This is a genomic window from Serratia sp. NA_13, from assembly GCF_052691735.1.
Map to the genome: position 1 here is coordinate 55,959 of NZ_JBQZFV010000017.1, position 53,699 is coordinate 109,657.

The following is a 53,699-nucleotide window of genomic DNA, read 5'->3' on the forward strand; positions in this document are numbered from 1 at the left end:
TGCTCAAATCGGTGGTGACTCAGGCTTCATCTGCTATTCCGGTAATGCCGTTGTATATCTCTATCGTCTTCAAAATCATGAAGGCGCAGGGGATCCACGAAGGTTGCATCGAGCAAATCCAGCGTCTGTTCGCCACCAAGCTGTACAGTGGCACGGCACCGGATACCGATGAGAAGCACCGCTTGCGTCTGGACGACTGGGAACTGCGCGACGACGTGCAGAACACCTGCCGTGAAATCTGGGCACAGATCAACGATAACAACATCAATGAACTGACCGATTACCTGGGCTATAAGGCCGAGTTCCTACGCCTGTTCGGTTTTGGTCTACAAGGTGTTGATTACGAAGCCGACCTCAGCGGTGAAGTTAAGTTTGATGTGGTTGAGCTGGTCTAAATCCGTCGATCATTGAGAAAGGGCCGGACTTCCGGCCTTTTTTACGCCTGTAATCCAATAGCTCATCAGTCCAGTTGATCGTTGACAGCAATAAATTATCGTTTTACGATAACTTATTGCTGTTTTTATGGATGAACTCGTTATGGGCGCTGTGTCTCGGATCCACCTTCCGCTTTACGTACGTTGCTTGTGTTTGTTGATCATGACGATGCTGATTGTCAGCACCGGCGTAGAGATATTTATAATTGTCCAGAGTTGGGTGCAAGGCGAGGCGTTCAACAGCATCGTGGCGTCCTACCGCGACTATTACCCGGAACTGAACGCCTATGCCGTTCCGCAGCAGCGCTGGGCTTTGGTGGCAACCCTGTTGTTGGATATGTTCGCCTATGTGCCTTATTACAGCGCACTGCTGTGCGGTGCTGGGCTGTTTTACCAGTTCTATCGCGGCAACGTTTGGCACCGCAACAATATGCTGCTGTTGCAGGTCATCGGCATTTTGCTGATTGTCGACGTGCTCTTCCCCTCGCTGGCCGGGATGTTGCAGGTAATGATACTGACGGCCAATGAAAAAATGCTGCTAATAATTTATTATGGCGTCAACAGCGAGTCGATACGCTCGTTGATCGTTGGCTGCGCAATCCTGGTGTTTAGCCGGGTATTCCTGGAAGCGTTGCGGCTGAATGAAGAACAGCTTTCTTTCGTGTGAGAATAGAGTGGCGATAATAGTAAGTCTTGATGTCATGTTGGCCAAAAGGAAGATGCGTTCGAAAGAGCTGGCGGAACAGGTGGGGATCACCGAACAAAATCTGTCCCTGCTGAAGAACGGCAAGGTGAAGGGCGTCAGACTGGAAACGTTAGACAAAATCTGCCGGATCCTCGACTGCCAGCCTGGCGATCTTCTGACCTGGCAACCGGATAACGAAGGTTAACCCGGTGGTGTGCCTTGCACGCCATATCGTAAATATACGGATTGATATTTATTACCGACACCCTGGATAGGTTTATTTCACGTTAAATTATTAGCGGCCTTATTTAAATTAAATGAGGTTGCCCTTGCTTTGCCCGCGGTTGAATACGAGTTATTAAACTAAAAAAAGTAATTTTTTATTTACCGCGGTTAACGATAACGTTTATTTTAAAGGAGGATATATGAAATTACGCCAATGGATCCCGGCACTATTAATTATGCTGTGTGGTTGCAGTCATATTCAACCCGGATTGTCATCTTCTGGGGCCGGCTGGGAGAAGCCAAAGCCTGCTACCCGTGAGCAAAAACAGCGCATCAGCGCCGGAGAGTCAGCCTCTGCGGTACTGAATGAGAACGTGCCGAGTATCGGAGGAACCATTGATTGGTCAAAATTGTGGGATCGCTAATTTAACAAATATATTTTTCCTGCGAATTATAAGCACTATGGCACTTATTTAATCAGGGTTTATTACTTTCCGGGTAATATTTTTATCTCCTCGCATTGTTTGTTTTGACGACACTGAATATCTTTCTTTATTTAATGGGAATGAGCGCCATTATTGGCCTTATTACAGGAGTTTATTGTGGAAAAGGGCATCCCCGTCATTTTCATATTTCTATTGTTGCCCTGGTGTCATCAGGCCTCCGCTGCGCGTTATGAGCGGGAGCATGAAGGCGTCTCTTCGGTGCTGTTTCGTAAAAAACTGAAAGAGGTGGCTCATGACTTCTGGGACGAGATGGGCAATGAGAAACAGCGCCCTTTGTTATCGACGCAAAGCGAAGACAATACGCTGGTCCAGCGTAAAGCCTGCAAAGGGCAGGGAGGCAAGGCTGCCGCCGCGAGTGATCCGCTTCCATCGGCATCGCCGCGCGAGGAACAATCGCTGCTTATCAACGGTTGCTGATCTCTAGCACTAATGGAGTTTTGCTTTTGAAATTGACCTCTTTGATGACAGCAGCACTCGCCCTGTTGGCGTCATCTTGTTGCTATTCGTTTGTCGACAAGCATGCTCAGCGCGCCGGTTTCGATACGGGGGAAAGTGCTGTGGATTATCGGTTACGGTTTAACGGGGTGTTGCAACATCTGTGGTACGTAGAGCAACTGCGTTCGGAACAGGCGCGGCTTGCCGCGATACACCTTGAACGCAAAACGTTGGAGTCCGCCAGGTTGCCGCGTGAATGTCGGGCAACACCTGTGCCGCTGTTTTTAGTCGGAAAGAGCGCGATAGCCAGAAGATAGTTTTTTGAGTCAACGGGTGAATTTAATATTGGGAGTCTATCAGTGAAACGGATTTTTCTTGCCTGCGTGGCGCAGTGGTCTTGCTTCTCATTACAGGCGTCGGTTGACTGGCAATACCATGCCGCACAGCCGCTGGATAACAAAATCTCTGAGGAGTATCAGCAAAAGCGCAGCGGGTTAAAACATAAAGTATGGAGTGCCGAGGGCGTGGCATTGGCCAATGAGAAGGTGCTTGAATTGGAACGGCAACACGCCGCCGCCGAGCAGGCGAATCGACAGCAACTTAAAACGCTGTATGACGAGTATCAGTCTCCTTGTGGCAAGCGGAAACAACAATACGGAAAACTGTGCAACCTGCCACGCGGAATGACGGATTTTCCGGGACATAAGCGCCACCCTTAGCGCCCTTGCAACTGGCTTGGCATCTGCACCAGCAGGACGTCGATCGCTGCCCGCGTTTTGCCCGGTGAACAGCGGCTGTGTGACCGCGCTGCGCACTTTTCTGCTGGGGCAGTGAGATAAAAGAGTTGTCTCTGGGCGAAATGACGTTCGATGATCCCCCAGGGGCATCGGCTAACGGCAATACTCTTTCAACATGGCAATGGCATCCGGTTTTAGCTGATAAAGATAGACCGGCCTGCCGGTGGTGCCGTACAGAATGCGAGTGCCGAGAATACCGCTCTCCGCCAAATAAATCAGATATTTTCGGCAAGAAACGCGGGAAATCCCGATGGCATTAGCCAGATTATCGGTCGAAAACTCCCCATCGTGCTGTTGTTCAATCCACTCGCACACCGTACTCAGCGTGATGCTGGTCAGCCCCTTCGGCAGCTTTTTCCCTTCGGTGCTGGTGGGGTGGCGGCGTAGCAAGCTGTCGACATCCCCCTGCGAGAATTCGCGCTGCGCCAGAATTTGCAACTGTTGCTGATAGTTATTCAACGCCTCTTTGAAACGCCCAAACTGGAAAGGTTTGATCAGGTAATCCACCACGCCGTAGTGCAGGGCGCGTTGCACCGTATCCACGTCGCTGGCGGAAGAGATAATGATGACGTCGGTTTTTTCACCCAATTCGCGCAGGCCGGGCAGCAGGTCCAGCCCGTTTTCCTGCTGCATATAGATATCCAGCAGCACCAGATCGATACTGACTTCGGCGTCGGCCAGCAGTGCGCGTGCCTGTGCCAGGGTGGCGACCGTCGCCAGGCAGTGAAAGCCGTTCACCTGGCTCAGGTAGTATTTGTTTAACTCCGCCACCATCGGGTCGTCGTCGATAATCAATACGTTAATCATGGTTCAGCCCTTGGCCTGATAGGGTATATGCACAAAAAATTGGGTTAGCTCACCCGGCTCAGATTCGAAATCAATGCTGCCGCCCAGTTTTTCCAGGCTGCTGCGGATCAACGCCAGGCCGATACCGCGCCCCGGCCCTTTGGTTGAAACACCCTGTTCAAAGATACGTGCACCGAGAACCGGATCGATACCGGGGCCGTCATCGCTGACTATACAGTGTAAGTGATTCTCATTGTGATGAAAGCTCAGGTTGATCTCGTGCCCTTCGATACCATCGATAGCGTCAATGGCATTTTCAATCAAATTGCCCAGCACGCTGATCAGCACGTGGGTGGTTTCTGCATCGTCGGTTTCCGGCAGCAGGCTGGGTTCGTCAATGGTCAGCTCAATGCCGGCTTCATGGGCGCGATTGATCTTGCCGATAAAGAAGCCCGCCACCTCTGGCGACTGGATTTTCCTCAGCAGCGCGCCGATCTCTTCCTGATAGGTGCTGGCGGTATTGATGATGTAGTTTTCCAACTGCTGGTAGGCCTTCATGTGCAGCATGCCGAGGATCACATGCAGCTTGTTCATAAACTCATGTGACTGGACGCGCAACGTGTCGGCATAGTGCGCCATGCCGCTCAGGCGCTGTACCAACTGGCTGATTTCGGTTTTATCGCGGAAGGTGGCGATAGCACCAATCACCTGGCCCTTAACGATCACCGGCACGGTATTGGTCAGCAATTCGCTGCCGTTAAAGCTAATCTGCTGGTCACGTAGCGGTTGACCGCTTTCCAGCACTTCCGCCAGATGCAGCTGCGTCGGCCAGTGTTTGCTGGCGGACTCCAACAGCAGGTTTTCGAAAGGCCCATTTTGGCGTAATAGGCGTTTGGCTTCGTCGTTGACAATGGTGATGCGTGACTGGTTATCGACTGCAATCACGCCTTCTTTAATCGATTGCAGCATGGCGTTGCGCTGTTCGAACAGATTCGAGATTTCGTAAGGTTCAAAACCGAGCATGATGCGTTTCAGGGCCTTCACCAAAAAGAAGATGCCGAGCGTGCCGACCAGCGCGGCGAAGGCCAGTGTCCAGTATATGATCCAGCGGCTTTCGCCCACCACGCGCTGAACGGTATCGAGCGCAATACCCAGCGCCACCACACCAATCTGCCGCCGTTCGCTGTCGTAAACCGGGGCAAAAACTCGCAGTGAAGGGGCTAATGCGCCACGATTGATGGCGCTGTTGGTTTCGCCGTGTAGCGCCGGTTCCAAATCGTCTCCGATAAAATGCTTACCGATCAACCAGGGTTTGGGGTGCGAGTAACGGATGCCTTTCATGTCTACCACCACCACAAACAGTAATTCATTCCGCTGACGTACCTGCTCGGCAAAGCGCTGGACTGCGCCACTGTGATCTTCACGCTGCAGCCCATCAATGACATTACCGGAGAGCGCCAGCGTTTCGGCAATCGCCATCGCTTTTTGGCGTTGCTGATCTTGTCCCTGGTGATTCATCTGCACAAAAAACAGCGCATATACCACTAATAGCACCGAAGCGATGATGGCAGACACCATCAGCGTGAGCGTGGTGCTGAGTTTCAGCGGTATCCGTTGTTTTGGCATGGCGGTTCTCCGAATGGGCCTGTCAGGATAATAGCGGGGATTGGAGCGTAGGGCAGCGACCGGCAGCAGGTTATAACATGCTGCCGCCGGGGGAGGGATTATTTTAATTACAAAAGCGGGGATCAGGGTTGATGGTAGATTTCCAGTCCTTGTTGACCGCTGGCACCCTGATGAATGATGGCCATTAACGCGCTGACCACTTTCGATGGGTTGCTGTGTTGATAGACATTGCGGCCATACACCATACCGGACGCCCCCTGGGCCATCAGGGCAGCAGATTTTTCCAGTACCGCGCCCAGTTCGCCTTTACCGCCGCCACGCACCAGCGTTGGGCAGCGCGCCGCCTCCACAATGCGGTGGAAGTCCTCTACTCGTTCTGTCGGGTCGGCCTTGATGATGTCGGCACCCAGTTCACGCGCCAGCCGGACTAACGGCACCATTTTTTCTACGTCACCAAGTGAACCGTAGGCCGCGCCCTGGCCGGCCGGTGCCATTACCAGCGGTTCGATCATCAGCGGCATGGCGTAGCGCTCGCAGGCATGACGCAGGCGACCAATATTCTCGACACACTGGCGGAAAATGCCCGGTTCATCGGGGATCAGATACAGGTTAACCACCACCGCCGCCGCATCCATTTGCAGTGCGGCGAGGATCGGCGCTTCTGGATTATGCAGCACCGCCCACATTTCACGGTGGCGTGCGGCGTTATAAGCATTGCCGACGTCGGTGCGCATCACCAGTGCCGGTTTATCGCGCTGGGTTGCACGTTGCAATAAATCCGCCTGGCCATAATTGACCTGAATGGCATCGGGACGGGCAACGATCAGGCTGTCAATGACCCGTTCGATGTCCTCCAGACCAATTAAAAAATCCGGCTCATTGGCGATGCCGTGATCAATCGCCACGTCGAGGCATTTGCCGTTATTAAACAGCCGGTTCATCCGTACCTTACTGCTGAGCTGCATGTCTTATCCTCCTGAAAATACACGTCCATTCAGTATTGTCGAGTAACGCCTTGGATGAAACAGCGGATCCGAAAACTGCGTGCTTGCTCGCACATTTGCTGAGAATGTGCCGCGTCATTTTTCATCGTTGCGGGGGCTCTTTGTTTGCCGAACGCACTTATGCCACCAACACGATGGCGGTTTTTGCGTCATTTGTTAGATCCGTGTCATGTTTTTGTTACTTGGCCATTCCAAAACGCATGTTTCGCTTGTTTGGTTAAAAAAGTTTCAATAATCTCAATTATGAAATAAACATTTAATAATGACTTTGAGGCTTCAATGTCCAGATAGAGTGTTTATTTTAAAGTGTTGTTTTTAATATTATTTGAGACATTGATCAAAGTTTTGCACACCATGTGGATACGGGTGGAAAAGCGATAAATCTGCCGTATCAAAGGGATAACACCGAACGGATTGTTGTTTGAATGTAAAAAATATTTTTCATTAGCTGTCAAATCAACAGGCCTCTTCACTCTAACGATTAAAGGGTACAAAACATGAAGCTGAAGAAACTGATCGTCACCTCGGTATTGATGTGCATGTTGCCGGCCAGCGTGCTGGCAAAAGACATTAAAATCGGCGTTTCCATGGCTGCTTTCGATGACAATTTCCTCACCATCCTGCGCCAGTCAATGCAGAGCAAAATGAAACAGGACGGCAATGTCAGTGCTCAATTTGAAGATGCAAAAGGGGATGTCGCCCAGCAGATCCAACAGATCGAGAACTTTGTCAGTCAGGGCGTCGACGCCATCATCCTAAATCCGGTCGATACCCAGGGCGTGAAACCGATGATCAAACTGGCGGAAAACGCCAAGATCCCGCTGGTGTTCGTTAACCGCCGCCCGGAAGTCACGCTGCCTGCAGGTATGGCCTATGTGGGGTCTGACTCCAAACTGGCCGGCAAGCTGCAGATGGAGGAATTGGCCAAGCTGATGAATGGCAAGGGCAATGTGATGATCCTTATGGGGGAGCTGTCCAGTGAGGCGACCCGTGACCGTACCCGAGGTGTGGAAGAGATGGCGACCCAGTATCCCGACATCAAAATCCTCGACAAGCAAACCGCCAAGTTTGCCCGTAAAGAGGCCATTGACGTTACTACTGACTGGGTGCTGACCGGTCAGAAGATTGATGCTATCGCCTCCAACAACGATGAAATGGCGATTGGTGCGATCCTGGCACTGAAACAGGCGAAGAAAAGTGGCGTATTGGTGGCCGGTGTTGACGGGACCCCGGATGCACTGGAATACATCAAGAAGGGCGATCTGGCGCTGAGCGTGTTCCAGGATGCCAAAGGGCAGGGTGAGGGTGCGGTGCAAACCGCCATTCAACTGGTGAAAGGCGAGAGGGTGGAAAGCAACGTACTGATCCCGTATCAGCTGATCACCAAGGCCAACTACCAGGGATTTGCCGACAAGAACAGAAAATAAGCGTTAAGGCAGCGCGGTTATATCCCTGCCGCATTTACCGGCAGGGATGCATTAACGAACGGCGGAGGTTATCGGTATGTATCCTTATGTTCTTGAGGCTGAAGGCATCAGTAAGCAATTTCCCGGCGTGAAGGCGCTGGATAAAGTCTCAATTAAAATCAAACCAGGCAGCGTACACGCGTTAATGGGAGAAAACGGCGCGGGTAAATCCACGCTGATGAAATGTTTAATCGGTATTTATCACCCCGATGAAGGCACCATTAAAATAAAAGGCCAACCGGTGACCTTCAGCGATACGCTGCAGGCGCTGCATTCAGGGATCTCCATGATTCACCAGGAACTTAACCTGGTGCCTTATATGACGGTGGCGGAAAACATTTGGCTGGGGCGTGAGCCGGCAAAGCTGGGCTTCGTAAACCATGACCAACTGAACAAACAGACCCGCGAATTGCTGACTCGGCTGAACATTAAACTCAAACCTGAGACGTTGGTGGGTGAACTGAGCATCGCCAGCCAGCAAATGGTGGAGATTGCCAAGGCGGTTTCCTATAACGCAGATGTGTTGATCATGGACGAACCCACCTCGGCGTTGACCGAAGGTGAAGTTGTACACCTGTTCGCCATCATTCGTGAACTGCGCGAGCAGGGCAAAGGCATTATTTATATCAGCCACAAGATGGACGAAATTTTCGCCATCACCGATGAAGTGAGTATTTTCCGCGACGGTACCTTTATCGCCTGCGACAAGACCGAAAACCTGACCAAACAGTCGCTGATCACCATGATGGTGGGACGTGAGCTGACCCAGATGTTCCCCAAATTCAACAACAATATCGGCGAGGAAGTACTGCGTGTCGAAGGGTTGCGCCGTGCCGACTGGTTTCACGATGTCTCGTTCAGCGTCAAGCGCGGCGAGATCCTCGGCGTCGCCGGGCTGGTGGGGGCCGGCCGCAGCGAGGTGATGGAAAGTCTGTTCGGCATGCACCCGGCGGACGGCGGTCACATCTTCATTGAGGGCCAGGCGGCCAAAGTGGATTCTCCCTCCCGAGCGATTGAACTCGGGCTAGCGTTCCTTACCGAAGACCGCAAAAAATCCGGGCTGTTTTTGGTGCTGTCGGTGGTCGAGAACATGAGCATCGTCAACCTGTCGGAGTATATCGGCAAAAACGGCTTCGTCAGCCACGTGCAAATGGCCAAGGACTGCATGGAGCAGATCAAAAAGCTCAATATCAAAACTCCGACCATGGACCAAATCATCAATAACCTGAGCGGCGGTAATCAGCAGAAGGTGCTTATTGCCCGCTGGCTGCTGGCCCAGCCAAAAATACTGATCCTCGATGAGCCAACGCGCGGCATTGATGTGGGGGCGAAGGCGGAAATCTATCGTTTGATCAGCGAACTGGCGAACCGTGGCGTCGCCATTATTTTAGTGTCATCGGAATTACCGGAAATCCTCGGCATGAGCGACCGGGTGATGGTGATGCACGGCGGTCGTATTACCGGCATTTTGGATAAAGAAGAAGCGAATCAGGAAAAAATCCTGGCGCTGGCCTCTGAATAACGCAAAGGTGAATTCCCATGAGTAATGTAAAAATCGAGAAGCCGCTTGCGGGCAAAGCGCCACTGTTCGCTGGCCTGAGTGGCAAAATGCCGAAAGACACCGGCATCTTTATCGTGATGCTCGGCATTGCGCTGGTGTTTGAAATTCTGGGTTGGTACATCCGCGACCAGTCCTTCCTGATGAACCCGAACCGCCTGCTGCTGATTGTGTTGCAGGTAGCGATTATCGGCATCATTGCGGTGGGCGTGACCCAGGTTATTATCACCACCGGTATCGACCTTTCCTCCGGCTCGCTGATAGCCTTAACCGCAGTGGTGGCGGCCAGCCTGGCGCAAACCTCAGACAGTATTTCGCCAATGTACCCGGCGTTGCTCGACCTGCCGGCGGCGATCCCTATCGGCGCCGGGATCGGCGTGGGCATTATCTGCGGTTTCATCAACGGCTTCCTGATTACCCGCACCGGTATCCCGCCTTTTATCGCGACTTTGGGCATGATGGTATCGGCACGTGGCCTGGCGCAGTACTACACCCAGGGTAACCCGGTCAGCTTCCTGTCTGACGGCTTTACCTCAATCGGCCAGGGCGCGATGCCGGTGATCATCTTCCTGGTGATTGCGGTGATCTTCCATGTCGCGTTGAAGCATACCCGTTACGGCAAGTACATCTACGCCATCGGCGGCAACATGACATCGGCCAGAGTCTCCGGCATCAACGTCAATAAATACCTGGTGACGGTCTATACCATCGCCGGTGGGCTGGCAGGGCTGGCAGGTGTGGTATTGGCGGCGCGTGTCAGCAGCGGCCAGTCGAGCATGGGCATGTCTTACGAACTGGATGCCATCGCCGCGGCGGTGATCGGCGGCAGCAGCCTGATGGGTGGCGTTGGGCGCATTACCGGTACGCTGATTGGTGCGGTGATCCTCGGGCTGATTAAAAGTGGCTTCACCTTTATCGGTGTGGACTCCTACATTCAGGACATTATCAAAGGCGTGATTATCGTCGCCGCAGTGTCTATCGACATGCACCGTAACCGTAAAAAACACTGATTGCCGTGAATTTCCGCCGATGCATTTTGCTCGGCGGTTTTTTTTACCCTGGGGAATCATCATGAAATATTTAAAAAGAATCGTGCTGGTGGCGGCGCTCGGCTGTTCCACCTCGGTGCTGGCGGAAACCATCGGCGTGTCAATGGCCTACTTTGACCAGAACTTCCTGACCATCATTCGTCATTCAATCGACAAAGAAGCCAAGGCGCGCGGTATCAGCGTGCAGTTCGAAGACGCGCGCGGCGACGTAGGTCGCCAGACAGATCAGGTGCAGAATTTTATCAGCGCCGGAGTGGACGCGATTATTGTCGATCCGGTCAACTCGGCGGGTACGCCTGCTATCACCAAAATGGTGACCAAAGCGGGCATTCCACTGGTTTATGTGAACCGCACGCCGGGCGACAGCAAACTGCCTGCCGGCGTGGTGTTTGTTGGCTCCGACGAGAAGCAGTCCGGCACCTTGCAGATGGAAGAACTGGCGCGGCTGGCCAACTATCAGGGCAACGTGGCGGTGATGATCGGTAACCTGACCGACGCCGGCGCACTGCAACGCACCAAAGATGTCGAGCAGGTGGTGGCGAAGTACCCAAAAATGAAGGTGGTGCAAAAACAGAGCGCCAACTACTCGCGCAGTGAAGGAATGGATCTGATGCTGAATTGGCTCACCAACGGTGAGTCTATCGATATCGTCGCCGCCAATAACGATGAGATGGCGATTGGCGCGATTATGGCGTTGCAGCAGGCCGGTAAGCAGGGCAACAAGGTGCTGGTTGGCGGCATTGACGCCACGCCGGACGGCCTGAAAGCCTTGTCTTTTGGCAAGATGCAGGTGACGGTGTTTCAGGATGCGGTTGGCCAGGGCAAAGCCTCGGTTGACGTGGCGCAGCGCATGATTAAAGGCGAAAAGCTGGCTCCTTACTACTGGATCCCGTTTGAACTGGTGACCCTGGCCAATATGCAAAAGTACGCGGCGAAATAACCTTGGCCCTTGGGCTTCGAATAACCGCCAACAACTATCGCCAGAACGCATTATTCAAAAAAAAGCGGGATCGTTGCAAGTGTAAGAACCTAACTACTTGTAACGCCCGCAAATAGAAAGACAGGGTGGCTTTCTAAATCATGAAACTCTTATTGTTATTGAGGGTGTTCTTAAGTTGATGGAGTCACCATCACAATATAAGTACCGCTATAAGTGCCAAGTGGATAAGTTTCACTTCGTTGCGCCGAAGTGAATTGTACTTTCACCCCCTTTTGCGGGTCTGGAACGTCTGCCAGGGTTGGATAAACCGGTCGATTGCCCAATGGGAAAAGGGCTGATACCGGCGTGCCATTTTCGCGGAGCCATGCGCTATTGAGCTTCATCGTATCTTTGTTTTCAGAAACCAACTCTCGTTTGGGTGGTTCGGTAAGGGATAAGGAAACCGTACTGGCATTGCCGATAAATAAAAACGGCGGAGTAGTACCGACCATATAACCTGCTTTATCTTCCATTTTGACGCTAATGGTGCCGTTAGTGACGTCCTTGCCATCAACATAGACCCGCACACTGGTGCTGATCTCTGCTTGCACCAAAATATCGGTTCTGACCGTTACCGCACTCCATGCAGAACAGTTGAATAACAGCGCCAGTACCATGGCGACTCGCCGTATAGATTTGTTCACCTTTATTCTCCTCGTTAACTGTCTGGCGTGATAACCGCTGTCAGTGTATCGGTCAGTCGGGTACCGGCTTTTAATCCATTAAGTTGTTTGGCTACCAAGGTAAAATGGATATTTACTGTGTCGCTGGTGACACTGCCTGTCGGCACCGTGCCGGAGTAGTTGTCGCCTGGCGTCATACTTTTATCGCCAATTTTGATCTGATAAGTGACGTAACGGTCTTCCAACGTTGATTTCAATTGAAAATTACCCTCACGCTGCTGGCTTGATTCAAATGTCAGAAGATAGGGGATCGCCATGTCTCCTGCATCGCGGGTTTTTGAAATGGTGAGTTTGGCGTCACCTTGAGCATCACTCAGATCGCCGACCTCACCAAATGACAACGTGGGCTTGGAGAAGCTGGCCTTTAGCGTTGCTATACCGCTGCCCAACGTCGCCAGATCGAGATACACCGAATGGGTCGTCACATTGTTACCTGAACTGATGAAATTGATGCTGCCCAACAAGACTCGTTGGCCCAGCAAAGCTGCGGGTATATTGCCGCTGACCAGAGAGTTGATGTCAGGGACGGCTTTCATCCCAACCCACTGCGCCGCTGCCGGGGCATCAAAAAACAGTGATTCTCCACAAGTGATTTTTTGCTGGCTCTGTACCACCCCGTGCGACATGGGTAATAAAGGAATTTTGACCGAAGCCAAGGGGCCGCTACCGCTCAGCATACCGTTTTCACAACGGCCCATGCCGCTGGGGATCACCTGCAGCGTCATTGTTTCGCCGATTTGTTGGCGCTGAGCAAGCATGTCAGGTGCTAATTCTGCCGTACTGCCCTGTTGGAAAATGCGCAGAGTGCCACTGCCGGTGGGGCGGAAAACCCAATCGCCGGCTACTGCCGAGTTTGCGGTTAACATCAGTAGCATCCCCAAAGTAAGGCGAGTCATGGCTTACTCCTTTAACTGACACTGGTTATAGATGTACATTTTTTTGTCCATTTCAAACGCCAGCGTTTGACTCACCGGCAGGCTGCGTGGAAAGTCAGGATAGACGTTAAAATTCACCACACCTTTACGCCCATCCACTACCAGGTTGCGCATTTCGCTGCGCACGTTGCCGGTAGCGGTGACTGTCCAGATATTATTGCTGCATTTGATATCAACACCTTGGGTGTGTTTGCTGGGCGGTAAATAGCGCAGCAACACGTCATAACCAATGGCGAAACGAACTTTCCCCTTATCTAAGGCCTGTTCTGGATAGCTAGGACGAATGCGTAATCGATAAACTTTTTCACGATCGACCGATTTCAGGGGCATTAAACGAACTTTCCGTTCTTCACCGTAGGGAATAATCAGACGGGTGGGGGAAAAGATCAGGCTTGGATCCTGTTTACCTAACTCTTTTTCAAGAGTTTCTTTTTCTGCGCCAGGATTTTTTACCGAGAATAATTCCAGTGTGACAAATTCATACTGCTGGGCTTCTGTTTTATTCTCATTGATACTGTCCTGTGCACGAAACATTGATTTCACAGTGATATAGTTATCACGTGGAGTATCATTATTTATTTCTTTAATGATCGGGAATACCTCGATGGCTTGAGACATCCCTGATGTCATAAATACAGTAAAGCCAAAAGATAAAAGCAGCGATTTTGTTTTATTGAATTTCACAATCAACCTCACGAATTTGCATAATGCCTTGAGTCAGCCTGATGTTTTCTTCCATCAATGGGCAGGTGTAATTTTGTTGGTCTTTCTTAACCGTTAACATTTGCAATTTATCATTGATTCCCATAGTGAAATCACCGACAAATAATCCTTCTTCATCCGTCAGGGTATTGCCTCCAACCACCCGGGCATGAGGTAGCGGGGCACCTTGGAAATAAATGCGACCGGTCACTGTTTGGTTTTTGGTGGCGGTGATTTTGACTTTGTAAGCTTGCCCGGGCATAGCCCAGGTTGCAGCCGATTTCGTGGTCAGGTTATAAAATGCCGAGGCATCACCGGTATAGACCTGCTCCACCGAAGGGGCCACTTTTTGGTAAGGCTGAATATCCAGAGCGGTTTTTTGGCCGCCTTTTACCACTACCGGCGCTGAATCGCGGTTGCGAACTTCGAAATACTGATCTCCAGGCAACTCGGTAGCATCGACAATTAGTGCAGTATTATTGTCCATACGGCCGTAGCCAAAAGTTCCGTCACCTAATGCGAAACCGCCGCGTTGCGACAGGTAATACTGACGGTAGTTGTTATCACCCAGTGATTTGTTCAGGCCCGCAGAGGTATAACCCAGAGCATTGTCGACAGTGACTCCGGCACCGCCGTTGGTCTGGTTGCCCGGCCCATTGTTGACGCTGGCCGTCACGGAATATTTTCCGCTGCGGTCAAAATCCGGGTTTTGCAGATCCAGGGCATAGTCGGCACTCGAAAGACGGTCGTCGCTACCCTTGTCACTGAGACGTGAACGCAGGTACAGAGACTGGTAATGGTTGAAGCTTTGTTCACGCATACCCAGCGTGAACTGAGCGAAGACTCGATTATCCTTACTGCTGTCGACAAAGGTGTTTTGCGAACCTTTACGGGTGTATTCATTCACACCCTGGTGATAACCCAAATCCACTCGCAGGTTCATATTGTCGTTCAGCGTGAAATCGCGGTTAAGCGCAATATCCCAGGTTTTATAATCGGTTTGGCCCTGTTTTTTATACTCTTGATACAGGGTGTTCATGCTGTAAGTTACCGACAGGCCAATGTTCCATGGCAGAAAGGTGCTGATACCCAGTTGCAGGTAATTAAAATCGTAGGCAGGCACCACACCAAAACGTCGGAAGTCTGATTCACTACCTTGGTAGCGGTTGTTTCGATAGCTCAGGTTAAAACCAATATTGTTCAGGTTTTTGCTAAACCCCACTTGATAACCATAGCTACCGTCATTACCGATCAGAGCATCGGTGTACAGGCGTTCGGCAATCCACAGATTAAGCGGGATATCGAGACTGCCGTTGAAATACAGATGATTGTTATCCAATAGGCTGCCGCTGCCAAAAGACAAGGCGGATTGGGTGGTATAACCCAACGTCATGCTGGCCAGACTGTTATTATTAATACCGTTTTGGCCGTTGTTCAGACTGCAACCGGTGCAATCGTTGCCCCGCAATGATGATAAATGCCCTTGGCGCTGATCGTAACGACCTAATTGCAAGGCGTACTCCAGATCGCCAGAACGGAACATACCGCTGCGCTTAAAAAAAGGTTGGGATTTAACTTCCCGGCTGCCGTTAACCAGCTTGGTGATCAATTGCACATCATAGCCACCGGCAGGCCAGGCCTCAGTATTCAACTGCTGCATGCCTGGCGGGAACTGTTGCAAATCGATCAACCGACCATTGCGATACACTTCCACCGTACCGGCCAGCGGCATGTACAAAGTGACAGGCGAAGAGGCCCCGGTGCTTGAACGCAGGTAGTTATCGGTCATATAACCCAGGGAGACGCCGTCAAAGCTGAGTGGGTTGAAAAAGCTATAACCCAATGAAGGGGTGCTGTAGACCAGGTTGTCGCCCATACGCTGGCGTCCTGCCTTAAAGCGGGTGCTGTCATGCTCCAGATAAAGTGCCAGTTCATCGAGATTCAGCGCGATGTCTTGCGAATAGCTCCATGCGCCCTTGATATAGCTGTTACCCGTCAGGTTGAGCGTATCGTTCGACGCAATGCTGAAGCTGTCGCCATAGTTATCCGATAAAAAGTTCAGGTTATGGCTATGCACAAAACCGGGCTGACTCTTATGCAAAATATAGGTACGGTCATTGGCCTGGTTTGGTGATTTAAACAGGGTAGCCGGTAAAATTAAATGCAGCGTAGCATCAGAATCATTCAGCCACGCCACAATATCCTTTTGAGCCAGAACTTCTTTATTGACGCGTTTTATTGGGGCTGACAGTAATTTCAGTAACTGTTTATTTTCTATGATGAGCGCTGGCATATTCGTGGCGGTCAGTTGTTCCACAATATTTTCAGGAGAAAGTAACAGGACGTCTTTTTTGTCATACTCGGCACTGAGTGACCCGATAGAAATATCGCCATATATCACGTCAAAAATGCCATTTTGCTTCGCGTTGAATATATCCTCAAATCCAGGGGGTAGTGCCATGCCGGAGGCCTGTAATGGAAATGGCTTCAGAGTGATCGCGCTTCCGAAGCAAATTACGGTGAGAGCTAATTTACGGTTCATGCGTCCCTGCTCTGGTTTAAAGTATTGGCGTTACCAATAGGGTAAAAGAGTTTGCATAGCTGCCCTGGGGGTAGTTTCCTGCCAGCGAATCAGATTTGAAACGAACTTTAAATCCTTTGCTTACGCTTGCTTCACCGATATTGTTTAATACAGGAATACGTAATTTTTCCAGGGCATTTGAGGGTGAGCCTTGATAGATAAAATCCCCCTGCAGATTGACTTTTTCTGCACCGCCGCTGATGGAGTTAAGGACAAACCCAACGTCTGAAAATAATACATTCGCATTTTCGATATTCCCCACGATATACAGGAGGTCGGTAGTTTGTTCAAAATGTTGAGAATAACCATTCACCGGTAACTCCAGGTCAATGCCAAATCCGGTTACGGGTTTTCCTTGATAATAAATTGCCAGGCGGGGGATGGATTCCGCGGCAATATTCAGGCTGACCTGTGCATTTGTGATGGCTAAAGCACTTCCATGTAATGACAGCGTCACCAGCAGAAATATAAAGGTGATTTTGGATTTAATCATGGCGTTAACAGAGCCGATCATTACGACCGACCCTGACCTAATAATATAAGAATGTTATGGTTTAGTGCTTATGTTCGCATAAACCACGCCACTGTAGTTACCTTGAGCCAGGGTGTCATATTTGCCATCTGACACGAACTGGAACACCACTGGCAGTTCGGAATGAGTCGTACCATTGGCGATCAGGGTATAGTCGTTAGAGACGCCGGAGGTCGCAAAGGTTTTGGAACCGGCAGAGGTTAAGGTTTTAATCTGATAACTCATAGGGTTAAGCGCTCCACCTTGGGTACTGTACAGCGTAAACGCCGAACCGCTGGTGGCCTGGCTGTCGTCCAGAACCATGGTGACGTCCAGTTTGCTCACATCGTTGTTCCAGATTTTCAACGCTGGCGTTTGCGCTTCCATATAACCGGAGGCTGCCGCCTTCATGACCACATCCAGATCGGTAACCGGACGGCCACTTGGATCGGTAATGTGTACGCTGTCTGGAACGTTAGCGCTGACGTTAAACTTGGTGTCATAGCTGGCAGGGGTTTCTGCCAGGGCAGCTGCCGAGAACATCAGACCTGCTAACACGGAAAGCGCTACTTTAGTTTTCATTTGAATATCCGTCCTTTGATAAGAAATATACTTATTAATACCGTGCACATAAAACACCACCATGCAGATGGCCATAATATATGAACGGTAGCCGTGTAATTATTGTCAGTAATGTTAATTATGAATCTACGACAAGGAATAACATCGAACAGTCATAAATTGTCACTCACATTAACTACGCAATAAGGCTAGCAAGGATATGTCGCCGTGGCTTGCAATCTACCCTCATTAATTCTGATTAAGTATTTTTCAACTGCCCTGAGGCGTGGATTAATCTTTTAGCGTGTTATGACCAACTTCTTCAAATACGGCGCGCCGCATATCATCTTCAAGCTGAGAGATATTCTGAGGGAGATAAAAGTTGCGCGCACCGACGCATTTAACCCAATCTACCGTGGGTTTATAGTCGATGCCAATAAAGGCAATTTTCCCCACAGACTCTTTGGTAGACAGCACACTGCGAATTCTGTCGCACATGCCGGCATTTAATAAGTGCGGGGTAATGTTGTTGGTCACAGGATCGTCCGTACCGTCAGAAACAATCACCAGTACTTTGCGTGAAGCGGTGCCCTTTGCCAGTTCTTGCACTCCTGACAATACGCCAGAACTGACCAGGGTACCGCCATGAGCGTTCATGCTTTGAATCTGAGAAATCTGCCCATAGTTTGACGTCAAGGGAACTACGTAGGTGTTAGTATTTTTCAGGCAAATACCATCGGCGACATTCTCCATGGGGAATTGCATGTCATGGACGGGGTTAGGTATCGCAGCCACCGTTGCCGGGAAATTAACGTAGCCTTCCAGTGCTCCAACTTGTTGCTGATCGCTCAGAATGTCCACGGGTACGGAGCGGTTGGCAACAAACTGTGGTGTGCAGGCCCCGCCGGATTTTGTTCCCCAGGCAAAGGGGGTAAAACCGACTTTATTGTCCATGTCGTAGTTATAAAGTTCGTTTGCCAATTGCAGGACTATGCGTTTGAGCTCAATTAATTTGGTACTGCCACCAAATGGAAAGTTCATAGAACCCGAAAAGTCGGTGACAAACATCACGTCAATATTGGAACGGTATTTGCGTGCGGCACCATTGTCACCAATCACCACCTGTTTATCAAAACTGGGAAACAGGGTGGATGAGAACCAGGAGTTTTGCAGCGTCTGGCCGCTGACTCGGTACTCTACATAAGCCAGTTTGCTGCCGCTGGTGGACATTCCGCGCAGGACATTAACCACGGGTTGATATACCGCTTCATCATGACGCATGTAAGCCCGAAACCAATCCTGGGACAGGGTGTAATTTCGGGGCATGCCCGCGCCGTTATCTTCAGCGGTAAGCGCCAGGGCCGCCTGTTCCATAGCATCGGACAGCCTGGCGCGTTCATCAATATAGCGTGAGCCCTCTAAACCAAATGCGGCCATGGCCAATAAAAAACCGGACATCATGACAAAGCTGATGGCAAAAGCGCCGCGTTGATCGTCATAAAAGCGCTGGTATAGCCTCAGTACTTTTTGATACATAGGCATAATTGATCCTTATTCCTTAAGGTAAATTGCGTTGTCGTTTCCCCATCATTGCGGCAAAAAAGATAGGGAAGTTTCCCTGGACGGAATTGGCCCACCGCCTGGCCTTTACCATCGCGTTGAAAATCCAATTCACCACTAAACGCCGGGCCGCGAGGGTTGATATCAAACACCTGCACCGCAACTTGGCGTCGCAGTGTGGGGCTATAAAATAGCGATTGATTGATTTCGGTAATTAGGTTCGTCTGCGCAGGGTCAGAAGAGTCGATAAAAATGACAGCCTGTTGTTTTTCAGCCCGTACCGGGCAAAGCGTCAGCAGGCTGAGCATGGTCAATAGTAGAAGTCTCATGACATCAACGCAGCATGACGATGGAGAACGAGGACATCAGTGGGGTTTGTCCCAAGCCAGTGGTCAAGCGGGTAAACCAACTCACCGTTGGCAGGCAGACTGTGACCTGATACAAGGGTACCCAACGACCATAACTGCCCTTTGGGGTCAATTGCTGCAGCGTTTGCAACGATTGCGGAGGGGCACAGCTTGCCGTCACGCCACTGTGCCAATTGCGGTAAAACTTCATTCGCTTACTGTCGTCCGAAAGATCTACCGGGTTGTAAAAGTGTATTTCTTCAACCGTGACGCCTAACTGGGACAAATCAGCTTTGTTGTCCATATCACTCAGAATACGCTGAGCCAATGCCCGGGATTGATCGACATCCTGTTGGGTCAGCTGTTCGCGCGCGTCATATAACTGAATACGCTCACGTAATACACCGGCCACCGAATATGAGACGCGATCCAATTTACCAATCATAGCCTGGCGCATTACCAAGTCCGCGAGGAAAAAGATAAACAGGAACAGCACCATGGATATCACCACAAACTCCACAGCCACTGAGGCGCGCTGATCAATCCATAAATTTCGAACGTTCATATTCTTGAACAAAGATCACCTCACGATCAAATAACGTATTAGCCCAACTGTTAGGGAAGGGGAGAAACATTGGCCGGTACTGATAGTTAACGCGATAGCGCGCCAGGGGTTTGTTACGAGCATTGCCGGCAGCCCCCCCTGTGGCGATCATCTGCGCTAATGAGTCGCTGTAAGTGATGTTAATCAGCACCGCATCCTTGTTGGTGAGGAATCCCCAAAGGGATCCCCCCTGTTGGGTCAGGCGCGCGTTGAAACGGGCGTTGTAACCTGCGGTACCCGCCGGCGCATTTTTCGCATCCTTAGCCGCTTCGGAAATCGCCAAATCGATAACCGAAGAGATGTAAGCCATGCGCGACATTTCAGCGACGAACAGCACCATAAACAGAAACAAAATGATGGTGAGGGAAAACTCGATGGTGGCTACACCATCTTGTTCACGCTTGAACCTACGTATCCTTTGCATCAGACCGTCCCTTTCCTCAGTGGCCCGACGCGACCAAGCGCGTCGAGTAACTCATCGGGATAATCGGACAGGTTCTCGTTTCTGAGAATGTCGCGGGCATAACGTATGTCGCCTACTTTCACCAGCGCTAACACCAGGTTGTGCAGCAGGTGGGGCTGTTTGCGGCCACGCAAATACTGTGGTAGCAACAGGCCAACGGCGTCCTGATAGCGTTGATCCAGCAGCGCTATCATCGCCAGATTGTTGATCGCTACGTCATCGGCAATAAACAGATCGCGGGCTTTCTGGATTGAGCCGCCGCCATCGCCCAGCTTGCCGGACAATGCCATGGCAATACCGCGCAGGTTATAGGCTTCGGCACTTTGAGGATCTCGTTCCAGCATGCGATCTGTTACGCGCTGGGCATGTAAATAGTCGCCCATCGCGATCATGTTCTGTGCTTGCAAGGTATAAACGTTGAGGTCCGGTTTGCTGGCCAGCGGCTGCAAATAATAAAGCGACGATTTGTAATCCCCAGAGAGATAATAATAACGCGACAATTTTAAACGGACGTTGGGATCTTCTTTTCCCTTCAACCAGCTACGGTAAAGATTAATCAGTTCATTGTAATTTTTGGCTTTTAGCAAGATGTCTTCCTGAAAAGTCAGATCACTTTGTGTTTTCGGTGTTGGAGTAACACAGCCGCTGAGTAACAATATATATAATGCAAGAGGAATGATTTTTTTATAGCATGGCATGTTTCATAATCCTTAAAATACCCGGTGCAGCAATTAATACTGTGATAGGAAACATAATAAAAAGAATTAATGGCACGCTCATTTTTGCTGAGAGATTGCCTATTTTTTCTTCCGTGATTAATAATTGTAATTCTCGAATGTCTTTCGATAGCTCCATCAAATTCTCATAAAGCGAGGTTCCATAATGCACACTCTGCTGCAGGGTAGCGCAAAACATGCGCATTTCGGTCATATCCATTGAACGGTAAAGTTCTGCCAATGAGTCCTCCAGCCCACTGACCTCGGCTTTCTTCACCACCAACTTGATTAGGCTGGCGAGATTGCAATCCATATCATCAAAGCGCTCGCCGATGTATTTCAGAGCGCTCTCTACTGTCATGCCTGACTGTACGCACACGGCTACCAGATCGATAAAGTAAGGCAGGGCATCCAGCATCCTTTTGATTCGAGTGGTGATCGCGGGCTTTAGCAATAAGCCAGGCACGATAATGATAAGTACAAATACCAATAACAGCAGCATTGCCAACGCACGCATAGAGACAGGAAGTATGCCAACCAATTTTAACGCCAGCATAAACAATCCCATACCGAGACAAATACGTAGCTTCATCTCCAGTTTTTTATCCAGATTGTCGAGAAACGTTAACCAGCGGTCGTTATGAATGATCAACGCCCTATAGTCGATCTTCGCCATCATCTTTTTTCCGCTCTCATCGTTGGCGTGTTCGATGATTTTTTTCTGGCGCATTACCTTTTGTTGCTTTATCAGTGTCACTGCGCTCAGATAAACGCCGAATATAAATATAAAACCATATATCCAATCCATCATACGGCCCTTCTTAACATCGCCCAGATAATTAGCATGCCAATACCCTCACTGATAATCACGTAGTACAGGATCAAGCGGCCAGTGGGATCGTTAACCACAAAGTCAAAGTTTTCCGGGCTAAAATATCGCATGCCGAAAAAGAACAGCAGAGGAATGGCGGCGACGATTTTTGCCGACATCCTAGCTTCTGATGTCATGGCATTTTTTCGTCGTGCCATATTTTTGCTGCTATTGATAATGCGTGACAGCCGACCGATTAAAATTCGTAACTGACCACCGCGTTGAATACTGACTAGCATAACCACGATAAAGAAATAAAACTCACGATAGCGGTAGTTCTGCCAGGCATCATTAAAAACCCTTTCAGGCTCTTCACCCAGATTCAGACGCCGATCAATACGGTTGAAAGTGGCTCCCAAATCGCCCTCAATGCTCTCCCCGCAGCGATTTAAAGCCTGATGAATACTGTTGCCTGCAGAGACTGAAGCGTTGACTACCGATAACACCTCGGGGAAATGCTCTTCGAAATACCTGCGATGTAGCGTACGGCCGATACGAATTTGGCCTATGAATAACATCAGCAGAGTCAATGGCGCAAAAAGTAATAAATCGAACATTAACCAATGAGCATTCACCAACAGTAACGTTATTAATATGACCATGGCTATAATCAGGCTACGGCGCCCACGCCAGGTGTTATCACCCAATGCGTATAATTTCCACTCGGCAATTAACTCGCGTAAAGAAAATAACTGTGCGATCTGCGGGGCGGGGCGTTTTGTCTCATTAGCGGAGAGACGGGATAAACGTCGCAAAATAATGATATTGTAGCCGAGGATTAACAGGCCAATAATCAGGATGAAATAAAACATATTTACTCCATGCCAAATATTTGTTTAAGTTCGTCGCTGAGATTGAAAAGGATAGCGTTTTGCATCACGGTTGAGCGCACCAGTAATCCGTCATTAATAAACTGTCCTTTAATTTTTCCGTTTTCATCCCGTTCGTTCTGGCTTTGGAAGTGAAAGATATCCTGCAAAATAATGCGATCTCCTTCAATGCCCATAATCTCACTAATGTTCATTATTTTTCGAGAGCCATCATTTAATCTCGATACCTGAATAATAATGTTGATTGCAGAGGAGATATTTCGCCGGATTGACTCCATCGGGATATTCATCCCGGCCATCATTACCATGTTTTCCAGACGCGCAACCGCATCGCGCGGGTTGTTGGCGTGCAGGGTTGACATCGAGCCATCGTGGCCGGTATTCATCGCCTGCAACATCTCGAAGGCTTCTTCGCCACGACATTCGCCAACGATTATCCTGTCGGGGCGCATACGCAGTGAGTTGATCAACAGTGAACGCATGGTGATCTGGCCGGTGTTTTCTACCCCTGCCAACCGGGTTTCCAGGCGTAACACATGGGGCTGCATCAAGCGCAATTCAGCCGCATCCTCCATGGTGATAATTCTTTCACTTTCATCAATATATAGCGAAAGTGCATTCAGCAGGGTGGTTTTCCCCGAGCCGGTACCGCCAGAGATGATGATGTTCACCCGACAACGAGCAGCAACGATCAGGAAATTGGCCATTTGGCTGCTCATGGCACCTGAACTGATGAGATCGACCAGTTGCAGGTTACTTTTGCCAAACTTACGAATTGAGATTGAAGTACCGTCCAGCGAGATGGGGGCGATGGCTACATTAAGGCGGCTGCCATCCGCTAAACGCGCATCCACCAGTGGACGGCCTTCATCCAGACGTCTTCCAACCCGTTGTACCAGGCGTTTGGCAATGTCGGTCAACTGACTATTGTTAATGAACCGCTGTTTAGTCAGTTCCAGTTTACCGAAGCGTTCAACAAATACCCGTTCCGGGCCGTTGACCAGGATGTCACTAACGGTTTCGTCCTCCAGCAGGGGGCGTAACGGGCCATAACCACCGATCTCATCCGCCATTAGCTCAGCCATCTGGTGTTGAACCTGGGATGTCAGATAAATGCTTTGTTGTTCAACCACCCGCTCCAAAAGGCGGTTCATTTCTGCAATCATCTGTGGACGATCGTCAATCATGTGCTCGATCTTATTGATTTCAATGATTTTCAATACGCTGTCGCGCAGGTTTTCTTGTAATTCAATCGCGATATCCATTATCTCTCCTGGCGCTGGCGTGTCAGCAGGCGACTGACTAACGATGTCTGAGGGCGTACTGCAGATCCCAAAACATACTGGGTCAGCTTATCGAGTGGCGAAAGGCTACGTACAAAGCGTGAGTGCTTGCTCTTCGTTGGATTTCTTTGCTTGTTATAGGGGAAGGTTACGTCTATCGGGCGGCCTAATAACGCCTGAATATCATCCTGGCTTACGGCATTCACCGCGACGGGGCGGGTGTCATTCAGGCACAAAAACAGGCGGCGGGAAACGCGACTGGTACGCTGTAACAGTTCAATATTTTCGATCATGTTCCGTGCAACCCGCACCGATGCCATTGAGCGATCAAGGATCAGTACCAGACACAGGGAGCTTTCCACTAAATGGCGTAATAGCTCCTTATCGGCGGTATTGATCGATTGCTCGAACAACACGAAGTTGTATTTCTGCAATGAGTCATGTTTTAGATCCGGAAAGCGCTGGCTATCGCTGCTCATCAGGTCAAACTTTTTATGCACCGGTGTGATTTCCTGGGGCAGTTTTTTGCCGGCATGCAGATCCAGATCGCGCGAGCCACTGGCTCCCTGAATAAACAGGGTTGGCATATGCTTGAGACTAACGATTTCATTGGCAAGCTGATAACCGATAGTGGTGCTGCCAACGCCGCCTTTACAACCCAGGACGCTGATACTGACCGCCTGGCGATTGGTTTTGAGTTCAAGCCCTGCTACGGTCGCCTGCACCATCAATTCTTGCTGCGTACTCAGGTTGAAATAACGAATATTGTGACGGGCAAACGCCTGTGCCAGCGCAATGGAATCACTGTCCCCAGCGACGCAGCACCAAACTTCCCGTGGGATGTGGACCTGCAAAGCATGGATAATTTCGTCCACCTGCTCATTGGTTCCAATATCCACCACCACACCGCTGGCATTTGACGGAATATTGAGGCTATTTGCCTGCATAAAGTCCTGCATCAAGCTTTCAACCGTGCTGAAGCCCACTAGGCGGAACTGTTCGCTCAGCGGGGTATTCACCTCCTGCCGGGAGGAGATGATATAAAATTTCTTTCCTGCGGGATCAATATTGGCATCTGCCTTTTGTGGAAATAACAACATTTATCTTTCCTTAGAAATAATATTGAAACGGGCTAACCAGGGAGATGCTACGGGTGTTATTCACCGCACAACCCAGTGTGGCGTGAGTATCAAAGTGATAGTTCTGGTTTTTATCGTCGCATTCCGGTAGCCGTAGAATGACGCGCTGCACCGTTATTTGTATGCCACTGCTCCCACGGGCCCGATATCCACCGGCGTCGCGATCCAACAAGATGCGGTGGGGGGCGACACCTTGTTCGATCAACGCATTGCGCAGCAATTTAGCGCTTTCGGCAAAGCGGTCATTGGTCCAGGTCAGTTTGATATTTCCGTTAAAATCGCGGGAAATTCGGGACATAATTTTCCCCACCATGACCTCGCGTGCGATGACATCTGTTGAGTCGATATTGAATTGTTCTATACCTAACGGTGAGTTCCCCGCTGGGAGGGGAGTTGAGTTGGCAAAGAGATAAAAAGGCAGCACCAGCACCACCAACCACCACAAAGGTTTGAAACTGATCATTTGATAAATCCTCCCTGTTCAATGAACTCTTGCGCACGTTGCTTATCTCGACGATCGCTGATGCCGTCGAAGTTCAGGAATCTGGCCCAGGTTGAAGTGCGATTGAAGTCAGGCACCACGACTTCTCTCGGGGCGACGGGTTTCACCAGATTTACCGTGGCGACGACTATCAACTCACCACGGGTACGTTGACTTGAAGCATTACGGAATAACGCACCCAAAATAGGCACATCGCCGATAAAGGGGATTTTGGCGAGCGCTTCACGTTCGTTATTGCTGATCAGACCACCAAGCAGAAAGCTTTCGCCATCGGCTAATTCCACGGTGGTTTTTGCACGCCGGGTCTGGAAAGCGGGGAAGGAGTTACCGGCATCAGTGCTATAAGTTTTATCTACGTTGCTGACCTCTTCGCCGAGGGAAACGCGGATTTTTTTACTGCTGCTGACTTTGGCGCCGATGTTCAATTTGATGCCAAACTCTTTGTACTGCACGTTGGTGCCATTATTGGAGGTAGTCACTACCGGAACTTCACCGCCCACCAGAAACTCGGCGGTTTCGCCCGACAATACCGAGAGGTTCGGCTCTGCCAGGACGCGCGCCACAGACTCATTACTGATCGCATGAACCAGGGTACTGAGAGAGTCGGCGTTAAATTTTACAAAGCGGAACATGCCAGGGGTGATGTTCCCTGCTGAACCGCTGATGGTGCCCCAATCGATACCGACGTTATCGGTAAAGGCCCGTGAAACCTCGACTACCGACAGTTTGACGTTGACCTGATTGGTGATGGGTAGCTCTAATTTATTGATCACACTTCGATAGAGCACCTGATCCATTTCAGAGCTGTCGTTATTACCCGAACTGCTGCTGCCACCGCTATTGCCGCTCACATCCGTGACCTGTTTTTTATTGATTACCGCCTCGGCACCAATTCCTTCACCCACCACCTGATAGATGCGATCTTTGGCTTCTTCGGTCGGTGCCGTGCCGGAAATAATGTAGGTTTTGCCCATTTTCTGGATAGTCACATTACTGTCTGGGAATTCCTGGTTAATGCGGTTATGTACGCTGCTTAATACCGAGTCCACTACCAGAGTGGTTTTTAACACCTGATCACCGTTTTTATCGAAGGCAATTAAATCTGTACGGCCTTCTTCCTTGGCGTAAGCCACAAGGCTTTTATCGCCAATCAGTTCATAATCGGCGATATTTTGTGCAGAAATAAAGACGGTATCGATGTTTCCCTGTACCTGAATGACTCTGGAATCTCCGGGAGCCAGATAAGTTTCACTTGCATGAGCTAATAGGGTGGCCAGGCCACAAAGTGCACCAGCAATACTTCGGTAAAAAGCCTTATTCATCTTCATTCCCTGTAGTAAATATTTAAATATCACTTGCCGCCTCTCAGTTCTTTGACCGAGCGGAACTGAGGCAGCACATCATCCATTCTTAATTTCTTTATTGCTTTTGAGTCCCCCCCTTCCGGGAAAATAAATATTTCGCCTGCTTTTTCAATTACTCTTAGTTCGGCCAACTGCTTTTGATTAAGTCGGATAACTATTACGCCAATAGGTGTATTTTCACGGCCATATTGGGGTTGATCATTGCTCTTATCCACCTTGAAACGTTTACTTTCTAATACGGTTATCTCTTTAAATATTCTACTGACAACAAATTTTTTTAATTCTTTGTCTGCACTGACACTGCCTTCAGGAACTAATCCGATATTATTTTTTTTAGTCTTATCGACCTCGGTCACTCTGATATAAAGAGAGACTTTATCCCCGGTGAAAGTTGATGAAAGTAAATAATCATCACTGTTACTGATTGGGAGTGAATAGGGCATCTCATCCGCTCTTAAACTGTGCTTGGCAAAGTCAGGGCTGGAAGGCGCTTCTAACATACTTAATGATAAATAGTCGTCTTTGCCGATATTATTTCTCACCAAGTATCCACGAATACTGCTGTCAGGAACTGATGTGATATCGCGAGGGTCATTGATATCTTTTGGTGCGCTAACGGAGATGACTTTATAATCACTTGGGTTGATTATATCGTAGGGTTTCAAATCTCTTAGCGCTTGTGCGATTAGGATTGTATGTTCGCTCTCTACATTTTTTTCTTTTTGTATCTCATTGTTTGGCTGGCGATTTTGTAGAAAAATTCCGGTTATGCCGACGCCAATAACAACAATTGAAATAAAAAAAATAACTCTGTTATTCATGTGGTGATTCCCTTCTTTTTAAAAGTCCTAAACTATGTGGTAGGAAAAAATGAAAGCCAGCGATATGGCGACCCCATAGGGAATACCATGCTCTTTGGTGTTTTTATGGAAAAAAAACAGGCCGATTAATGCTAAAAAACCACCTAGTAAGGCGGTAAGTAACAAAAATGAATAAAAAACGTCTGTGGTACAGGCCAACGCCAGAGTGGCTATCAGCTTGACATCTCCAGCCCCCAGAACCTTGGCAAGAAACAGTGGAAAGCCGATCAGTAACACGGCGGCTGAAAGAATAAGATTAGGTTGTGCGCCCGACAAAAAAACCATTGGGCACAGGGCCAGGATCAAGAAAGCCAGGTTGCGATTGCGGATCAGGCGAGAGGTAACATCTTGCCATCCGATGATCAACAACAGTATCGTAACTATATACGAGTTTATTGCCAGTAACACGTCCATGATTTAGCTTCCCTGTCGTAATCAGTGAAAATTTATTTCAATACTCAACCGCTATCATTTTTATCGTTGCTACTATCTGTTTGAATGCATCATTTAATGCACCTAATAAACCTGAGTTTTGATCTCCCAGTACGATGGTCAGCAGGATGGCTATTGCGACGGCAATCATTGCATATTCAAGTGTCGTAACTCCTTTTTGCGAACTTAAAAAGTGAAAGACATTATATTTATAAAATATGGCAAGTGTTAACATGGTTTTCTCTGGCAATGTTAATTAAAAAATAATTTTTATAGCCACTCCGCTAGTGAAGACCGGATAACAATGGTCTTCACTAGCGAATTTAGTTATGTCATTAACAAAACTTTTTTATCTTTACGATTTGGAAATGGTGACGCTTTTTATTGCCGCAGTAATAGCCTGGAATGTCTCATTCAGTGCTCCCAAGAAACCCGAATTTTGATCGCCAAAGATAAAGGCTAATAAAGTTGCCATCGCGACCCCAATCAATGCATATTCGATTGCAGTGACACCAAGCTGGTCGTTAACAAAATTTTTAATGCGTAGTTGAGTTGATGCGTAAATTTTAGTGATGCAGTTATTCATATTTATTCCTTGTAAACCCGAAGCATTGCCATACCCTTCGGTATAAATTAACGTTATTAAATAGAAAGTATCAACGATGAAACTTGTGAGTAAACTGGTAAAAATAGATTAACCAGCATCACTGTGTTGACGAGGGCTATTTAACGCTATTAGAGTTTAAGAGTCTTCATTAGAGTCGTTATTATTCATTGTTTACTCTCACTATCTTTTCCAAAGAATAAAAAAGACCACAAATAGGGTTGTTAACCAACAAACAGCTAATACTGATAATACTGAAACAAATATATTCCAGCTACGTGAGTGATACCATTCCCCCATGGCTTTTCTAAGGCCTTGCGGTTCAATAATTTCAGACAACGATGAGTTATGGCTACCGTGTTCCTGCTTTTTTTGAAACGACCCCTCTAAAGAGGTATTGTTTTTGACATCATGGTCTTCAATTCGAATCGCTATTCTTTGAGGGGCGGGCTCAAGAAACTCACCACAGGCAACATAACCAACGTACTTTACCCCCTTTCTTGGTATCGTCTTGATCAGCGTGTTGGGGAGGCCGGCCAAACTAAATGCTTTTCGTAATAGGTAAAGTTGTCCGTAATAGCTACTTTCACTTACCGATCCTCTTTGTTCAGACCAAACTTGGTTGATCAAATTTTGTTTGTCGGTTTCACCCTTTAATAAAAGAAGTAAAAACCGATAACTGTTTTCAGATAACTCTATGACCTTTCCCCCAGTAGCCACCAGGCAACGCTTTGCAGGTATAAATTGCACTCCTTGATCGAGGGTGAACATTTGGTTTTCTTGATCCATACAATCCATGTGGAGACTCCATTACTAGCAAGCATTAGTTATCATTTGATTTGATTGCATATTAGAATCTTATTGTTCATCAAGTCAACCTCTAGTACTTTTTTGTGTTTTTTAATTCTTTGCTGTGGTTATTTGAATTTCATTATGATACGTGCAACAAAGTATATTTATAACTCATTAATTCTCATAACTCATTTGATGGTTCTAAGTGTGGTTTATGGAGGCTAGAAGCTATTTCCCCAGTGCGGTTATATGTTATGTCTGAAAATAATTAACTTTAAAAACATGCACATGGGTTTTTTATGTGAGAGGGGTGGCGACTGTGATTAGGCGGGGTTTGGTGAGGTATTATGTGAGGGGTAATTTAAAAATAATATTCTGTGAGGATTGGTGAGATAAGTTTTATTATGAATTTTCTCTTTGTGCGTGTTTTGTAAAAAATAGATGTTTTGATATTGGAATGTGATTGACTTAATTTTTTTACGCTGGGATTAAAATCCCCAATACGAATTTCGGGGATTAAGAGATAAGAGAAAATTTATAAATATGAGTCAGGATTATTTCAACGTAACTCATTGTATTCGGCAAACATGAGCTAATGACGCTCAGAGTGCAGCAAGATGCTGCCGCACGATCTCACGGCCTATCTCCAGCGAGGCGGTTGCCGCCGGGGAAGGCGCATTGCAGACATGCAACGAGCGGCGGCCCTTCACAAAATGAAAATCATCCACCAGTTTGCCGTCGATGGTCAGTGCCTGAGCACGAACGCCAGCTGGGCCGGGCTGAATATCTTCCTGTTGCAAATCGGGGATCAATCGGCGCGCATTGTCGGTAAAACGTTGCCGCGACAAAGAACGACGGACTTCTGCCAAACCCTCACCCAAGTAGTTGCCGGCAATTTTCCAGAACCCGCGATAGCTGAGTACTTCGCTCAGATCCCGCAGGCTGAAGTCACATTTGCGATAACCTTCGCGTTTGAATGCCAGCACCGCATTAGGACCAACGTCGCGCTTGCCGTTATACATGCGGGTGAAATGCACGCCGAGGAACGGAAAATCCGGGTTGGGTACCGGGTAGATAAGGTGATTCACCAGGTGGTTTTTCTCTTGGTTGAGCACGTAATACTCCCCACGGAACGGCACAATCTTCATCCCGGTTTGGTAACCGGCCAGGGCGGCGATGCGGTCACTGAACAGGCCGGCACAGTTAACCAGCCATTTGGCCTGATACTGCGCATGTTGGGTACGAACACTGACATCGCTACTACTTTCACTGATGCTTTCGACCTGTTGCCCATAGTGGATCTCGCCGCCGCGTTGGCTAATGATCTCCGCCAGCTTTGCCGCCACCTGGCTGTAATTGACGATACCAGCGTCCGGTATCAACAGTGCTTCAAGCCCGTTGACGTGCGGTTCGCGCTCCCTGAGCTGCGCCTGCGACAGTCGGCTGACCGCCAGGCCGTTTTGCAGCCCGCGTTGGTAGATGTTTTCCAGTAAAGCCAGTTCTTTCAACTGGGTGGCGACAATCACCTTGCCACATTGGTCGTGATAAAGGCGGTGTTCGCGACAAAAGGCGAACATGCTTTGGTTGCCCTGTTTTGCCAGCCGCGCCTTCAGGCTGCCGGGGGCATAGTAAATGCCGGAATGCACTACGTTGCTGTTATGGCCACTTTGATGTGCTGCCGGGCCGCTCTCTTTTTCCAGTATCAGAATGCGTTGTAACGGGTTGGCTTCTTGTAGCGCATTGGCAATGCCCAGCCCGACCAGACCGGCACCAATAATGATCACGTCATGCATGGTTACCCTAACTCCTCATTACCCAGGCGGCGCAGCTTGCCGCGTACGTTGCTGAGATGGCTCTGCATGGCGGCCATGCACGCTGCCTGTTGCTCAATCACCTCGCGCATTTCCAGCAGAGACTCGACCTCATTGGGGTCAGCAACTTCCATCACCAATGGCTGGTACTTGCTCAGCAGCGAGTGCTGTTCCACCCGGTGGCCGCCGCCCTGACGCGAAGAGATAATACCGCTGACCTCCAGTATGCCGAGCGCTTCACGCACAGGCACCCGGCTGACGCCAAATGCCTCCGCCAGCGTATTTTCCGACGGTAGCTTTTCCCCGACCGGGAAGGTACCGTCGCTGATGCCTGCTTTCAACTGCGCCAGCACCTGATGTGAGGCTTTCTGACGCGTGACTTTATTGACCATCCAGCGCCCCCTGCGCAGTGTTTCGTCTGAAACGCAACAGATGTACCGATGCTGCGGTAATAATCAGAGCCGCACCGCCCAGATCGGTCAGCAGGCCCGGTTTAATCAGCAGGATAGCCGCTACGGTGAACAGTATCCGCTCCAGCCAGTGGGTTTTCATCATCCAGAAATTGGCGCTGGCGATCGACAGTGCATAAATCCCTACCAGCGCACTGATCACCATATGGATCACCGACAACGTGTTGAGATCGTCACCCTGCATCAACAGCATCGGGTTGTAGACCAGAATAAACGGGATGATAAAGCCCGGTAATGCCAGCCGTACCGCGTCCCAGGAGGTTTGCATCGGATCGGCGCGGGCAATGCTGGCGGCGGTGTAGCTGGCCAGTGCGACCGGCGGGGTGATGTTGGACAGGGCACCAAACCAGAACACAAAGAAGTGTGCCGCCAGCGGCATCACACCGGCCTTGATCAGGATCGGGGAAACGGTGACGGCTACTACGATATACAGTGCGGTTGAGGGCAGGCCCATGCTCAGCACAATACACACCAGCATCACCACCAGCAGGATCATCCACAAGGTGTTGTTGGTCATGGCGACAATATTGAATGCCAACGTTGAACCGATGCCGGTCATGGTCACGACACAGATAATCACCCCGATAGCGGCGCAGGCCACCGTCACCTGGATGGAGCCGCGTGCGGCATCATTGAGTGCTTCGGCGATTTTCTTCGGCGTCATGCGCACCGAAGTATCTGGGGCTAACCAACTGGCGACGATGATCGAAATAATGCCGAGGAACCCGGCGTAGATCGGTGTTTTACCCAATAACAGGGTACCGATAACAATGATCAGCGGCAGCAACAGCAGCCCACGCGCTTTCAGCACCGCCTTCACTTGAGGGATGTTTTCTTTGCTGATGCCTTTCAGACCCTGCTTTTTGGCCTCCAGATCGATGGCAATAATCAGCGCCGCGTAGTACAGCAGTGCCGGGATGATGGCGGCAATCACAATGGTGGTGTAAGAAATGCCGAGGAAGCCGGCCATGATAAAGGCCGCCGCGCCCATAATCGGTGGCATGATCATGCCGCCGGTTGAGGCGGTGGCTTCAACCGCACTGGCGAAGCGTGCCGACAACCCAATGCTTTTCATCAGCGGAATGGTGAAGGTGCCGGTGGTGGCGACGTTGGCTACCGCACTGCCGCTCAGGGAGCCAGTCAGCGCCGAAGAGATCACCGCCACCTGCGCAGGGCCACCACGACGGCGACCCGCTATCGCCAGTGCCAGATCGTTAAACAATGCGGTTGCACCGCTGACGCTGAGAAATGCGCCAAACAGGATAAATACCACGATGGCGGTGGATGCGGTGGAAAGGGTGATGCCGAAGATCCCTTCACTGGTCATAAACAGCCGGTACAGCAGGCGTTCGAACGAAAAACCGCCGTGGCCGAAAATACCCATAAAATATTGCCCGAACAAGGCATAAACCATGGCGAAGGTCGCCAGACCGGGGATGAAGTAGCCGGTGGTGCGGCGTGCGGCCTCAAACAGCACGCCAATGCCGATCACCGCCATCACATAGTCGGTGGTGTTGGGAATACTTTTGCGTACTACGTGCAAATCCAGATAGCTGGCGTAGAAATAGCCGTAGCTGACCAGCGTCAGAATGATAAACAGGTAGTCCCAGCGGTTGAACTTGCTGGTGGCGTAACGGCGTGAAAACGGGAACAAAATAAAGCCCAGGATCAAGATACCGCTGAGGAAGGTGGTATTGCGGTAGAACTCCTGGGTATTCGAAAGCGCGTTGGAGTAAATGGCATAGACGGAAATGGCGATCGCCAGCAGGGTGGCCAATTGCAAATAGATACCGCTCAGCGGGCGGCTACCGGCTCCGGCTTCCTTATCCAGTTCGCTGGCATCTTGTGGTGACAGGTTGTTGGTGTTCATACGGCCTCCTTAGCGATTGGCGGTCAGCGTCGCCGCTTCCGGGGGGATCAGATAGTCGGGCACGCTGACTCCGGCCTCCAGATAATACTTGTAGGCGCCGATGTGCAGTGGCACCGAAACCCCTTTCAGCGCGTTCTCCAGCGAAATGTATTTGGCGGCGCTGTGCACCTGATGCACTTCCGGCAGGTTTTCAAACAGGGTTTTTGTCAGGTCATATACCAGCTTTTCATCCAGCCCATTCAGGGCTACCAGAATATTGGGCTGGGCGATGGTGGCCACCGCTTTGCTCTGCCGTGGATAGGTATCGGCCTTGATATCAAAGCGGAACCAGGAATTGGCGATAGCGTTGATGCTGGCCAGTTGTTCATCGGTCACGTCCAGAATGCGTGAGGGCACACCGCTGGCATACATGTCGGTGACTGCCGCTGCCGGTACCCCGGCGGGCAAAGCACCTCCGTCGAGCCGACCGTCGCGCATGGCGGACACAGTATCGCCGTAACCCAGATATTCCGCCGTCAGTGACTTCTTGCTCAGGTTAACCCCCTGCAAAATGATCAGCGTCGATTGCTCGGTACCGCTGGCCTGCGGTCCTACCGAGAAGCGGGTGCCGGCGATATCGTTCAGCGTGCCGTCTTTCACCTTGTTTTCCAGCATCACAAAATGTTCCACGTTGGGCCACAACATCGATATCGAACGCAGGTGGCTGTAGGCACGGTTTTCAAAATTACGGACGCCTTCATAGGCCTCGACGGCGATCAGGCTTTGCAGGATCGCCAATTGCGCCTCGTCTTTTTGCAGCAGGTCGATATTTTCGATCGAACCAGCGGAGGATTGACCGCTAACCTGAATACCGTTTTGCTTTAACCGGTTGCTCCAGACGTTAGCCAGTCCGACGCCCATCGGGTAGTAAGTACCACCGGTGGAGGCGGTAGCAACTGAAAGGAAGGTTTTGTCGGCATTTTCCACTTTTCCGGCTACCGCCAGTGCGGCGACGGCAGCCATCGTGCCCGCAATCAGTAACAGTTTGATTTTTCTATTTTTCATTATTTTCACCAAAGGTTTTTGAAACAAATAGAAAACATTTAAGCAAATTTGTATACAACATTGCAGCTTTTTTCACCTAACGGGCATTGCATGATTTGTGATCTTGGTGGGTGAAAAACGAGCGAAAATATCGAGGGCATGAGGAGTGGAGGGAGAAACCCCGTGACGCTTGTCACGGGGTGAAGTGCGAATTACCAGCCTTTAACCGCGTCGCCCTTGTAGATTTCTGCGGCGCTGGCGGCGACCTCATCGGTCTGGTAGGCCTTGACCAGGTTTTTCACGTTTTCGTTGTTCTGGTTATCCACCCGACTGGCGAATATATTGACGTACGGTGAGTTTTTGTCTTCGATAAACAGCCCGTCTCTGGCCGGTGTCAGACCGATCTGGCTGGCGTAGTTGGTGTTGATAATCGCCAGTGCGATTTGTTTGTCGTCCAGCGCACGCGGCAACTGCGGCGCTTCAATCTCAACGATTTTCAACTTCTTCGGGTTGCTGACGATATCCAATGAGGTCGGCAGCAGCCCGACGCCGTCCTTCAGCCCGATCAGTCCCTGTTTTTGCAACAGCAGCAGTGAACGGCCAAGGTTGGTTGGGTCGTTAGGCACTGCGACCTGTGCGCCGTCGGGCAATTGGCTGAGGGAAGAGATCTTTTTCGAGTAACCGGCAATCGGGTAAACAAAGGTGTTGCCCACCGCCACCAGTGTGTAGCGACGCTCCTGAATCTGCTTTTCCAGATAAGGCTTATGCTGGAAGGCATTAATATCCAGATCGCCGTTATTCAGTGCTTCGTTGGGCAGTACGTAATCAGTGAATGTCACCACTTCCACATCCAAATCGTATTTTTGTTTGGCGACCTTTTGTACTACCGCCCACAAAGACTGATCAATGCCGGCACTGATACCAACCTTGATGTGGTGAGCGTCTGGTGCGGTCGGCCCGCAGGCGGTCAGCAGCAGGGTGCCGGTTACTGCCAGCGTGGCGGCGAGTTTTTTCAATGTCATTTCCCAGAGTCCTTGTCAAAATAGCCTGCTGGTTATTGCAGGCTGAATAGTGGCAGTGACTGTAGATAAATGCCTGGCTAAAATAAAATACGGATTAACTATGATTAATAGCGATTTGCTATGAGCAAAATCAGGCCGTGTGGCGCTGCCGGAAACGGGTAAAAGAAGGGCAGTCGCTCAGGCGATATGTGCCCTGATATTCAGTTTGTTTTGACGCAGCTTCCGCCCGCTTATTATGATGGCGGCAAGCCCGACAGGGGCGTGAATAGTCAAAGGAAAATAAAATGCAATTTAACATCTGGCGCAAGGCGCTGCTGCCATTGGTGGTTTTGACTTGTGTATCTGCAGCTCAGGTGCAGGCGGCGGATGCGGTGGTGGAACCTATCCCTAAAACGCTGCTGGGCAACTGGCATGTCAGCAAGATCTTGCCGACGCAAACCGTCGGTTGCTGGGACGAGCAACAGGCCAAAAGCCTGATCGGCGGCAAAATTAGTTACAAGGCCGACGGTTTCAGTTGGAATGGCACCGAGTTGAAAAATGAAGGCGCCACTCTCAGCACGGTCGAGGCGCAGGAGTTTGTCGAAGACAATTCTGGCAGCAGTTCTTATATCGACTTCCCGATGCTGGGCATCAGCACGCCGGCGGTAGAACGGGTGATGATCCAGCATGCCGATACGCAGATCAAAGGCATTACCGATCAGGGCACCGATGGCGTGCCGGGAGACAATGTGCTGCAAAAAGACGCCAACACGCTGATCCTATCGGTGTGCAACGTTTGGTTTGAAGCGCAACGCGTGCGTTGACCCCCCGGTGGCGTTCGCTATTGTGTGCGAGCGCTGCCTACAGTATTCTTGCCAGGCAAAAACATTATATTTCCTTCTGCTTGTTTTAAATTTTAATAATAATTCAAATAATCATTAATTCAGTGAATGAATTAGGGGTTAATTCTTGCTGATTTAAATTGCTCGGCTATTTATCTCTAAGTTTACACTGTTTAATTGATAGGCCAATGATATTATATCTATAGGTAATGGCTGTGGTATTTATTGATTGTCGTCAAAATAATTATCCAGCCTCTGTTTTATATTATTTGATGACAATTAATTATTCGTTCGGCAATGTCTCATAAGGATAGAGTCATGAAAAAGGTCACCCGTATTGCGGCGATTTCCATCGCAGGGATTGTGCTGGTTTATTTAGGTTTGTGCGGCTATGTCTGGTATCACGATACCCAGCGTATTCAGAATGGCTCGGTACTGCGTTCCGCTTCGGAAAAGAATAACCAGGTGCTTGGGTTGTTGAGAGAAAAGGGCTGCGATTATTGCCATACCTCCTCTGCTTCGCTTCCGTTTTACGCATCTTTCCCCATCGCCAAACAGCTGATGGAATATGATATTCGTCTGGGTTACTCCTCATTCAACCTGGAGCCCGTGCGTAGCGCCCTGATTAAAGACGGGCCGCAGGCACAAAGCGACCTGAATAAAATTGAGTGGGTGATGCAACACCAAACCATGCCACTCACTCGCTATGTGGCTTTGCACTGGGCTGGACAGATCAAGCCCGATGAACGGGAAATTCTCCTTGCCTGGATAGCGCAGCAACGCGCGCGCTATTACGCCAGTGCGGATACCGCAGAATCCCATCGTAATGAGCCGGTTCAACCGATCCCTAAAACATTGCCGGTTGATGGGCAAAAGGTGGCATTGGGTTTCCGGCTTTTTCACGATCCGCGTCTGTCTGGGGATAACACTCTTTCCTGCGCTCACTGCCATTCCTTGAATACCGGTGGGGTCGACGGAATAAAAACCTCAATCGGAGTCGGCGGCGCGGTGGGACCGATTAACGCGCCAACGGTGTTTAACTCGGTGTTCAATAGCGAACAATTCTGGGATGGCCGTGCGCCGACGCTACAGGTGCAGGCCGGTGGACCACCATTAAACCCGATAGAAATGGCCTCCAAGTCCTGGGATGAAATCATCAATAAACTCAATAAGGATCCGCAGCTGACCCGCGACTTTGCTGAGGTCTATCCACAAGGGCTCAGCGGCGAGAATATTACCGATGCCATCGCTGAATTTGAAAAAACCTTAATCACCCCGAATGCACCTTTCGATAATTGGCTGCGCGGTGATGAGAACGCCATGACGATGCAGCAAAAACGCGGCTATCAATTATTTAAAGACAACAAATGCGCCACCTGCCATGCAGGGATCATATTAGGCGGCCGTTCTTTTGAGCCTTTGGGGCTGAAGCGCGATTTTAATTTTGGCGAGATCACCACGGCAGATATTGGGCGTATGAACGTCACCAGTGATGTACGTGACAGGTTACGCCAGAAGGTGCCAGGCTTGCGCAATGTGGCTCAGACCGCGCCTTATTTTCATCGTGGTGATGTCGCTACGCTGGATCAGGCGGTAAAACTGATGTTGCGCTATCAGGTGGGTAGCGAACTGCCACAGCAGGATGTCGACGATATTGTTGCCTTCCTCGAAAGCCTGAACGGGGTCTATACCCCGTACCGGCAGAATGCAGAATAAGAACAATATCTTTTCATCAGGCCCCGGTCACGGGGCATTTAGCCTGATATCCCCGTCCGAATGCCGCATTTCTGAACTAAAATTAATCATAATGCTATAACGCTAATGTTATCGCAGAAGTTGGGGTCTCTACTGAATCAAAGACAGGAGGCGCTATGTGTTATCAACATATTGTTATCGCCACCGACCTGAGTGATGACGGCAAACGGCTGGTGGAAAAAGGCGCGCGCTTGGCCGCTGCGCTGCAGGCTAAACTTTCCCTGATTTACGTGGATATTTACTACGATACCTATCATGCCGCGATTGGTTTCTCGGAGAAGAGTTACGATGGGGGTTCTTTTGAAGACAAGATCAAAAAAGAGCTGGAGCCGCTGACCCAAAACGTGAATTACCCGATCAACGAGGTGATTATAGGGCGCGGTGATTTCACCGAGCAATTGCAAAATGCGGTGGTGGATAAAAGCATCGATCTGGTGATCTTCGGCCATCACCATGACCTGTGGAACAAACTGTTTTCCTCTACCCAGCATGCGATCAACCAGTTGAACGTTGACGTACTGGTGATCCCGATTAAATCCTAGCCCGAGCGAAACCTCTGCCAGTTTATCGGGCTTGTTGCGGAAGGCGGCGGCGTCATCACGGCCCGATTCCCAGGAGGCGGCCACTTGGGCTGGCATTTTGATGTTGTCATAGCGCCCGGAAGCAACCACCCGATGATAGTTGTTTAATCCGGCGAGCGTTTTCTCCTGCTGCCCGCGTTTAACGGTGAACAGCATGCGGCCATCTGGCGTATTGTGCGCCTTATCCCGCGTCGCGCCATATTCCGGCACGTCGGTGGTGTTATACACCTCCATTATCGCCCAGGCCGCCAGGCTGGGTTTGGTATTGCGTTCATTCCAGTTGCTACCGTCGCCGCCGCATTCCGGGTTGGAGTTGTAGGCGATCAAATCCGGAATAAAGCCGGTATCCCATGGGCGCAGGAGGTCATCCTGTTCCTGCTGCACTTCAGCGGCGGTGAGCAGGTGAGAGTAGGTGGTGTAGGGGGGGACCTTTGATATTGGCTTTGGCGGTGAACTGATGGCCGTTCACCATAGTTTGCTGCGGCAGTGATTTATGATGGCGGAAGCCGATTCCATTTTATGAGTGCTGACGAAGCGGTGGAGTGGGGGTTGGTGGATAAGGTGCTGCGGGGGCGCTGATATTATCCGACAGCCTCAGCGCAGACTCCTGGATCTCATCCCGCGTCAGGGGCCGGATGTCTGCTCGGGGGATTTATTGGGTCAACAAATAGTGGGATTGTACCAGGCCGGAAGGGAAGCTTCGGCTGGACAGTAATTTGAAATCGGCATCTCGAGGCATAGCACCGAACAACGCTCTTCCTGATCCGAGTAGCACTGGCACCGTGGTGATTACCATATCGGTGACCAGTCTTTCACGCAGGAAAGACTGTATCAGTTGTCCGCCATCGAGATAGACCTGATGGATGTTCTGTTCATCCAATTGTTCAATCAGGTGCTTTGGTGTGAGGGCGGAGAATTGTACTTTACCCTTCAGGTGCAGGGGAACCGGCCCATTGACCAGCTGTTTGGACAGTACCACGACGGGAAGGTCATAAGGCCAGGAATCAAAGCTGAGAACTTTTTCAAAAGCCCCCCGGCCCATCACGATCATGTCTTTATCAGCGATAAAGGCGTCGAAACCATGGTCTTCGCTCGGATCATCGCGTTGCAATAGCCACTCGATGTCGCCATCTTGCCGCGCGATATAACCATCCAGACTGGTAGCGATAAAAACGTGTGTCGTGACCATCGAAGGCTCCTTCTTTATAAGCTGTAAATTATTGTCCTGGAGGGCAGCAAAATCAGCAACACGCGTTAAAACAAAAAATCCACGCCTTGGCGTGGATTTTAGAGTTTGCTGCAGAAGATGAGGTTTAGACGTTGAACAAGAAGTTCATCACGTCGCCGTCTTTGACGATGTAGTCTTTACCTTCTGAACGCATTTTACCTGCCTCTTTAGCGCCTTGTTCACCCTTGTAGGTGATGAAGTCGTCAAAAGCGATGGTTTGCGCGCGGATAAAGCCTTTCTCGAAGTCGGTGTGGATCTTGCCGGCGGCCTGTGGTGCGGTAGCGCCAACCGGGATGGTCCAGGCGCGAACTTCTTTTACGCCAGCGGTGAAGTAGGTCTGCAGGTTCAGCAGTTCGTAACCGGCGCGGATCACGCGATTCAGCCCCGGTTCTTCCAGACCCAGCTCGGCCATAAACTCGGCGCGGTCTTCGTCTTCCAGCTCGGCGATGTCGGATTCAACTGCAGCGCACACGGCAACCACTACCGAGCCTTCGGCCGCAGCGATTTCGCGCACTTTATCCAGGTATGGGTTGTTCTCATAGCCGTCTTCGTTGACGTTGGCGATGTACATGGTTGGCTTCAGCGTCAGGAAGCTCAGGTAGCGGATCGCTGCACGGTCTTCATCGGTCAGATCCAGTGCACGCAGCATACCGGCGTTTTCCAACTGCGGGAGGCATTTTTCCAACGCGGCCAGTTCGGCTTTTGCGTCTTTATCGCCGCCTTTGGCTTTCTTCTGTACGCGGTGGATAGCGCGCTCGCAGGTGTCCAGGTCAGACAGTGCCAGCTCGGTGTTGATCACTTCGATGTCGTCCGCCGGGTCAACCTTGTTGTTCACGTGGATGATGTTGTCGTTCTCGAAGCAGCGCACCACGTGGCCGATAGCTTCGGTTTCACGGATGTTGGTCAGAAACTGGTTACCCAGGCCTTCGCCTTTGGACGCGCCCTTCACCAGGCCGGCGATGTCGACGAATTCCATGGTGGTTGGCAGGATGCGTTGGGGTTTGACGATCTCGGCCAACTGGTCCAGACGCGAATCGGGCATCGGCACCACACCGGTATTAGGTTCAATGGTGCAGAACGGGAAGTTGGCTGCTTCGATACCCGCTTTGGTCAACGCGTTGAACAGGGTGGATTTGCCTACGTTAGGCAGGCCGACGATACCGCATTTGAATCCCATGTTGTTATCACCTTAAATATCTTAACTATCAGTCGGTTAGGTTTAACCCACTGCATAAAGGACGAAATAATGGCGCCATTATACACGTAATGGCTGTTTTTCTCGATCTGGCTGTGTGCTGCGGGCAAATGCAGCCGAAAGCCGGTTTTTGATTGAGATTTGGATCACATTTACACATACTGACACTTCTGATTAACCTACAGGAAACGCGCCGGATGCACTTCTTGCCCAGTCCTCTCTGAGTTGCCCCCTCCTGAGGTTCACCGCGCCATGCGGCTCTGTTTCCCGTTCTGCGGGAAGGTTTTTTATCTGTCAGAAGTGAATAATCCATGTTTAACCTGAACAATTTCAGGCTGTCGACCGTCAAGAACGAGGTGCTGGCGGGCTTTGTAGTGGCAGTTTCCATGATCCCCGAAGCGGTCGGTTTTTCTTTGGTCGCCGGGCTTTCTCCGATCGTCGGGCTACACACGGCTTTTATTATCGGTTTGGTGACCGCCCTGTTTGGCGGCAAACCGGGCATGGTGTCGGGTGCGGCAGGTTCGATAGTGGTGGTCTTGATGAGCCTGGCGGCGCAACACGGCATGGCCTATGTGTTATGGGCGACGATTTTCGCTGGGGTGATCCAAATCCTGATCGGTGTTTTCCGGCTGGGTAAATTTATTCGTCTGGTGCCGCTGCCGGCGATCCACGGCTTTGTGAATGGTTTGGCGATCGTCATTATGCTGGCGCAGCTGCATATGATTGCCGGGCAGGGGCTGCTGATGTACGGGCTGGTGGCGCTGGCGATCCTGGTCGTAGTGCTGTTTCCGCGACTGACCCGGGTGATCCCGGCTTCGTTGGCGGCCCTGATTGTGGTTTCCGCGCTGGCGATTGGCTTTAACTTGCATACCTTGCGGGTCGGCGATCTGGCCGATATCTCCGGCGCCTTGCCGCATTTCAGCCTGCCTATGGCCCCGTTCAGCCTGGAAATGCTGAAAGTGGTGCTGCCGTATGCAGTAGTGATCGCCCTGGTGGGGTTGATTGAGTCGCTGCTGACCATGACGGTGCTTGACGAAATGGGCGGCAAAAAGGGCAACGGCAACCGTGAGAGTATCGCTCAGGGCGCGGGTAACGCCATTTGTGGCTTGTTTGGTTGCTTTGCGGGCTGCGCGATGATTGGTCAGTCGATTATCAACTTCACCTCGGGTGGGCGTGGACGTATTTCCGGCATCGTTGGCGCGATATTGCTGATCCTGTTTGTGGTCAGCCTGTCAGGCTACATCGGCCTGTTGCCGGTAGCGGCGCTGGCCGGGGTGATGCTGGTAGTGTGTTACAACACCTTTGAGTGGAGTTCGCTGCGCCGCCTGCGTCGGATGCCGAAGGCCGATGCGTTGGTGATGCTGCTGGTCACGCTGATCACTATTTTTACCGATTTGGCAATGGCGGTGATCAGCGGGGTAATTATCTCGGCTCTGGTGTTTGCCTGGCAGCAGGCGCGTATTCGCGTGCGTCAGCATCGGGTGGTAGGGGATGTTGCGGTGTATCAACTGGACGGCCCGCTGTTCTTTGGTTCTACCGCGGCCTTTGCCGAACTGTTCGAGCCGAAAAACGATCCACAAAACGTGGTGCTGGATTTTGCCGGCACCCGGGTGATGGATTCCAGCGGAGTAGAAGCGATTGATAAGCTGACGGCACGTTATCTGGCAGCGGGAAAAACCATTCGGTTGCGCCACCTGAGCGGCGACTGCGTGCGTCTGTTAAAGCAGGCCGGTCCGTTTTGCAGCCATGAACTGGACGATCCGCAATATTACGTGGCGGAAGAAGGTTATCAGACCGATGATGCCAACGTCGGTGAGGAAACCTTCAAGCTGAGAACCTAAGCTGGTCGGCAGCGGGCGCGATGCCCGCTGCCATCACAATCAGGGCTGCGCCTTAAAGCTGTGCAGGCGGCGAACGGTTTTTTCCAGGCCGTCGGTCAGCAGGATTTCCGTGCAACGCGCGGCTTCATCAATCGCTTCATCAATCATTTTTTGCTCGCTGGCCGGTGGCTTGCCGAGCACGAAACCCACCACCTTGTTTTTATCGCCTGGATGACCAATGCCAATGCGCAAGCGATAGAAGTTCGGGTTATTGCCGAACTTACTCTGAATATCCTTCAGCCCGTTGTGCCCACCGTTGCCGCCACCCAGTTTGATTTTTGCAACACCGGGCGGAATATCCAGCTCGTCGTGCGCGACCAGAATTTCGTCCGGCTCGATGCGGTAGAAATTGGCCATCGCCAGCACGGCTTTGCCACTGAGGTTCATAAAGGTGGTGGGGACCAGCAGCCGCACGTCATTACCGGCCAAATTCAGTCGGGCTGTGTAGCCATAGAATTTGCTCTCTTCTTTCAACTGCTGGTTATGGCGCTGGGCCAGTAAATCGACGTACCAGGCGCCGGCGTTGTGTCGCGTCTGGGCATACTCAGCGCCCGGATTCGCCAGGCCGACTATCAATTTAATACTGCTCACTGGGAGATTCGCTATGATCGGGATAATGGAAAGGGCATTAGTCTACCTGCCTGCGCGGCGAATGACAAAATCCTGATGCCGTGCATGACATCGGTGGACTGTGATCCTTAACGCGGTGAGTGATTCATTAGCGGAATCATTCAATTTGTTAACTAATTAGTTGCTTAAAGTAAAGTTTTGTCATGCTTTCTTTACTATTTATGATCGCCTACGCAATCACCTTGTCGGGCCAGGGTCTATACTTAACTTATCAAAGTGGGTTAACCATTTACTGAGTTATCCCGGTTGGCTAATGGCACTATGGAGGTGGCATATGAAACGTAGAAACGTGCACAAAATGGGCAACTTTTTTATGGGGCTGGGGCTGGTAGTGATGGTCGTCGGCGTTGGATACAACATTCTTGCTGAAGTATCGCAGTTTAATTTACCGCAGTTTTTCGCCCATGGTGCCATCATGAGTATCTTCATCGGCGCGTTGCTATGGCTGGCCGGTGCGCGTATTGGCGGGCGTGAGCAAGTGGCGGATCGTTACTGGTGGATAAAACATTTTGATAAACGGTGCCGAAACGATAATCATCGCTCGTCACATTGATTAAAAAAACAAAAGGGAACAGGTGTTACGGCAAAGGAGATCTGCCGCGCATTAAGGGCTAAGGTCATGTTTGACTACCCCTGGAAAACCCGTTGCTGCTGATGCACCAACGGGTTTTTCTTTTTCTGCCAGCGGGCAATCAATCGATCCGGTACGGCAGGGCGCCGCACCGAAAAGAATTCTGATTAATGCTCGAACATCGCAGAAATTGACTCTTCATTGCTGATACGACGGATGGCTTCAGCCAACATGCCGGACAGCGTCAGAGTACGCACGTTTTTCAGTGCCTTGATTTCTGCAGACAACGGAATGGTGTCGCAAACGATCACTTCATCAATCACCGAGTTCCTGATGTTTTCCACCGCATTACCGGAGAAGATCGGGTGGGTCGCGTAGGCAAATACGCGCTTGGCACCGCGTTCTTTCAAGGCTTCAGCTGCTTTACACAAGGTACCACCGGTGTCGATCATGTCGTCAACCAGCACGCAGTCACGGCCTGCCACGTCACCAATGATGTGCATCACCTGGGAAACGTTCGCACGTGGGCGGCGTTTATCGATGATAGCCATATCGGTATCGTTCAGCAGTTTGGCGATAGCGCGGGCGCGCACTACGCCACCGATGTCCGGGGAAACCACGATTGGGTTCTCCAGATTCTGTTGCAGCATATCTTCGAGCAGGATCGGGCTACCGAACACGTTATCTACAGGAACATCGAAGAATCCCTGGATCTGTTCAGCGTGCAGATCTACCGTCAATACGCGGTCAACCCCAACGCTGGAGAGGAAGTCGGCGACAACTTTGGCGGTGATTGGCACACGAGCAGAACGCACGCGGCGATCCTGGCGGGCATAGCCGAAATAAGGGATAACAGCAGTAATACGACCTGCGGAGGCGCGACGCAGGGCATCTACCATAACAACCAGTTCCATCAGGTTATCGTTGGTAGGAGCACAGGTGGACTGGATGATGAAAATATCACCGCCGCGTACATTTTCGTTGATTTGCACGCTCACTTCGCCGTCGCTAAAACGACCTACTGCGGCGTCACCAAGGCTGGTGTACAAACGGTTGGCAATACGTTGTGCTAGTTCCGGGGTGGCGTTACCAGCAAAAAGCTTCATATCAGGCACGAGAAGAACCTCAGGCATGCGTCCAGAGAAGATATTGTCATTCGGCCTCGCTAAGGGGCAGTTAGCGACGCCGGCGCAATATCATACGGGTGTGTAAAAAAATTTGAAACCGCAGCGGCGCAGGGATGACAGGGCCAGGTGTGAGCGACTCTGCGCAGCGAAACGAGAACTACGGTTCAATCTGCCCGGAACGAATGCGATGTAGTGGAGAGACGTTAACGCCACGCGCTACAAAACCACGTATCCACCCCGGGGCTTGATTTAACACCTGACGGGCGGCGGTTTCTGTGTCGAATTCAGCGAACACACATGCACCTGTGCCAGTCAGGCGTGACGGCGCGTATTCTAACAGCCAAGAAACAAGCTGTTCAACCTCGCGAAAACGTTTTCTTGCTATTGGTTCGCAATCATTTGCGTAAGTTGCCTGCAACAGCACATTTAATGGGCGAACCGGGGTGTCTCTTTTTAAATCGGCATCGCCAAAAATAACCGGGGTCGGGATGCTGACACCCGGGTGGGCAACCAGATACCACTTTTCCTGCGGATTGGCAGGTTGCAAACGTTCACCAATGCCCTCGGCAAAGGCGGCCTGGCCGCGAACGAATACCGGAACATCGGCACCGAGGGCCAGCCCCAGTTCCGCCAACTGCTCGTCGCTCAAGCCGCAGCGCCACAGGTCATTCAACGCCACTAACACCGTTGCTGCGTTGGAGGAACCGCCACCCAGTCCGCCACCCATCGGCAGACGTTTATCGATGCTGATGTCGGCACCGCGCGGGGCGGTATTCAGCCCGTGACGATCGCAATACTGTTGCAGCAGACGGGCGGCGCGAACGATCAGGTTTTGCTCATCTGGTACGCCGGCCACCGGGGTCAGCAGACGGATGCTGTCATCCTGCCGTACGTCGATGGTCAGTGTGTCGCCGTAATCCAAAAACTGGAACAGCGTCTGCAGCAGGTGGTAGCCATCTTCGCGTTGGCCGGTAATGTACAAAAACAAATTGAGTTTAGCTGGCGATGGCCATTGACGAATCATTTAAGCGTCCAATCGTCCATTTTCAGTTTGATGCGTTGGTCACCCTGTTTCAGTTCCAGGCGGCTCGGCAACTGTGGCTTGAGGCTGTTGTTGTAGTCCTGGTAATCCACGGTCCAGGTCTGGCTGCCTTGTTGGTAGGTCAGCGAGTTCAGGCGATATTGGTCATCGAGCTTGAAGTCGTCGGCTTCACCCGGCAGGCCGAGCATCCACTGGCGCAGGTTGTCCAGCGGAATGGCCATGCCGGTCAGCTTGCGGATCATCTCTTCGGCATTGTCGCTGACATAGCGTTTGCCCTGGTTGTCCGTCAACTGCACTACGTTTTTCTGTACGTTGAGGTCAAGCTCGGTACTGCCAAGCGGGTTGGTCAGCAGCAGGCGATAACGGTCCGGCGAATACTGTTGCCAGAAGAAGCGGGCGTAGACTTTTTTCTGATCTGACAGGTAGGCGAAAGAACCACGGGTCTGATACTGACTCAGCTGTTGTACCGCTTGTTCGTGGGCACGCCACTGCGGCGACGTCGGGCTGGTGGCCGGGCCGGTCGGCTTGGTGGTAGTACAGGCAGCCAGCACCAGGCTGGCCAGCGGAATCAGGCGGAGCAAACTAACTTTGCGGATTGGCATAACTTTCTCTTGTCCTTTTGTCCTTGCGGGCACGCACAGCGAAACCTGAGTATCGGTATTTACGCTAGCGGGGCAACGCCGGCTCGTCAATTCTTTGCTGCATCGCGTTGAAATTTCCCGGCTTTGTCACCGCTCTCGGGCACGGGGCCAGGTGCGGTCTTCGCTGATAAGATTAACACAATCGTTCCAACCTGAGCTCTGGACGCAATAATATCTCTGGGGCCGGGTGTTGCTGCCGTTGGTGTTTAGTTGATGTTGCGTTCTGTAGTATTGCAAGAGTCTATCGCCGTGGGGAGATCTGAAGATTATGAAGCTTGCAGTTCGAATCGTTATTTCGCTGTTATGTTTTGCGGGCTCGGCATTTTTTTACCTGCAGGCGAAGCATGTTTTTTGCCAACAGGTTTTCTTCATTTTGGATCCTACCTTTCGTTGCGGCACTTTGGGCTGGTAAAAGCCGGATATTTGATCGCTACCCTCAGCTCAGGTGGTCAGTTTTACTCAATACTGTGCGGAATATCGCAGACTGGACTAAAATTCAGTATGTTATGTCGTCAAAATATTATTTATCTTATTGTATTTATTGCTAATCACTCCTTGATGCTGTCTATTTCAGCGATTGGACGGAAGATGCGGTTGTGCCTTTTATTGATCCCGCGCATCAAGTAGAATGCCGTTCAACGAGAACCCGTACCAAAAGAAGTATTACTCGAAGCAATGACCCTGCTGGCGTTAGGTATAAATCACAAAACCGCTCCGGTTTCTCTGCGTGAAAGGGTGACCTTCTCCCCAGAGTCTATCGAACAGGCGCTAACCAGCTTGCTCCAACAACCGTTGGTGCAGGGCGGTGTCGTGTTGTCTACCTGCAACCGCACCGAGCTGTATCTTAGCGTGGAGCAACAGGAACATATTCACGAACAGCTGGTCTCCTGGCTGTGTGAGTACCACCACCTGCGCCCGGAAGAGGTGAGTAAAAGCCTGTACTGGCACCACGGCAACGAAGCCGTCAGCCATCTGATGCGCGTGGCCAGCGGGTTGGATTCACTGGTGCTGGGCGAACCGCAAATTCTCGGGCAGGTGAAGAAAGCCTTTGCAGAATCTCAACGCGGGCAGTCATTGTCTGGTGAGCTTGAGCGTCTGTTCCAAAAATCCTTCTCCGTCGCCAAACGCGTGCGTACCGAAACTGAAATCGGTGCCAGTGCGGTATCCGTAGCCTTTGCCGCCTGTACCCTGGCGCGCCAGATATTCGAATCTCTTGCCGAATTGAATGTCCTGCTGGTGGGGGCCGGTGAAACCATTGAACTGGTGGCGCGTCATCTGCGCGAGCATAAAGTACGACATATGATTATTGCCAACCGTACCCGCGAGCGCGCCCAACTGTTGGCGGACGAAGTCGGCGCAGAAGTGATCACCTTGCCGGAAATCGACGAACGCCTGGCGGACGCCGACATTATTATCAGTTCTACTGCCAGCCCGCTGCCGATCATCGGTAAAGGGATGGTGGAGCGCGCGCTGAAAGCGCGCCGCAACCAGCCCATGCTGCTGGTGGATATTGCCGTACCGCGTGATATCGAACCGGAAGTGGGCAAGCTGGCCAACGCCTATTTATACAGCGTGGACGATCTGCACGCCATCATTCAGAGCAACCTGGCGCAGCGCAAGGCCGCGGCGGTGCAGGCTGAGTCGATCGTCCAGCAGGAAAGCATCAACTTTATGGCCTGGTTGCGCTCGCAGGGCGCAGTGGAAACCATCCGCGACTACCGTTCGCAGGCCGATCAGATCCGTGCGGAAATGGAAGCCAAAGCCTTGGCCGCCATTGCGCAGGGCACGGACGTGGAGCAGGTTATCCACGAACTAGCCCATCGGCTGACCAACCGTCTTATTCATGCCCCTACCAAATCCCTCCAACAGGCCGCCGGCGATGGCGACGTGGAGCGGTTGCAATTATTACGCGACAGCCTCGGGCTGGATCAGCATTAGTTTTCTCTTTATTAACAGGGTTTAATACCACGCATGAAGCCTTCTATTGTTGCCAAACTGGAAGCGTTACAAGAGCGCCATGAAGAAGTGCAGGCGCTGCTCGGCGATGCCGGCGTTATTGCCGAGCAGGATCGGTTCCGTGCGCTGTCGCGCGAATATGCACAGTTGACCGATGTCAGCCGCTGTTTCCTTGAATGGCGTAAGGTTCAAGACGATCTGGCTACCGCAGAAATGATGTTGGATGACCCGGAAATGCGCGAAATGGCGCAGGAAGAGTTGAAAGACGCCAAGGCGGCAACGGAAGAGCTGGAGCAGCAATTACAAGTGCTGCTGTTGCCGAAAGATCCGGATGATGAGCGCGATTGCTTCCTGGAAGTGCGTGCCGGTACCGGCGGTGACGAAGCGGCGATTTTTGCCGGAGATCTGTTCCGTATGTACAGTCGCTATGCCGAAACGCGTCGCTGGCGCGTCGAGATCATGAGTGCCAATGAAGGCGAGCACGGCGGCTATAAAGAAGTGATTGCCAAGGTTTCTGGGGATGGCGTTTTCGGTCAATTGAAATTTGAATCTGGCGGCCACCGCGTACAACGCGTGCCGGAAACCGAGTCGCAGGGGCGTATTCATACCTCCGCCTGTACCGTGGCGGTGATGCCGGCGGTACCGGAAGCCGAAATGCCGGAGATCAATGCTGGCGATCTGAAAATCGATACCTTCCGTTCCTCCGGTGCCGGCGGCCAGCACGTTAACACCACCGACTCGGCGATCCGTATTACCCACTTGCCAACCGGTATTGTGGTGGAGTGTCAGGACGAACGTTCACAGCACAAAAACAAAGCCAAGGCGATGTCGGTGCTGGGGGCGCGTATCCGTGCCGCCGAAATGGCCAAACGCCAGCAGGCCGAGGCATCAACTCGTCGTAATCTGTTGGGCACCGGCGACCGCTCCGATCGCAACCGCACCTACAACTTCCCGCAGGGGCGCGTGACCGACCATCGCATCAACCTGACTTTGTACCGTCTGGATGAAGTGATGGAAGGCAAACTGGATATGCTTATCCAACCTATTGTGCAGGAATATCAGGCTGATCAACTCGCTGCGCTGTCCGCTGAGCCAGAGTAATGGACTATCAATCCTGGCTGAAGGCGGCAGTTGCCCGGTTGACGCAAAGTGACAGTGCCCGGCGTGACGCGGAAATCCTATTGGGTTTCGTGACCGGTCGGGCCAGAACTTTTCTGATGGCATTTGGCGAAACTTTGTTGACTCAACAACAGCAAGAACAGTTGGAAAGGTTACTGGTGCGCCGCGAACGTGGCGAGCCGGTGGCTTATCTGATTGGTGAACGCGAGTTTTGGTCGCTGCCGCTGTCGGTCTCGCCAGCTACCCTGATCCCGCGTCCGGACACCGAATGCCTGGTGGAACTGGCGCTGGAGCGCCTGCCGTCATCCGCTTGCAATATCCTCGATCTCGGTACCGGCACCGGTGCCATTGCGCTGGCGTTGGCCAGCGAACGCCCGGACTGCATGGTGACCGGCGTTGATTTACAGCCTGAAGCCGTAGCGCTCGCGCAGCATAATGCGCAGAAGCTGGCGATCGGCAACGCACAATTTCTTCAGGGCAGCTGGTTTGCGCCGCTGGGCGGCCAAACTTTCGCCCTGATCGCCAGTAATCCTCCGTACATCGACGCCACCGACCCGCATCTGGCACAGGGCGACGTACGTTTTGAACCCAGCAGCGCGCTGGTCGCGCAGCAGCACGGGTTGGCGGATTTGTCCGCCATTGTGCAGCAGGCACCGAAGTATCTGCTGCCACAGGGCTGGCTGTTGCTGGAGCACGGTTGGCAACAGGGCGAGAGTGTGCGCGCATTGCTGCAGGCCGCCGGCTTTATTTCGATCGCTACCCGCCGTGACTACGGTGATAACGATCGCGTGACTTTTGGCCAATGGCCGTAGCAGTAACTGAGAACTAACAAAAAAAAGCACACAGCGAATAAACAAAAGGAAGCAATATGGCAGTCTACTCAGCGTTAAAACATTTGCACCTGTTGACAGTCATCATCAGTATTGTCTTGTTTGTGCTGCGATTTTTCTGGAAATGGCGAGACTCGGCGATGATGAACAAGCGCTGGGTGAAGATAACGCCACACATAAATGATACGGTACTGTTCGCCAGTGGTATCGCGTTAGTGGTGATGTTCAAGTTTTACCCGCTGCTGGGTATGGACTCGTGGCTGACCGAGAAGCTGTTTGGCGTTATTATCTATATCCTGCTTGGCTACGTCGCATTGGGCAAGAAGACCAAAAGTAAGAACCTGCGCACCCTGGCGTTTGTGCTGGCGTTGGGCTGTCTGTACCTGATAATTAAACTTGCCACGACGAAAATACCGTTTCTGATGGGATACTTATGAGTAGCATTGCTGATTTTAAATTTAACACCGCGCTGCTGAGCGCGGGTGTGATCCTGGTTTCGCAGTCCGTGCGGCGTGATTTCCCCACCGCTGAAGTCGAACGCAAGCTGCAGCAGCTGGTCGACGACGCACGTGCGGCGATACCGAAGGATCTCAGCCAGGAACAGCAACTGGACGCACTCATTGAACTGTTCTTCAAAACCTGGGGTTTTGGCGGCGCCGGCGGCGTGTACCGTTTGTCCGACGCTATTTGGCTCGACAAGGTGCTGGAAGGGCGCCAGGGCACGCCGGTTTCCCTCGGCACCATTTTCCTGCACATAGCCGCGCATCTGGATTTACCGCTGTTGCCGGTGATTTTCCCCACCCAACTGATCCTGCGGGCAGACTGGCTGGATGAAGAGATGTGGCTTATCAACCCGTTGAACGGAGAGACGCTAAACGAGCATCAACTGGAAGTGTGGATCAAGGGCAACCTGGGTCTGGGCGCCGAGTTGGAAGACGACGATCTCGATGAGTCAGAAAACGTCATGGTGGTGCGTAAGATGCTTGAGACGCTGAAGGCCGCCCTGATGGAAGAGGAACAGATGGAAATGGCATTGCGCGCCAGCGAAACGGTGCTGTGCTTCGATCCGGATGACCCGTACGAAATCCGTGACCGTGGGCTGATTTACGCCCAGTTGGAATGCAACCATATTGCTATTTCCGACCTCAATTATTTTGTCGAACAGTGTCCTGAAGATCCGGTCAGTGAAGTGATCAAAGTACAGATCCACTCGATTGAACCGAAACAGGTCACGCTGCATTAATTCATTTGATTTAACATCAACAAAGGCGAAAGCATGAAACAGAAAGTGGTTAGCATTGGTGACATCAACGTAGCGAACGATCTGCCGTTTGTGCTGTTTGGCGGTATGAACGTGCTGGAATCGCGCGATTTGGCGATGCGCATTTGCGAACACTACGTCACCGTGACGCAAAAACTGGGCATCCCTTACGTTTTTAAAGCCTCTTTTGATAAAGCCAACCGTTCTTCTATCCACTCGTACCGTGGTCCGGGCCTGGAAGAAGGGATGAAGATCTTCGAAGAAATCAAAAAAACCTTCGGCGTGAAAACCATCACCGACGTGCATGAAGCCTCACAGGCGCAGCCGGTGTCCGAAGTGGTTGACGTGATCCAGCTGCCAGCATTCCTGGCTCGCCAAACCGATCTGGTAGAAGCGATGGCGAAAACCGGGGCGGTGATCAACGTCAAGAAACCCCAGTTCGTCAGCCCGGGCCAAATGGGCAATATCGTCGACAAGTTCAAGGAAGGCGGTAACGATCAGGTGATTTTGTGCGATCGCGGCAGCAACTTTGGTTACGATAATCTGGTGGTCGACATGCTGGGTATCAACGTGATGAAAAATGCCACTGGCGGTCATCCGGTGATCTTCGACGTGACCCACGCCCTGCAGACCCGTGACCCGTTTGGCGCCGCATCCGGCGGCCGTCGTGCACAGGTTACCGAACTGGCACGTGCCGGTATGGCGGTTGGCCTGGCTGGGCTGTTTATTGAAGCGCACCCAGAGCCGAACAGCGCCAAGTGTGATGGTCCGTCCGCGTTGCCGCTGGACAAGCTGGAGCCGTTCCTGGTGCAGATGAAAGCCATCGACGATCTGGTGAAGAGCTTCCCAGAGCTCGATACCAGCAACTAAGCCGGTTTTCTCGTAGTAAAAAGCCCGGTTTTTATACCGGGCTCAGACAGATGACAAACCTCATACCTGCCCAGAGCGAGTAGAGGCCGATAAATAAAAATCAGGA

At 51.1% G+C, this 53,699-nt stretch carries 59 protein-coding genes and 1 pseudogene (1 of these 60 only partly in view); 23 read left to right on the top strand and 37 right to left on the bottom strand.

Annotated features, from left to right (window positions below; all coding sequences use genetic code 11):
* From fabV to ACUTSU_RS19590, 7 genes are all read left to right on the top strand, one after another.
* On the top strand, positions 1 to 395 hold the final stretch of the coding sequence (gene fabV, locus ACUTSU_RS19560) for an enoyl-ACP reductase FabV (protein WP_012006373.1). 805 nt of this gene lie to the left of the window's left edge; the window shows 395 of its 1,200 coding nt (coding positions 806–1,200); its start codon lies beyond the left edge, outside the window; its stop codon occupies positions 393 to 395.
* A gap of 142 nt (positions 396 to 537) precedes the next feature.
* The gene (locus tag ACUTSU_RS19565; protein ID WP_445650876.1) at positions 538 to 1,101 is read left to right on the top strand and encodes a DUF2975 domain-containing protein; all 564 of its coding nucleotides are present in this window, start codon (positions 538 to 540) and stop codon (positions 1,099 to 1,101) included.
* Positions 1,102 to 1,108: 7 nt separating this feature from the next.
* The gene (locus ACUTSU_RS19570) at positions 1,109 to 1,324 is read left to right on the top strand and encodes a helix-turn-helix domain-containing protein (RefSeq protein ID WP_037420335.1); all 216 of its coding nucleotides are present in this window, start codon (positions 1,109 to 1,111) and stop codon (positions 1,322 to 1,324) included.
* 220 nt (positions 1,325 to 1,544) lie between these two features.
* On the top strand, positions 1,545 to 1,769 hold the full coding sequence (locus ACUTSU_RS19575) for a hypothetical protein (protein WP_445650877.1): 225 nt from the start codon (positions 1,545 to 1,547) through the stop codon (positions 1,767 to 1,769).
* Between the two features lie 177 nt (positions 1,770 to 1,946).
* Positions 1,947 to 2,267: a hypothetical protein gene (locus ACUTSU_RS19580; RefSeq protein WP_445650878.1), complete on the top strand. Its 321-nt coding sequence runs from the start codon at positions 1,947 to 1,949 to the stop codon at positions 2,265 to 2,267.
* A gap of 26 nt (positions 2,268 to 2,293) precedes the next feature.
* Complete coding sequence (locus ACUTSU_RS19585; RefSeq protein WP_445650879.1) at positions 2,294 to 2,602, top strand: hypothetical protein; 309 nt, start codon at positions 2,294 to 2,296, stop codon at positions 2,600 to 2,602.
* A 42-nt stretch (positions 2,603 to 2,644) separates the two neighbouring features.
* Positions 2,645 to 3,004 (top strand): hypothetical protein, encoded by a 360-nt coding sequence (locus ACUTSU_RS19590; protein ID WP_445650880.1) that lies wholly within the window; start codon positions 2,645 to 2,647, stop codon positions 3,002 to 3,004.
* 171 nt (positions 3,005 to 3,175) lie between these two features.
* On the opposite strand, the gene dcuR is transcribed toward ACUTSU_RS19590, so the two are convergent.
* The 3 genes from dcuR to ACUTSU_RS19605 form a co-directional block, all read right to left on the bottom strand.
* Positions 3,176 to 3,889: a two-component system response regulator DcuR gene (gene dcuR / locus ACUTSU_RS19595; RefSeq protein ID WP_445650881.1), complete on the bottom strand. Its 714-nt coding sequence runs from the start codon at positions 3,887 to 3,889 to the stop codon at positions 3,176 to 3,178.
* A 3-nt stretch (positions 3,890 to 3,892) separates the two neighbouring features.
* Positions 3,893 to 5,494 carry a sensor histidine kinase gene (locus ACUTSU_RS19600; protein ID WP_445650882.1) on the bottom strand — a complete coding sequence of 534 codons (1,602 nt, stop codon included), beginning with the start codon at positions 5,492 to 5,494 and terminating at the stop codon, positions 3,893 to 3,895.
* A 122-nt stretch (positions 5,495 to 5,616) separates the two neighbouring features.
* A complete protein-coding gene (locus ACUTSU_RS19605; RefSeq protein ID WP_445650883.1) occupies positions 5,617 to 6,459 on the bottom strand; it encodes a class I fructose-bisphosphate aldolase in 843 nt (280 codons plus the stop codon).
* A gap of 536 nt (positions 6,460 to 6,995) precedes the next feature.
* On the opposite strand from ACUTSU_RS19605, the gene ACUTSU_RS19610 reads away from it, so the two are divergent.
* The 4 genes from ACUTSU_RS19610 to ACUTSU_RS19625 all read left to right on the top strand — a co-directional run bounded on the left by ACUTSU_RS19610 (position 6,996) and on the right by ACUTSU_RS19625 (position 11,511).
* Entirely contained in the window at positions 6,996 to 7,925 is a 930-nt protein-coding gene (locus ACUTSU_RS19610) for a sugar ABC transporter substrate-binding protein (protein WP_445650884.1), read from the top strand.
* A 76-nt stretch (positions 7,926 to 8,001) separates the two neighbouring features.
* The gene (locus tag ACUTSU_RS19615) at positions 8,002 to 9,486 is read left to right on the top strand and encodes a sugar ABC transporter ATP-binding protein (protein ID WP_153857110.1); all 1,485 of its coding nucleotides are present in this window, start codon (positions 8,002 to 8,004) and stop codon (positions 9,484 to 9,486) included.
* 17 nt (positions 9,487 to 9,503) lie between these two features.
* The gene (locus tag ACUTSU_RS19620; protein WP_426508911.1) at positions 9,504 to 10,532 is read left to right on the top strand and encodes an ABC transporter permease; all 1,029 of its coding nucleotides are present in this window, start codon (positions 9,504 to 9,506) and stop codon (positions 10,530 to 10,532) included.
* 61 nt (positions 10,533 to 10,593) lie between these two features.
* Entirely contained in the window at positions 10,594 to 11,511 is a 918-nt protein-coding gene (locus ACUTSU_RS19625; protein WP_445654619.1) for a sugar ABC transporter substrate-binding protein, read from the top strand.
* Between the two features lie 170 nt (positions 11,512 to 11,681).
* Here ACUTSU_RS19625 and ACUTSU_RS19630 read toward each other — a convergent pair whose 3' ends face one another.
* From ACUTSU_RS19630 to metQ, 27 genes are all read right to left on the bottom strand, one after another.
* Complete coding sequence (locus ACUTSU_RS19630; protein WP_445650887.1) at positions 11,682 to 12,194, bottom strand: hypothetical protein; 513 nt, start codon at positions 12,192 to 12,194, stop codon at positions 11,682 to 11,684.
* Between the two features lie 14 nt (positions 12,195 to 12,208).
* Positions 12,209 to 13,129, bottom strand: coding sequence for a hypothetical protein (locus ACUTSU_RS19635; protein WP_445650888.1), 921 nt, complete (start codon positions 13,127 to 13,129; stop codon positions 12,209 to 12,211).
* 3 nt (positions 13,130 to 13,132) lie between these two features.
* Entirely contained in the window at positions 13,133 to 13,852 is a 720-nt protein-coding gene (locus tag ACUTSU_RS19640; protein ID WP_445650889.1) for a hypothetical protein, read from the bottom strand.
* A complete protein-coding gene (locus tag ACUTSU_RS19645; protein WP_445654620.1) occupies positions 13,839 to 16,331 on the bottom strand; it encodes a TcfC E-set like domain-containing protein in 2,493 nt (830 codons plus the stop codon). Before ACUTSU_RS19645 ends, ACUTSU_RS19640 begins: the two co-directional genes overlap by 14 nt.
* A gap of 97 nt (positions 16,332 to 16,428) precedes the next feature.
* The gene (locus tag ACUTSU_RS19650; protein WP_445650891.1) at positions 16,429 to 16,965 is read right to left on the bottom strand and encodes a hypothetical protein; all 537 of its coding nucleotides are present in this window, start codon (positions 16,963 to 16,965) and stop codon (positions 16,429 to 16,431) included.
* A 33-nt stretch (positions 16,966 to 16,998) separates the two neighbouring features.
* On the bottom strand, positions 16,999 to 17,544 hold the full coding sequence (locus ACUTSU_RS19655) for a hypothetical protein (RefSeq protein WP_445650892.1): 546 nt from the start codon (positions 17,542 to 17,544) through the stop codon (positions 16,999 to 17,001).
* A 270-nt stretch (positions 17,545 to 17,814) separates the two neighbouring features.
* The gene (locus ACUTSU_RS19660; protein ID WP_445650893.1) at positions 17,815 to 19,065 is read right to left on the bottom strand and encodes a TadE/TadG family type IV pilus assembly protein; all 1,251 of its coding nucleotides are present in this window, start codon (positions 19,063 to 19,065) and stop codon (positions 17,815 to 17,817) included.
* Positions 19,041 to 19,391 (bottom strand): hypothetical protein, encoded by a 351-nt coding sequence (locus ACUTSU_RS19665; protein WP_445651145.1) that lies wholly within the window; start codon positions 19,389 to 19,391, stop codon positions 19,041 to 19,043. Before ACUTSU_RS19665 ends, ACUTSU_RS19660 begins: the two co-directional genes overlap by 25 nt.
* 25 nt (positions 19,392 to 19,416) lie before the next feature.
* Positions 19,417 to 19,941 carry a tight adherence pilus pseudopilin TadF gene (gene tadF / locus ACUTSU_RS19670; protein ID WP_445650894.1) on the bottom strand — a complete coding sequence of 175 codons (525 nt, stop codon included), beginning with the start codon at positions 19,939 to 19,941 and terminating at the stop codon, positions 19,417 to 19,419.
* A 28-nt stretch (positions 19,942 to 19,969) separates the two neighbouring features.
* Positions 19,970 to 20,458, bottom strand: coding sequence for a TadE/TadG family type IV pilus assembly protein (locus ACUTSU_RS19675; RefSeq protein WP_445650895.1), 489 nt, complete (start codon positions 20,456 to 20,458; stop codon positions 19,970 to 19,972).
* Positions 20,458 to 21,084, bottom strand: coding sequence for a tetratricopeptide repeat protein (locus ACUTSU_RS19680; RefSeq protein WP_445650896.1), 627 nt, complete (start codon positions 21,082 to 21,084; stop codon positions 20,458 to 20,460). The genes ACUTSU_RS19675 and ACUTSU_RS19680 overlap by 1 nt, the downstream gene beginning before the upstream one ends.
* 97 nt (positions 21,085 to 21,181) lie before the next feature.
* Positions 21,182 to 22,024: a type II secretion system F family protein gene (locus tag ACUTSU_RS19685; protein ID WP_445650897.1), complete on the bottom strand. Its 843-nt coding sequence runs from the start codon at positions 22,022 to 22,024 to the stop codon at positions 21,182 to 21,184.
* On the bottom strand, positions 22,021 to 22,896 hold the full coding sequence (locus tag ACUTSU_RS19690) for a type II secretion system F family protein (RefSeq protein WP_445654621.1): 876 nt from the start codon (positions 22,894 to 22,896) through the stop codon (positions 22,021 to 22,023). Before ACUTSU_RS19690 ends, ACUTSU_RS19685 begins: the two co-directional genes overlap by 4 nt.
* Before the next feature lie 2 nt (positions 22,897 to 22,898).
* On the bottom strand, positions 22,899 to 24,179 hold the full coding sequence (locus ACUTSU_RS19695) for a CpaF family protein (RefSeq protein ID WP_445650899.1): 1,281 nt from the start codon (positions 24,177 to 24,179) through the stop codon (positions 22,899 to 22,901).
* Positions 24,179 to 25,297 carry a tight adherance operon protein gene (locus ACUTSU_RS19700; RefSeq protein ID WP_445650900.1) on the bottom strand — a complete coding sequence of 373 codons (1,119 nt, stop codon included), beginning with the start codon at positions 25,295 to 25,297 and terminating at the stop codon, positions 24,179 to 24,181. Before ACUTSU_RS19700 ends, ACUTSU_RS19695 begins: the two co-directional genes overlap by 1 nt.
* Before the next feature lie 10 nt (positions 25,298 to 25,307).
* A complete protein-coding gene (locus ACUTSU_RS19705; RefSeq protein WP_445654622.1) occupies positions 25,308 to 25,799 on the bottom strand; it encodes a hypothetical protein in 492 nt (163 codons plus the stop codon).
* Positions 25,796 to 27,160 carry a type II and III secretion system protein family protein gene (locus ACUTSU_RS19710; RefSeq protein WP_445650902.1) on the bottom strand — a complete coding sequence of 455 codons (1,365 nt, stop codon included), beginning with the start codon at positions 27,158 to 27,160 and terminating at the stop codon, positions 25,796 to 25,798. The genes ACUTSU_RS19705 and ACUTSU_RS19710 overlap by 4 nt, the downstream gene beginning before the upstream one ends.
* A gap of 29 nt (positions 27,161 to 27,189) precedes the next feature.
* On the bottom strand, positions 27,190 to 28,023 hold the full coding sequence (locus tag ACUTSU_RS19715) for a pilus assembly protein CpaB (RefSeq protein ID WP_445650903.1): 834 nt from the start codon (positions 28,021 to 28,023) through the stop codon (positions 27,190 to 27,192).
* Between the two features lie 27 nt (positions 28,024 to 28,050).
* Complete coding sequence (locus ACUTSU_RS19720; RefSeq protein WP_445650904.1) at positions 28,051 to 28,476, bottom strand: A24 family peptidase; 426 nt, start codon at positions 28,474 to 28,476, stop codon at positions 28,051 to 28,053.
* A 37-nt stretch (positions 28,477 to 28,513) separates the two neighbouring features.
* Positions 28,514 to 28,729 (bottom strand): Flp family type IVb pilin, encoded by a 216-nt coding sequence (locus ACUTSU_RS19725; RefSeq protein ID WP_445654623.1) that lies wholly within the window; start codon positions 28,727 to 28,729, stop codon positions 28,514 to 28,516.
* A gap of 120 nt (positions 28,730 to 28,849) precedes the next feature.
* Entirely contained in the window at positions 28,850 to 29,080 is a 231-nt protein-coding gene (locus ACUTSU_RS19730; RefSeq protein ID WP_445650906.1) for a Flp family type IVb pilin, read from the bottom strand.
* A 201-nt stretch (positions 29,081 to 29,281) separates the two neighbouring features.
* Positions 29,282 to 29,887 (bottom strand): winged helix-turn-helix domain-containing protein, encoded by a 606-nt coding sequence (locus ACUTSU_RS19735; protein WP_445654624.1) that lies wholly within the window; start codon positions 29,885 to 29,887, stop codon positions 29,282 to 29,284.
* Between the two features lie 605 nt (positions 29,888 to 30,492).
* Positions 30,493 to 31,683, bottom strand: coding sequence for an L-2-hydroxyglutarate oxidase (gene lhgO / locus ACUTSU_RS19740; protein ID WP_445654625.1), 1,191 nt, complete (start codon positions 31,681 to 31,683; stop codon positions 30,493 to 30,495).
* Between the two features lie 2 nt (positions 31,684 to 31,685).
* Complete coding sequence (locus tag ACUTSU_RS19745) at positions 31,686 to 32,093, bottom strand: FadR/GntR family transcriptional regulator (RefSeq protein ID WP_445654626.1); 408 nt, start codon at positions 32,091 to 32,093, stop codon at positions 31,686 to 31,688.
* Positions 32,083 to 34,041, bottom strand: coding sequence for a TRAP transporter permease (locus ACUTSU_RS19750; protein ID WP_445654627.1), 1,959 nt, complete (start codon positions 34,039 to 34,041; stop codon positions 32,083 to 32,085). The genes ACUTSU_RS19745 and ACUTSU_RS19750 overlap by 11 nt, the downstream gene beginning before the upstream one ends.
* A 9-nt stretch (positions 34,042 to 34,050) precedes the next feature.
* A complete protein-coding gene (locus tag ACUTSU_RS19755) occupies positions 34,051 to 35,085 on the bottom strand; it encodes a TAXI family TRAP transporter solute-binding subunit (RefSeq protein ID WP_445650911.1) in 1,035 nt (344 codons plus the stop codon).
* A 191-nt stretch (positions 35,086 to 35,276) separates the two neighbouring features.
* A complete protein-coding gene (metQ, locus tag ACUTSU_RS19760; RefSeq protein ID WP_445654628.1) occupies positions 35,277 to 36,086 on the bottom strand; it encodes a methionine ABC transporter substrate-binding lipoprotein MetQ in 810 nt (269 codons plus the stop codon).
* 284 nt (positions 36,087 to 36,370) lie between these two features.
* Between metQ and ACUTSU_RS19765 the strand changes: the two genes are divergently transcribed.
* The 3 genes from ACUTSU_RS19765 to ACUTSU_RS19775 all read left to right on the top strand — a co-directional run bounded on the left by ACUTSU_RS19765 (position 36,371) and on the right by ACUTSU_RS19775 (position 39,204).
* Complete coding sequence (locus tag ACUTSU_RS19765; RefSeq protein WP_445650913.1) at positions 36,371 to 36,889, top strand: hypothetical protein; 519 nt, start codon at positions 36,371 to 36,373, stop codon at positions 36,887 to 36,889.
* 336 nt (positions 36,890 to 37,225) lie between these two features.
* Positions 37,226 to 38,623 carry a cytochrome-c peroxidase gene (locus ACUTSU_RS19770; RefSeq protein ID WP_445650914.1) on the top strand — a complete coding sequence of 466 codons (1,398 nt, stop codon included), beginning with the start codon at positions 37,226 to 37,228 and terminating at the stop codon, positions 38,621 to 38,623.
* A 155-nt stretch (positions 38,624 to 38,778) separates the two neighbouring features.
* Positions 38,779 to 39,204 (top strand): universal stress protein, encoded by a 426-nt coding sequence (locus ACUTSU_RS19775; RefSeq protein WP_135344396.1) that lies wholly within the window; start codon positions 38,779 to 38,781, stop codon positions 39,202 to 39,204.
* 39 nt (positions 39,205 to 39,243) lie between these two features.
* On the opposite strand, the pseudogene ACUTSU_RS19780 reads toward ACUTSU_RS19775, so the two are convergent.
* A pseudogene (locus ACUTSU_RS19780) lies at positions 39,244 to 39,624 on the bottom strand (MGH1-like glycoside hydrolase domain-containing protein); the annotation flags it as partial.
* Between the two features lie 138 nt (positions 39,625 to 39,762).
* Between ACUTSU_RS19780 and ACUTSU_RS19785 the strand changes: the two are divergent.
* Positions 39,763 to 39,822, top strand: a complete 60-nt coding sequence (locus ACUTSU_RS19785; protein WP_445651146.1) for a hypothetical protein — start codon at positions 39,763 to 39,765, stop codon at positions 39,820 to 39,822.
* A 73-nt stretch (positions 39,823 to 39,895) separates the two neighbouring features.
* On the opposite strand, the gene ACUTSU_RS19790 is transcribed toward ACUTSU_RS19785, so the two are convergent.
* Together ACUTSU_RS19790 and ychF are read right to left on the bottom strand one after the other, a co-directional pair.
* On the bottom strand, positions 39,896 to 40,432 hold the full coding sequence (locus ACUTSU_RS19790) for a dihydrofolate reductase family protein (RefSeq protein WP_445650916.1): 537 nt from the start codon (positions 40,430 to 40,432) through the stop codon (positions 39,896 to 39,898).
* 124 nt (positions 40,433 to 40,556) lie between these two features.
* Positions 40,557 to 41,648, bottom strand: a complete 1,092-nt coding sequence (ychF, locus tag ACUTSU_RS19795; RefSeq protein ID WP_135316160.1) for a redox-regulated ATPase YchF — start codon at positions 41,646 to 41,648, stop codon at positions 40,557 to 40,559.
* A gap of 329 nt (positions 41,649 to 41,977) precedes the next feature.
* Between ychF and ACUTSU_RS19800 the strand changes: the two genes are divergently transcribed.
* Entirely contained in the window at positions 41,978 to 43,507 is a 1,530-nt protein-coding gene (locus ACUTSU_RS19800) for a SulP family inorganic anion transporter (protein ID WP_445654629.1), read from the top strand.
* A gap of 39 nt (positions 43,508 to 43,546) precedes the next feature.
* Here ACUTSU_RS19800 and pth read toward each other — a convergent pair whose 3' ends face one another.
* Positions 43,547 to 44,137 carry an aminoacyl-tRNA hydrolase gene (gene pth / locus ACUTSU_RS19805; RefSeq protein ID WP_445650919.1) on the bottom strand — a complete coding sequence of 197 codons (591 nt, stop codon included), beginning with the start codon at positions 44,135 to 44,137 and terminating at the stop codon, positions 43,547 to 43,549.
* A gap of 313 nt (positions 44,138 to 44,450) precedes the next feature.
* Between pth and ychH the strand changes: the two genes are divergently transcribed.
* Positions 44,451 to 44,729, top strand: coding sequence for a stress-induced protein YchH (gene ychH / locus ACUTSU_RS19810; protein WP_445650920.1), 279 nt, complete (start codon positions 44,451 to 44,453; stop codon positions 44,727 to 44,729).
* Positions 44,730 to 44,914: 185 nt separating this feature from the next.
* Here the strand turns inward: ychH and prs are convergent, their stop codons facing one another.
* The 3 genes from prs to lolB form a co-directional block, all read right to left on the bottom strand.
* On the bottom strand, positions 44,915 to 45,862 hold the full coding sequence (gene prs / locus ACUTSU_RS19815) for a ribose-phosphate diphosphokinase (protein WP_012006410.1): 948 nt from the start codon (positions 45,860 to 45,862) through the stop codon (positions 44,915 to 44,917).
* A gap of 169 nt (positions 45,863 to 46,031) precedes the next feature.
* The gene (ispE, locus tag ACUTSU_RS19820) at positions 46,032 to 46,898 is read right to left on the bottom strand and encodes a 4-(cytidine 5'-diphospho)-2-C-methyl-D-erythritol kinase (protein WP_445654630.1); all 867 of its coding nucleotides are present in this window, start codon (positions 46,896 to 46,898) and stop codon (positions 46,032 to 46,034) included.
* Positions 46,895 to 47,518 (bottom strand): lipoprotein insertase outer membrane protein LolB, encoded by a 624-nt coding sequence (gene lolB, locus ACUTSU_RS19825; RefSeq protein WP_445650922.1) that lies wholly within the window; start codon positions 47,516 to 47,518, stop codon positions 46,895 to 46,897. The genes ispE and lolB overlap by 4 nt, the downstream gene beginning before the upstream one ends.
* Before the next feature lie 714 nt (positions 47,519 to 48,232).
* On the opposite strand from lolB, the gene hemA reads away from it, so the two are divergent.
* The 6 genes from hemA to kdsA are packed head-to-tail and all read left to right on the top strand — an operon-like array spanning position 48,233 to position 53,593.
* Positions 48,233 to 49,495, top strand: coding sequence for a glutamyl-tRNA reductase (hemA, locus tag ACUTSU_RS19830; RefSeq protein ID WP_445650923.1), 1,263 nt, complete (start codon positions 48,233 to 48,235; stop codon positions 49,493 to 49,495).
* A 33-nt stretch (positions 49,496 to 49,528) separates the two neighbouring features.
* Positions 49,529 to 50,614, top strand: coding sequence for a peptide chain release factor 1 (gene prfA / locus ACUTSU_RS19835; protein ID WP_445650924.1), 1,086 nt, complete (start codon positions 49,529 to 49,531; stop codon positions 50,612 to 50,614).
* Positions 50,614 to 51,444, top strand: a complete 831-nt coding sequence (gene prmC / locus ACUTSU_RS19840; RefSeq protein ID WP_445654631.1) for a peptide chain release factor N(5)-glutamine methyltransferase — start codon at positions 50,614 to 50,616, stop codon at positions 51,442 to 51,444. Before prfA ends, prmC begins: the two co-directional genes overlap by 1 nt.
* 56 nt (positions 51,445 to 51,500) lie before the next feature.
* Complete coding sequence (locus ACUTSU_RS19845; protein WP_445650926.1) at positions 51,501 to 51,899, top strand: SirB2 family protein; 399 nt, start codon at positions 51,501 to 51,503, stop codon at positions 51,897 to 51,899.
* Positions 51,896 to 52,705, top strand: a complete 810-nt coding sequence (gene sirB1 / locus ACUTSU_RS19850; RefSeq protein ID WP_445654632.1) for an invasion regulator SirB1 — start codon at positions 51,896 to 51,898, stop codon at positions 52,703 to 52,705. The genes ACUTSU_RS19845 and sirB1 overlap by 4 nt, the downstream gene beginning before the upstream one ends.
* 33 nt (positions 52,706 to 52,738) lie before the next feature.
* Positions 52,739 to 53,593: a 3-deoxy-8-phosphooctulonate synthase gene (gene kdsA / locus ACUTSU_RS19855; protein WP_445650928.1), complete on the top strand. Its 855-nt coding sequence runs from the start codon at positions 52,739 to 52,741 to the stop codon at positions 53,591 to 53,593.
* The last annotated feature ends 106 nt before the right edge of the window (positions 53,594 to 53,699 follow it).

What these genes read in the sequence shown, in the direction of transcription:
- ACUTSU_RS19660 (WP_445650893.1), bottom strand. Translation starts at nt 19,065, where the DNA reads ATGCCTATGTATCAAAAAGTACTGAGGCTATACCAGCGCTTTTATGAC.
- ACUTSU_RS19620 (WP_426508911.1), top strand. Translation starts at nt 9,504, where the DNA reads ATGAGTAATGTAAAAATCGAGAAGCCGCTTGCGGGCAAAGCGCCACTG.
- ACUTSU_RS19735 (WP_445654624.1), bottom strand. Translation starts at nt 29,887, where the DNA reads ATGGATCAAGAAAACCAAATGTTCACCCTCGATCAAGGAGTGCAATTT.
- ACUTSU_RS19730 (WP_445650906.1), bottom strand. Translation starts at nt 29,080, where the DNA reads ATGAATAACTGCATCACTAAAATTTACGCATCAACTCAACTACGCATT.
- ychH (WP_445650920.1), top strand. Translation starts at nt 44,451, where the DNA reads ATGAAACGTAGAAACGTGCACAAAATGGGCAACTTTTTTATGGGGCTG.
- ACUTSU_RS19750 (WP_445654627.1), bottom strand. Translation starts at nt 34,041, where the DNA reads ATGAACACCAACAACCTGTCACCACAAGATGCCAGCGAACTGGATAAG.
- ACUTSU_RS19725 (WP_445654623.1), bottom strand. Translation starts at nt 28,729, where the DNA reads ATGTTAACACTTGCCATATTTTATAAATATAATGTCTTTCACTTTTTA.
- dcuR (WP_445650881.1), bottom strand. Translation starts at nt 3,889, where the DNA reads ATGATTAACGTATTGATTATCGACGACGACCCGATGGTGGCGGAGTTA.
- ACUTSU_RS19675 (WP_445650895.1), bottom strand. Translation starts at nt 20,458, where the DNA reads ATGCAAAGGATACGTAGGTTCAAGCGTGAACAAGATGGTGTAGCCACC.
- ACUTSU_RS19615 (WP_153857110.1), top strand. Translation starts at nt 8,002, where the DNA reads ATGTATCCTTATGTTCTTGAGGCTGAAGGCATCAGTAAGCAATTTCCC.
- ACUTSU_RS19605 (WP_445650883.1), bottom strand. Translation starts at nt 6,459, where the DNA reads ATGCAGCTCAGCAGTAAGGTACGGATGAACCGGCTGTTTAATAACGGC.
- ispE (WP_445654630.1), bottom strand. Translation starts at nt 46,898, where the DNA reads ATGATTCGTCAATGGCCATCGCCAGCTAAACTCAATTTGTTTTTGTAC.
- ACUTSU_RS19565 (WP_445650876.1), top strand. Translation starts at nt 538, where the DNA reads ATGGGCGCTGTGTCTCGGATCCACCTTCCGCTTTACGTACGTTGCTTG.
- ACUTSU_RS19635 (WP_445650888.1), bottom strand. Translation starts at nt 13,129, where the DNA reads ATGACTCGCCTTACTTTGGGGATGCTACTGATGTTAACCGCAAACTCG.
- ACUTSU_RS19655 (WP_445650892.1), bottom strand. Translation starts at nt 17,544, where the DNA reads ATGAAAACTAAAGTAGCGCTTTCCGTGTTAGCAGGTCTGATGTTCTCG.
- ACUTSU_RS19800 (WP_445654629.1), top strand. Translation starts at nt 41,978, where the DNA reads ATGTTTAACCTGAACAATTTCAGGCTGTCGACCGTCAAGAACGAGGTG.
- ACUTSU_RS19625 (WP_445654619.1), top strand. Translation starts at nt 10,594, where the DNA reads ATGAAATATTTAAAAAGAATCGTGCTGGTGGCGGCGCTCGGCTGTTCC.
- prmC (WP_445654631.1), top strand. Translation starts at nt 50,614, where the DNA reads ATGGACTATCAATCCTGGCTGAAGGCGGCAGTTGCCCGGTTGACGCAA.
- ACUTSU_RS19700 (WP_445650900.1), bottom strand. Translation starts at nt 25,297, where the DNA reads ATGTTGTTATTTCCACAAAAGGCAGATGCCAATATTGATCCCGCAGGA.
- ACUTSU_RS19685 (WP_445650897.1), bottom strand. Translation starts at nt 22,024, where the DNA reads ATGATGGATTGGATATATGGTTTTATATTTATATTCGGCGTTTATCTG.
- lolB (WP_445650922.1), bottom strand. Translation starts at nt 47,518, where the DNA reads ATGCCAATCCGCAAAGTTAGTTTGCTCCGCCTGATTCCGCTGGCCAGC.
- ACUTSU_RS19775 (WP_135344396.1), top strand. Translation starts at nt 38,779, where the DNA reads ATGTGTTATCAACATATTGTTATCGCCACCGACCTGAGTGATGACGGC.
- kdsA (WP_445650928.1), top strand. Translation starts at nt 52,739, where the DNA reads ATGAAACAGAAAGTGGTTAGCATTGGTGACATCAACGTAGCGAACGAT.
- ACUTSU_RS19845 (WP_445650926.1), top strand. Translation starts at nt 51,501, where the DNA reads ATGGCAGTCTACTCAGCGTTAAAACATTTGCACCTGTTGACAGTCATC.
- ACUTSU_RS19600 (WP_445650882.1), bottom strand. Translation starts at nt 5,494, where the DNA reads ATGCCAAAACAACGGATACCGCTGAAACTCAGCACCACGCTCACGCTG.
- ACUTSU_RS19665 (WP_445651145.1), bottom strand. Translation starts at nt 19,391, where the DNA reads ATGCTCAGCCTGCTGACGCTTTGCCCGGTACGGGCTGAAAAACAACAG.
- ychF (WP_135316160.1), bottom strand. Translation starts at nt 41,648, where the DNA reads ATGGGATTCAAATGCGGTATCGTCGGCCTGCCTAACGTAGGCAAATCC.
- ACUTSU_RS19645 (WP_445654620.1), bottom strand. Translation starts at nt 16,331, where the DNA reads ATGGCACTACCCCCTGGATTTGAGGATATATTCAACGCGAAGCAAAAT.
- ACUTSU_RS19720 (WP_445650904.1), bottom strand. Translation starts at nt 28,476, where the DNA reads ATGGACGTGTTACTGGCAATAAACTCGTATATAGTTACGATACTGTTG.
- ACUTSU_RS19650 (WP_445650891.1), bottom strand. Translation starts at nt 16,965, where the DNA reads ATGATCGGCTCTGTTAACGCCATGATTAAATCCAAAATCACCTTTATA.
- prfA (WP_445650924.1), top strand. Translation starts at nt 49,529, where the DNA reads ATGAAGCCTTCTATTGTTGCCAAACTGGAAGCGTTACAAGAGCGCCAT.
- ACUTSU_RS19755 (WP_445650911.1), bottom strand. Translation starts at nt 35,085, where the DNA reads ATGAAAAATAGAAAAATCAAACTGTTACTGATTGCGGGCACGATGGCT.
- lhgO (WP_445654625.1), bottom strand. Translation starts at nt 31,683, where the DNA reads ATGCATGACGTGATCATTATTGGTGCCGGTCTGGTCGGGCTGGGCATT.
- ACUTSU_RS19610 (WP_445650884.1), top strand. Translation starts at nt 6,996, where the DNA reads ATGAAGCTGAAGAAACTGATCGTCACCTCGGTATTGATGTGCATGTTG.
- metQ (WP_445654628.1), bottom strand. Translation starts at nt 36,086, where the DNA reads ATGACATTGAAAAAACTCGCCGCCACGCTGGCAGTAACCGGCACCCTG.
- ACUTSU_RS19705 (WP_445654622.1), bottom strand. Translation starts at nt 25,799, where the DNA reads ATGATCAGTTTCAAACCTTTGTGGTGGTTGGTGGTGCTGGTGCTGCCT.
- ACUTSU_RS19695 (WP_445650899.1), bottom strand. Translation starts at nt 24,179, where the DNA reads ATGGATATCGCGATTGAATTACAAGAAAACCTGCGCGACAGCGTATTG.
- ACUTSU_RS19745 (WP_445654626.1), bottom strand. Translation starts at nt 32,093, where the DNA reads ATGGTCAATAAAGTCACGCGTCAGAAAGCCTCACATCAGGTGCTGGCG.
- ACUTSU_RS19715 (WP_445650903.1), bottom strand. Translation starts at nt 28,023, where the DNA reads ATGAATAACAGAGTTATTTTTTTTATTTCAATTGTTGTTATTGGCGTC.
- ACUTSU_RS19575 (WP_445650877.1), top strand. Translation starts at nt 1,545, where the DNA reads ATGAAATTACGCCAATGGATCCCGGCACTATTAATTATGCTGTGTGGT.
- ACUTSU_RS19790 (WP_445650916.1), bottom strand. Translation starts at nt 40,432, where the DNA reads ATGGTCACGACACACGTTTTTATCGCTACCAGTCTGGATGGTTATATC.
- ACUTSU_RS19690 (WP_445654621.1), bottom strand. Translation starts at nt 22,896, where the DNA reads ATGTTTTATTTCATCCTGATTATTGGCCTGTTAATCCTCGGCTACAAT.
- sirB1 (WP_445654632.1), top strand. Translation starts at nt 51,896, where the DNA reads ATGAGTAGCATTGCTGATTTTAAATTTAACACCGCGCTGCTGAGCGCG.
- ACUTSU_RS19770 (WP_445650914.1), top strand. Translation starts at nt 37,226, where the DNA reads ATGAAAAAGGTCACCCGTATTGCGGCGATTTCCATCGCAGGGATTGTG.
- hemA (WP_445650923.1), top strand. Translation starts at nt 48,233, where the DNA reads ATGACCCTGCTGGCGTTAGGTATAAATCACAAAACCGCTCCGGTTTCT.
- ACUTSU_RS19765 (WP_445650913.1), top strand. Translation starts at nt 36,371, where the DNA reads ATGCAATTTAACATCTGGCGCAAGGCGCTGCTGCCATTGGTGGTTTTG.
- ACUTSU_RS19710 (WP_445650902.1), bottom strand. Translation starts at nt 27,160, where the DNA reads ATGAATAAGGCTTTTTACCGAAGTATTGCTGGTGCACTTTGTGGCCTG.